Genomic DNA, 56,615 nt, shown 5'->3' with positions numbered 1-56,615 from the left:
AGCCGGCATCGCCGGCCTGCATCTGGAAGACCAGATCATGCCCAAGAAGTGCGGCGCCATGGCCGGCAAGAAACTGGTCCCCAGCGAAGAAATGGCCTTGCGCCTGCGCGCCGCGCGGGCCGGCCGCAAAAGCAGCGAGTTCGTCATCATCGGCCGCACCGACGCCATGACCATCTACGGCCTCGACGAAGTCATCGCGCGCACCAAGGCGATGGAACGCGCCGGCGCCGACGCCGTCATGGTGCCGTCGCTGAGCACGCCGGCCGAGCTCGACGCGGTCGCCTCCAGCGTCAGGATTCCCGTCATCTACGTCGCCGCCGAAACCGTGCGCCCCAGCTACACGCAGCAGCAATTGACGCAAGCAGGCTTCGCCATGGCGTTGTATCCTTTATCGCTGATACAGACCACATTCAAGGCGCAGCAAACCATGCTGCGCAGCATGTTCGATGCAGGCGACACCGCGCACCTGATCGACGGCATGGCAAAGTTTGCCGACGTCGGCCGCCTGGTCGGCGTGGAGCGCGCCGCCGCGTTCGATGCGCAGTTGAACGAACCAGAAGCACCGACAGAATCCACAGGGAGCTAGCCGACATGGGCGCCACCATGACGCAAAAAATCCTCGCCCGCGCCAGCGGTCGCAACGACGTTACGCACGGCGAGATCATCTGGGCCAGCCCCGATCTGGTGACTGCGCCGGAAGTGTCGTTCTCGGCCTACATCAAACGCATTCGCGAAATCGGCGTGGCCAGACTGGCGCGTCCGGAACGCGTGGCCGTCATCATCGACCACGAAGTGCCGGTGCACAGCATCGCCGGCGCCGAGCGCAACAATCTCACACGCAAGCTGGCCAAGGAATGGTCGGTCGGGCATTTCTTCGACGGCGCCGGCATCACGCATCCGCTGATGGTGGAGCAAGGCTTGATCGCGCCCGGCATGTTCGCCGCCGGCGCCGACAGCCATGCGCCCGGTCTCGGCGCAGTCGGCGCCTTGTCGGTGCCGTTCGGCTTTGAAGTGGCGATGGTGCTGGCTACCGGCCAGATCTGGATGAAGGTGCCGGAGACTATCCGCGTACGCTTGCACGGCGCCTGTGCGCCCGGCGTCGGCGCGCGCGACATCGTGCTGGCGACCATGCAGCAGCTCGACGACGAAGCCACCAGTTACCGCGTCATCGAATACCAGGGCGAAGGCCTGTCAACCTTGTCGGTGCCGGAACGCATGACCATCTGCGGGCTGTGCGTCGACGCCGGCGCCAAGTCGGGCATTGCCGCCGTCGATCAGCGCTGCATCGATTACCTGCGCGAACATGGCGTGAGCGATCCCACACCACTCAACAGCGACGCCGACGCCGACTACGCCATGACCATCGATCTCGACCTCGCGACGTTGACGCCGCGCGTGTCGATTCCGCCGTCGCCCAATCATGTGCGCGAAGCGCAGGCCATGTCGGACATCGTCATCCAGCACGCCTACATCGGCTCCTGCGTATCCGGCTCGATTGAAGACATCCGCGCCGCCGCCGCCATCCTGCGCGGCCGCAAGGTGCATGCCGATGTGAACCTGCTGGTGATCCCGGCGACGCAGCAAGTATTCCAGCAAGCCTTGCAAGAAGGATTGCTGACCGAGCTCACCGCCGCCGGCGCCAACATCTCGCCGTCGACCTGCGGACCGTGCTTCGGCGGCATCGCGCAACTGACCGCCGGCGAACGTCGCATCAGCACCAGCACGCGCAACGATCCGGGTCGCATGGGCAGCAATGAAGCCGAGATCTTCCTCGCCAGCGCCATGACGGTTGCCGCTTCCGCCATCACCGGCCATATCACCGATCCGCGCGCCTATGCCAAGGGAGGTGTGCAATGACGACCGAAGTGACAGGCAAAACCAGCAGCGGGCGCGCCTGGAAGTTTTCCAGCGACATCTCCAGCGATCAATTGATCTCGGCGCGCCATGTGTTCGAATTCGATCCGCGCATGCTCCGCCATCACCTGCTCGCCGAAGTGCGCCCGGAGTTTGCGCAGCAGGCGCAACCGGGCGACGTCATCGTCGCCGGCCGCAACTTCGCCCACGGCAGCAACCACAGCCATCCCTTCCTCGCGATGAAGGCGCTCGGCGTCGGCCTGCTGGTGCGTTCGCTCTCGCGCGGTCCGTTCCGCCTGGCAATCTTCATGGGCGTGCCGGTGCTGATGGTCACGACCGAAGTGCTCGACGCCATCGACGACGGCCACCGGCTCGACATCGATTTCAGCCGCGGCGCGATTCACAACGTCACGACCGGCAAGCAGATGCAGGTCGAACCCTTGTCGCCGTTCTTGCAGGACATCGTCAATGCCGGCGGCGGTCTTGAATTTGTAAAGACCACTTTAGCGAACTGATTTTGCTCTATGATGCGTGACCTTCAGGAGTCAATTAGATGCCAGCCATGTCCATCGTGCGCGACACTTCATTCAGCCAGGAAGCAAACACTCATCTGAACCAGCCCGCAGCTGATGCAGCCATCGTCGTCGAGGCGCTGGAAAAAACCTACGCCACCCACGACGGCGGCAAGGTGCAGGCGCTCGGTCCGATTTCGGTCACCGTGCCGCAGGGCGGCTTCATGACCATTGTCGGTCCTTCCGGCTGCGGCAAGTCGACGCTGCTCAAGCTGCTCTCCGGCCTGATTCCGCGTTCCGCCGGTTCCATCAAGGTCAACGGTGAAGAAGTGCACGAGCCGCATCGCGACATCGGCATGGTGTTCCAGAGCCCGGTCTTGCTGCCATGGAAAACCGCGATCGACAACGTCCTGCTGCCGGCCAAGGTGCTCGGCCTCGATATGGCCGCCAGCCGGGTGCGCGCGAAAGAATTGCTGGAGATGGTCGGCCTGGCCGATTTCGCCGGACGCTATCCGAGCGAGCTGTCGGGCGGCATGCAGCAACGCGTGGCGATCGCGCGCTCGCTGATCCACGATCCGTCCATACTGATGATGGACGAACCCTTCGGCGCCCTCGACGCCATGACGCGCGAAGTGATGAACCTGGAGCTGCTGCGCATCTGGCGCAAGGCCGGCAAGACCATCATCTTCGTCACGCACTCGATTCCGGAAGCGATCTTCCTCGGCACTCACGTCATGGTCCTGTCCAACCGGCCGGGCCGCATCGCCGACCTGGTCGCGGTCGACCTGCCGGCCGAGCGCGGGCTCGACATCATGTCGACCGACGCCTTCGGCGTGTTCAGCAACCGCATTCGCAGCCAGTTCAATACGCAAGGATTCATCTGATGGAAAGCGTGCACAACAGCGCGGCCGTCACCTCTGCGCCTTCCTCCTTCAGTCTGCGCCGCAAGCTCAAGGCGCGTCCCGAGCTGATCCTGATCCCGACCGTGTTCGTCGCCGTGGTGGCGATCTGGGAAGCCATCATCCGCTACTTCGAGATCCCGATCTACATCATGCCGGCGCCGTCCAACATCGCGCTGTCGCTGATGAATACCAGCTATTGGGACAACGCGCTCTATACGCTCGGCGAAGCCATGTCAGGCTTCCTGCTGGCGGCGGTGTTCGGCATCGTGCTGGGTGGTTTGATCGCGCAATTTCCGCTGGCCGAAAAAACCCTGTATCCCTACCTGATCGCGATTCAGACCACGCCCAAGGTGGCGGTCGCGCCGCTGTTCATCATGTGGTTCGGTTTCGGCATGACGTCCAAGGTGATCATCGCCGCGACGATCGCCTTCTTCCCGATCCTGGTCAACGTCATCAGCGGCTTGCGCTCGACCGATCCGGCGCGGCTGGAACTGATGCGTTCGCTGCGCGCAACGCGCTGGCAGATTTTTACGATGGTGCGCCTGCCGGGCGCGCTGCCGATGATCTTCGCGGGACTCAACATCGCGATCATCTTCAGCATCCTCGGCGCCATCGTCGGCGAGTTCCTCGGCTCACGCAAGGGACTCGGCAATGCGATCATGCAGATGAACGTCAATCTCGATACGGCCGGCGTGTTCGCCACGCTGTTCGTGCTGTCGGCGATTGGGGTATGTCTGCATGTGCTGATGGGATTTTTGCAACGTAAAGCTTTGTTCTGGGCTGATAGTTCGCGCATTCCTACCGTATAAAACATAAGAGAAAAGTAGGAATAAGACGGAGACGAACTGATGTAGCCACCACTTGACGGGAGGCAGCATGAGTAGCTTTTCCTTGAAACCCTTGTCCTCGGCGCTGGGCGCAGAGGTGATCGGCATCGACATGCGCCGGCCGCTGGACGCTGAGACGGTGCAGGCGCTGATCGATGCCTGGCATCGCCACATCATCCTGCTGTTCCGCAATCAGCCGCTGACGTTTGAAGAGCACATCGCCTTCAGCCGCAACTTCGGCGCGCTCGACGATCACGCGGCGGTGCCGAAATTCCGCCATCCCGATCATCCCGAAATCCTGCTGGTCACCAATTTCGAATCCGGCGGTAAGCGTCTGGCGGTCGGTCGCCAATGGCATTCCGATCTATCGACCACCACGCGTCCCGCAAAAGGCTCGCTGCTGCATTGCGTCGAGTTGCCGGAAGTCGGCGGCGACACCATGTTTTGCAACATGTACAAAGCATGGGAGAGCTTGTCGCCGACTTTGCAGTCCATTCTCGATGGCCGCAATGCGCTGCACGACATGTCGGTGGCGCGCGAGACGCGGCTGCGGCGTACCAGCGAAGAACTGGCCGAGATCCGCCGCCGCAATCCGCCGGTGTATCAGCCGATTGCGCGCGTGCATGACGGCAGCGGGCGCAAAGCCTTATATGTCAGTGAAATGACGTCGGTAGCGATCGAAGGCATGACCGAGGAAGAGAGCCGGCCGCTGCTGCAATTCCTCTATGACCACAGCGTGGTGCCGGAGAACGTCTACCGTCATCGCTGGCAGACCGGCGACACCATGATGTGGGACAACCGCAGCGCGATGCATATCGCGCTGGCCGATTACGATCACAACCAGCGCCGCATCATGTATCGCACTACCTTGCTCGGACAGCCGTCGGGACGCATCGCCGAGCCGGCCGCCGAGACAGAAAATGTCATGCCTGCGGCAGTATTTCCTGCAGCTTCTCAACCGGCCGGCACAAGCGCGTCCCCAATGGCGTGACGACAATCGGGCGGTTGATCAGGACCGGGTCTGCCAGCATCAGGTCGATCAGCTGGGCGTCGCTCCACTTGGGGTTGTCCAGGTCCTGCTCGTCGTACGAGGTGCCGCGGCGGCGCATGATGTCGCGCACCGGCTGGCCGTTGCCGGCGATGATCTTCTTGAGCGTGGCGCGGTCGGGCGGCGTCTTCAGGTATTCGATCACTTGCGGCTCGATGCCGGCGGCGCGGATCATTTCCAGGACCTTGCGCGAGGTGCTGCATTTGGGGTTGTGATAGATCGTGATGTCGGACATGGCGAGGGACGCAGTAAAGAATCGGGTAGGGAAGTATACGTCATGCGTCAGGCCGCGCTCGGCGCAAACCATTTTTCCAGCCATGCAATCAGCGCATCCCATTGCGCCGCGTCGCCCACAAAACCGAGATAGCAATCGGGACGCACGACGTGCAGATGATAAGAGCCGAACAGGTTCCTGAACGCGCGATCCTGTCCCTCCGCCAGCGACGCCGCGATGTGGCGTATCGTCAGCACGCCTTCCCAGCGGCGTAATTGTTCGCGCCAGTCCGGCGGCAGCACCGGCGCCGACGGGCCTTGCGCGACCAGCAGCGTCAGGCGCGATGGATCGAGCAGGGCGTACAGATTGCCTTGACGCGATTCGTCGTTGCTGTTGTTGTGTTCCCAGGCGACGACATCGATATCCGGCAAGCGGTCGCCGCCGTGCAGGCTGCCGCCGGCATCATGCGTGGCCGACAGCGGGCTGCTGCGGTAGTCGATGTTGATCTCGCTGATCAGTCGCGTGGCGGTGTCCTGGATGAAGTCGATGTTCAATGCCAGCGGCGCAATGTGCGTCACCAGCCGATGCACCAGCGTGCTGCGCGAATTGAGTACGTCGGTGGCCGCTTCGGTGCGCGTGACGATGTTGCGGATCACCGGCAGGCGGTCTTGTTCATAGGTGTCGAGCAATGCCGGGCCGGCCTTGTCCTGCAGCACCAGCGCCAGCTTCCAGCACAGGTCGATCATGTCCTGCATGCCGGTGTTCATGCCCTGGCCGCCGGCCGGGCTGTGGATGTGCGCCGCATCGCCGCCGAAGTAGACATTGCCTTGCCGCAGCGTGTGCAGCATGCGGCTGTTGATGCGAAAGTGCGAACTCCAGACGATATCGCTCAGCGTCGCCGGCACCGGCGAATGCGCGTCGTAGATCGCCTGCAATTGCGCCAACGTCGGCGCATCGCCGGAGATATCGCGCACCAGGTCATCTTGTTGTTCGTCGGCATCCGGTTCGATGGCGATCATGCGGAAATGTCCCTGCGCCAGCGGAAACATCGCCAGGAAGCCGTGATCCGAAATGAAGATCGACAACTGGTCCGACGCGATCCCGCCGTCCACATGCAGATCGGCCAGCGCATAAACGGGTTTCAGCGACTTGCCTTCAAACGCCAGCCCGAGCGCATGACGCGCGCTGCTGTGCGCGCCCTCGGCGCTGATCAGCACCGCCGCCTGCATTTGCTCAATGCGCCCGTCGGCATGGCGCAGTTCGGCCAGTACGCCGCTGTCGGGCGCAGGCGCTTGCGATTGCACGAAGCCGATCAGTTCGACGCCGCGTTCTATCTGCACGCCTTGCAGCGCCAATTGCTCCGTCAATAAACGTTCCGTCTCGGCCTGCGACAACAGCAGCACGTAATTGTGTCGTCCGGGGATCCGGCTCAGGTCGACCTTGCCCAGCAGCTTGCCGCGGCCGTACAGGCTGCCCGCGCTGGCCTTGTTGCCCGCCTCCAGCATCTTGTCGGCCAGACCACGCTGTTGCAGCAACTCCAGCGTGCGCGCCTGCACCGCCAGCGCGCGCGATGTCGTGGACGGCGCCGCCAGTTTGTCGATCAGGCGCACCGGCACGCCCAGCCGGGACAGCTCCATGGCGGCAGTGAGGCCGGTCGGGCCGGCGCCGGCGATCAGTACGGGATGATGTCGTATTGTCATGACGATGCTCCGGAAGTGGACTGCGAGGGATGCTGCACTGGAGGCGCCTGCGTTGCCTGATGAGATCGTGTGACTTCGAGAATCGCGCACAGTTTCTTCCGGGCTCAAGCAAAAACGCACCCGTCCCGTGCCGAACCAGTAAAATGCTGGATTCGGCCGGCGCCGGAGTCAGTTTTTTTCCGGCTCTTTTCGGTTCTTTTGACTTAATCTCCCCTCAGCATGGACACAATTCTCGCTCTCAAAGCGCTCATCATGGGCATCGTAGAAGGCCTGACCGAATTTCTACCGATTTCTTCCACCGGACATCTGATTCTTGCAGGCAGCCTGCTGCACTTTGCCGGCCCGGCCTTTCCCAAGGAAAAAGTCGACGTCTTTGAGATCGTCATCCAGGCCGGCGCCATCCTGGCCGTGTGCTGGGAATACCGCGCGCGCATCGCCTCGGTGCTGGGCGGCCTGTTCAGCGACCGCAAGGCGCAGCGTCTGGTGATCAATCTGATCATCGCTTTCCTGCCGGCAGCCATCCTCGGCTTCCTGTTCAGCAAGAAAATCAAGGCCGTGCTGTTCGCACCGGTGCCGGTCGCCATCGCCTTCATCGTCGGCGGCCTGATCATCCTGTGGGTGGAACGCCGCAACAAGGGCAACATGGGTTACTCCTCGGCGCGCATCGATTCGGTGGACGACATGACGCCGCTGGATGCCTTCAAGGTCGGTTGCGCGCAAGCTTTCGCGCTGATTCCCGGCACCAGCCGCTCGGGCGCCACGATCATCGGTGGCATGATGTTCGGCCTGTCGCGCAAGGCGGCAACCGAGTTTTCCTTCTTCCTGGCAATCCCGACGCTGTTCGCCGCTACCATCTATTCGCTGTACAAGGAGCGCGCCTTGCTGAGCGCCGCCGATGCGCCGCTGTTCACCATCGGCACCGTGGCCGCTTTCCTCTCGGCTTTCCTGTGCGTGCGCTGGCTGCTGCGCTACATCAGCTCGCATGATTTCACCGTGTTTGCCTGGTACCGCATCTTGTTCGGTCTGGTGATTCTCGGCACCGCATACAGCGGCGTAGTTGCCTGGGTTGAATAAGTAAAAAAGGACGCATCGTGGCAAATGCATGCAGCGCCGGTCTCGACATCGGCTTCGCTTCTCTGGACTATCTGCAGATCGGCTTCCTCGGCATCGTGCAGGGGATTACCGAACTGTTGCCGATTTCTTCCACGGCGCACATGCGCATCGTGCCGGCAGTGCTGGGCTGGCATGATCCGGGTTCGGCGTTTTCGGCGGCGATGCAATTGGCGGCGCTGGCGGCGGTGGTCAGTTATTTCTGGCGCGATGTCTCGGCCGTTACTACCGGCAGCATCGCCGCGTGGAAGCAGCGCGATTTCAACAGCCCGATGTTCCGTCTGGCGGTCGCCATTATCCTGGCGACCATTCCCATCGGCATCGCCGGCCTGGCCTTGTCGCATGTGCTCAACGCCTGCGGTTCGCCGCTGCGCAGCCTGTCGGTGATCGGCTGGTCGTGCATCGCCATGGCGATTCTGCTGGCGATTGCCGAGCTGGCCTGTCGCCATCGCCGCACCGTCGACGAGATGCGCCTGCGCGATGCGCTGATCGTCGGTATTGCGCAGGTGGGCGCGCTGATTCCGGGCGTGTCGCGTTCGGGATCGACGCTGACCGCCGCACTGTTCCTTAATTTCAAGCGGGAAGAAGCGGCGCGCTTTTCCTTCCTGCTCGGCTTGCCGGCGATTGCGCTGGCCGGTCTCAAAGAACTGGCCGTGTTGTGGCATGCGCATATTCCGCTGCAGGCGTGGTCGCTGTTGTTGTTCGGCATCGTGGTCGCGAGCGTTTCGGCGTTTTGCGCGATCTGGGGATTGATGAAATTCCTGGAGCGTTTCTCGACCTGGCCTTTCATTGTTTATCGCGCCGCACTCGGCGTGTTTTTGCTGGTTGCGGTCAGCAAGGGATTCTTGCAATAAATGTCTGAGATCGGATTAGCGCGCGTGTCAGAGCGCGTTCAAGAGCAGCAAACCAAAGCGCTGCACATCCTCGAAACCGTATTCGGCTATTCGTCGTTCCGCGGCCAGCAGGGCGAGATCGTCCAGCACGTGGTGCAAGGCGGCGATGCACTGGTGCTGATGCCGACCGGCGGCGGCAAGTCGCTGTGCTATCAGATACCGGCATTGGTGCGCGACGGCGTCGGTGTAGTGGTGTCGCCGCTGATCGCACTGATGCAGGACCAGGTCGATGCGCTGGCCGAAGTCGGCGTGCGCGCGGCCTTCCTCAATTCCACCCAGACCTTCGACGAAGCGATGCAGATCGAGCGGCGCGTGCGCAGCGGCGACATCGATGTGCTGTACGTTGCGCCGGAACGCCTGATGACGCCGCGCTGCCTGGACCTGCTGGAAGCCGCGCACATCTCGCTGTTCGCCATCGACGAGGCGCACTGCGTGTCGCAATGGGGCCACGACTTTCGTCCTGAATACATCAAGCTGTCGGTGCTGCACGAGCGTTTTCCCAACGTGCCGCGCATCGCGCTGACGGCCACCGCAGATCAGCAGACCCGCGAAGAAATCATCCATCGCCTGCAGCTCGAAGACGCGCGCCAGTTCGTCTCGTCCTTCGACCGTCCCAACATCCGCTACCAGATCGTCGAAAAAGACAACGGCCGCAAGCAGCTGCTCGACTTCATCAAGAGCGAGCATGCCGACGATGCCGGCGTGGTGTATTGCCTGTCGCGCAAGAAGGTCGAAGAGACCGCCGAATTCCTCAAGCAGAGCGGCATCAACGCGCTGCCGTATCACGCCGGCATGGACTACGCCAAGCGCACCGCCAACCAGGCGCGCTTCCTGCGCGAAGACAAGATCGTCATGGTCGCCACCATCGCCTTCGGCATGGGCATCGACAAGCCCGACGTGCGCTTCGTCGCCCATCTGGATTTGCCCAAGAGCATCGAAGGCTATTATCAGGAAACCGGTCGCGCCGGTCGCGACGGTCTGCCTGCCAATGCCTGGATGGCCTACGGCCTGCAAGACGTGGTGCAGCAGCGCCGCATGATCGCCGAGTCGGAAGCCGACGAAACCTTCAAGCGCGTGCTCGGCATCAAGCTCGACGCCATGCTCGGCCTGTGCGAGACGCTGCATTGCCGCCGCGTGCGCCTGCTGGATTACTTCGGCCAGCACGGCCAGCAAGCCTGCGGCAACTGCGACATCTGCCTGTCGCCGCCGGTGTCTTTCGACGGCACGCTGATGGCGCAAAAACTGTTGTCGACCGTCTACCGCGTCGAGCAGCGCTTCGCCGCCGGCCACGTGCTGGAAGTCTTGCGGGGCATCGACGGCGACCGGGTCAAGCAATGGCGTCACGACCAGTTGTCGGTGTTTGGCATCGGCAGCGAATACAGCGAAGCCGAATGGCGCGCGGTGCTGCGCCAGGTGATCGCGCTCGGTTTGCTGAGCGTCGACCATGAAAACTACAGCTCTCTCAAGCTCACCGAAGAGGCAAAACCGGTCTTGCGCGGCGAACAAAAGATCCAGCTGCGTCAATACCAGAAGCCGGTCAAGCCCAAACGCACCTCGTCCAAATCCAACTACGTCGAAACCGACCTGTCGACCGAAGAGCAGGCGATCTTCGACAAGCTGCGCTGGTGGCGGGTCGAGACCGCGCGCAAACACAACGTGCCGGCCTACGTCATCTTCCACGACGCCACCATGCGCGAAATCGCCAAAGCCAAGCCGGCCTCGCTCGACGATTTGCGCGGCGTTACCGGTGTGGGGGAAAAGAAACTGGAAACTTACGGTACGGAAATTATTGCCCTGATTGAGGAGATGTCAGGAAATTTCTGAGTGACATACCCTGTGGTACGTATCATGCTTTGCCGTTAATAGATATAGTAATGACAACTCCGGTCACGATGTGAAGTAAGGACCGCCGTTGCGCACCGCTATATTTCCGAGCAAACACATGCATGGGGGGTATATGAAGCTGACCGATCTCAAGATAGGGACCCGTCTCGGGTTACTGGCCGCGTTGCTGTTGCTGGCGACCATCGTTGTCGGCGTCCGGGGCTGGATGACGCTGAACGACAGTTTCGAGCAGAACACCCTGGCGATGCAGAAAGCCGCAACCATCGAGCGCGCCATCGACTCGGCGCGCAGCGCGCAGGTGCAATTCAAGATTCAGGTGCAGGAATGGAAGAACACCTTGCTGCGCGGCAAGGATCCCGAGTCTTTCGCCAAATATCGCCAGGCCTTCATCGACGAAGGCAAAGCCACCCAGGTCAACCTGGACAAGCTCAACGGCCTGTTGCCGGCGCTCGGCATGAACACCGACAAGCTCAAGCAGGCTCAGCAGGCGCATGCCGACCTGGGCGTCAAATATCTCGCCGCGCTTCAGAAAGAATACAAACCGGACGACCGCGACAGCGTCGGTCGTGTCGATGACGCCGTCAAAGGCGCAGACCGCCTGCCGACGCAGATGATCGACGACATCGTTGCTGAAGTGCGCAAGTCCGCCGACAAATTCCGCGAAGAGATCGCGCTGGATGCCGAGTCGGATTACCGTGAAGCGCGCCTGGCGCTGGTGGTTTCCATCGTGCTGGCGCTGATCCTCGGCAGCATCGTCACTTTCTGGCTGGTGACCAGCATCACGCGGCCGCTGAACACCGCCGTGATCATTGCCCAGACCGTGGCCGCGGGCGACTTGCGTTCGGAGGTGATCGTCCACGGCAAGGACGAGACTGCCCAGTTGCTGCAAGCGCTCAAAGACATGAACGACAACCTGGTGGGCATCGTCAGCGAAGTGCGCACCGGCACCCACACCATCGCCACGGCATCGACCGAGATTGCGCTGGGCAATCAGGACTTGTCTTCGCGCACCGAAGAGCAGGCCAGTTCGCTGGAAGAGACGGCGGCATCGATGGAAGAAATCACGTCGACCGTGCGGCAGAACGCCGACAACACCCTGCAAGCCAACAAGCTCGCCGCCGACGCCTCCGGTGTTGCCGTGAAAGGCGGCGAGATGGTCGCCGCAGTGGTCGACACCATGAACGCCATCGAGCAAAGCTCGCACAAGATCGTCGACATCATCGGCGTCATCGACGGCATCGCCTTCCAGACCAACATCCTTGCGCTCAACGCCGCCGTGGAAGCGGCGCGTGCCGGCGAACAGGGCAGGGGCTTCGCCGTGGTTGCATCAGAAGTGCGCACGCTGGCCCAACGTAGTGCAACCGCCGCCAAAGAGATCAAAGAGCTGATTGGCGACTCGGTCGCCAAGGTCAGTATCGGCACCAGCCTGGTCGGCAACGCCGGCCAGACCATGCAGGAAATCGTCGGTGCGGTTAACCAGGTGGCGACGATCATGGACGAAATCACCCGCGCTAACCGTGAGCAAAGCATCGGCATCGACGAAGTCAATCGCGCAGTTGAGCAAATGGATACGGTCACGCAGCAGAACGCCGCGCTGGTGGAAGAAGCCGCCGCCGCCGCAGAGAGCCTGCAGGATCAGGCGGCGAGTTTGGCGCGCGCAGTGAGTGTGTTCAAACTGCGCGCCTAACCTGTCTGCGATCTTGCTGCGAGGCCATGATCCGGCGTCGGGCGGTGCTCGGAATCCTCACGTACTAGAGTACGTTCCGGTTCCTGCGCTCCGTCCGCCACCGGCTGATGGCCTCTCGCTACAGATCGCAAACAGGTTAGAAAAAGATATCAGGGCTGTTTGATGAACACCAAATCCCAGACACCGTGGCCCAAACGCAGGCCGCGGTTTTCAAACTTGGTGACAGGGCGGTAATCGGGGCGGGGCGCATAGCCTTCGGCGGCGTCGGTGCTGTTCTTCAGCGTCGGCTCCGCGCCCAGCACTTCCAGCATCTGGATCGCATACTCTTCCCAGTCGGTGGCGCAATGCAGGTAACCGCCCGGCGCAATGCGCGACGCCAGCAGGCTCACCAGCGGCCCCTGGATCAGGCGGCGCTTGTTGTGGCGCGCCTTGTGCCACGGATCCGGAAAGAACACATGCGCGCCGGCCAATGCGCCCGGTGCGATCATGTTGGTCAGCACTTCCACCGCATCGTGCTGGATCAGACGCATGTTGGTCAGGCTCTGCTCGCCGATCTGCTTGAGCAGACTGCCCACGCCCGGCGTATGCACTTCCACGCCGATGAAATTCTTCTCCGGCATATCCGCCGCAATTTTCGCGCTGGTGTCGCCCATGCCGAAGCCGATCTCAAACACCGTCGGCGCCGAGCGTCCGAAGGCTGCATCGATATCCAGCGTTTGCTTCGCATACGGCAACAAGAACTGCGGCCCCAGCTCCTCAATAGCCCGCGCCTGCGCCCCCGACAAGCGGCCTGCACGTGTGACGAAGCTGCGGATGCGATGTTCGGTCGGATCGTAAAAAAGCGGTTTGCCGGACTTGTTTTCTGACATGAATGACTCGTGAAGCGAAGGATCTGAGGATGGAATTGTTATGCGGCGTGCAAAGGTAAGGTAAATAAGGCAGCAATGAAAAACGGCGGATTCCCTTGCACCCTGGAGCGGGTGAAGGGAATCGAACCCTCGTCGTAAGCTTGGGAAGCTTCTGCTCTACCATTGAGCTACACCCGCGTTGGGAACGGATTATACCGGGTTACGGGTGGTTATTTCTGATGTTGGGAATTGCTGGGTACATTGCTGATATGGCCGATCTATTTTTATGCTAAGCCCATAATTCCAAGAAATTGTATTTTCGGTTTTGAGAAAAACAGAGACAAGTATGTGGCTAAGTCCGTTGCTTTAATCAGCTAATACTCTAAGACCTCGGGAACCTGGAGCGACAGGACTTCCTGATGTTACTAAATGGAAACGCTCTAATTTGGGAGCGATAACTTGAGCAAGAGAGAATCCGTTATTCGTTATGCTTCTCGAGAAAACTTCTATTCCCCGAATGCTTAAACGATCAACAATTAGATTTATTTGTTGAGCAGGAGATAGCTTCTCTATAGACGGTGTGAAGAGTTCCAATTCCTTCGAAGAGATCTTTTTTGTGCCGCCTCGTGGATGAAACTGTCCTGCTTGGAGTTGGCAATATGAATAGAGCGGCAGTTTTACGTCCGTAACGAGTTTGGAAATTGGCTTTTTTAATCGATAAATAATATGGCAGTGAAAAACTTGCATGGCCTCCAAAGCAGCCCTTTCGATTGCATACTGCCATGATAGAGACGCGCCCGAACCAAAGTATTTTTCATCTCCTTGGTTCTTCACAATTAACGCAGCCAGAACTGAAGGAACACCTAAATCTGTTGTAATTGCCCATACAATAATTGTCCCGTTAGTTTGGACCTCAATATCGTTTAACAGAGCACATAGATACTCCGAGAGGGAATCGCGATCTATTTCTCTCTGCTGATATGGATTTTTTCGTATCACGACCCGAAGTAACTCAATGCCTAACGAGTCACGTTCGATGATTTCGAGAAGTCCATGTAAGACGGCATCGTGTTCGTTAGCACCAGCAGCTGTACCGGAATTCGAACTGTAACGCATCAAAGCTAAGCGGCTAAGCGCGTCTCTTTCACTTAAGACTCTTGAGATATATTTAGGATTTGTCAAAAAAGCAGGGAACAATATATTTTCTGAATTTCCTCCTACGCGATGAAAAGACAATCGCCCAAACGATACTTTTTCCTTCGATAATATTCTTGAAAAGTCTGGGCAACTTCCCACCAAATACGTATCTGAAGCATCTAAATCCAACAATTGAAATTTAAGCGCAGGATAAATATTTTCGTTGTAGTAAAAGTAATGTTCTAATGCTTCAAACAATGCTGAGGCGAGACTTTGCTGACCAATTCCTTTCCCGTTTCCGTGAGTGTACCAACCGCTTTTATCTGTAATTCTGCATGAGATAGTAGAGGGAGACTTTCCGACTTCTTTAAGTTGAATATCCAATTGATGACGTTCGGCAATATCCCAAGCGATTTTTATCGCATCAGAAGTAGCTAGGCTTCTCTCGTGCAATGAGCCTGAGTAGGTGATATCACTTTGGGTTAGGCTCATGACCGTCAACATTTAATCCAAAAATCAACATCAGTTCGCTCAGGTTATTAATTTCAAAAGACTGACTGGCCTCACCATTACCTTTAACCGTTATGCTAATTACAGTCGGCGTTCCATTTGTACTCGCATGTTTTTCAAGCATTTCTCTTACCTCTTTTAAACTTCTGAAATAGTCGAAAGTAGTAGCCGTCTTTTTTGGATCGGTTTCCGTGAGATGGATTCCCATATTGCCTCTTAATTAATAATTAGATTTATTGGTTCGATCTAAAGTGATGTAATAAGTACTTTTAATCTAAAAACTACAAGGCCATTCTGGTATGCAAGCATTGTCGAATCAATACAAGATCGCGACTTCAGTCGCGTTAGTACCCAAGAAGAATGGTTAGATTGGCCGTTATATAAACATAGATCGGCCATCGCATCTCTTCCGGGTATCACTTTCGTTTAAAGACATTTCGTTAGAATGGCATTTTTGCCACTTCGGGCCACCACCATCCTCACCCTTTTCATCCCCGACGAAGAAGTCGAACTCACCGCCATCCGCGCACAAGGCGCGGGTGGGCAGAACGTCAACAAGGTATCGAGCGCCATCCACCTGCGTTTCGATATTCGCGCTTCGTCCTTGCCGGACGATGTGAAGCAGCGTCTGCTGGCATTGCGGGACCATCGCATCAGCAAGGAGGGGATGGTCATCATCAAGGCCCAGGCGCACCGCAGTCAGGAAAAAAACAAGGCGGACGCTTTGCAGCGTTTGCAGGAAATGGTTGCGCTTGTCGCCCATGTTCCGGTACTGCGCAGGCCGACCCGTCCCACTCGCAGTTCGCAGCGCAAACGGCTGCAGAGCAAGACACTGCGCGGCGAGATCAAATCGATGCGGGGCAAGGTTCGCGACTGATGCGAATATTCATTGGCGCCGCCGATAAAGCGGGGGATGCTCTTCTTGACCATCGTCTAATCCGATCTCCGGCGGTCGTTGAAATTGCGATCTAATCATACCGAGAAGAATGTTAAATATCCTTGCGATTCGCTTCAATTACGCATTGCATACAGGAATCGATTTAATTTACTATCCCTGAGCATCGCGAATTGCTGCGCATGCAAATTCAAAAAATATCAAAAGCTCCGGGGAAATCGTAATGAACATTCGTATCGTGGTCGGGCTCGCCTTGTGCGCAAGCCTGCTGGTCGGTTGTGCCGCACCAAAACAAAAAGACATCGCATTCAAATCTGAAGTCCTGACGACTTCTCCCGCAAAAGTCGGGATCGTGATGAGCGAAATTCCGAAGGCCGATACTTACTTCCCCGGCGCCGATTGCCTGCTCTGCTACATGACGGCATCAGCGGCGAATTCGTCGCTGACGGACTTGGTGCGCACTTTGCCGAATGACGACTTGGCGACGCTCAAGGAATCTGTTGCCGAAGCCCTGAACAAAAAAGGCGTCAGCACGCTGATTGTCAAAGAGAAGCTCGACGTTGCGACGCTGCCTGATGGCGGCCCGTCCGGTGAAAATACGGCACGCAAAAACTTCACTTCCCTCAAGGGCAAGTATGGCGTCGACAAACTGCTGGTTGTCACTGTCTATTCGCTGGGCTTCACGCGCCGCTATTCATCTTACTTCCCGAGCGGCGATCCGCGCGCGACCGTTGCCGCAGCCGCTTACATCGTGGATCTGACGACCAACAAGTACGACTGGTACTACGGCGTGTCCGAGACCAAGAGTGCGGAGGGCGGATGGGACGAACCGCCGAAATATCCAGGTCTGACCAATGCTTATTACCAGGTGCTGGAACGGGCCAAGGACAAAGTCCTCCTGCCCCTGAGCAAATAATCATCGCCGTTGGATTCGACAGGGGATAGGCATGTACTTCAGTTCAGGATCGACGGCGCGGAAAATCACGCGGGTTGGTGCGACGGCAATGCTGCTGGCGCTTGCGGCGACCGTTGGCGCTATCGCCGCGGCGGAGGAAGTCGCTCAGCTCGCGCTGGCGCAACCGGCGGTAACGCCGGCGTCTGAGAACTCGACGTTATGGCTCAGGTTGGCGCAGGATCAGAAGATCGCCTTTTCCGGTCAGATCAATTACGACAATCAGGGCGGCAAGGGCGGCGCGATGATGTATCCGGCCCCCAGTTTTGCCGGATTTCTTGTTGCGGTTGCGACGCATGGTGCGCTTTCCACTGCGCAAAGAAGTCGTGAACAAGACGCCATGCGGACGCGGGCGGATAAAATATTGACCAATTACCAGCCGCTGCTGGATCAGTTCACCCCCTCGGAATTGGCGACAATCTCGCTGACCATGATGACCAGGCCGGACAAAAGACTGATCGGCGACACGAGCAGTCAGATCGGCCCGCACGACATCACCATTGAAGCCCAGCCGCATTTCATCATCACCCAGGATCAGCGCGCCATCATTCTGGAAAACGCCATTTCCATTCTGGTCGCCGGCAACCCCACTCCCTATCACACGCAAATACGTGTCGTCTCCGATGACGTCGGACCTGATGCTTTCCCCAAGTCATGGACCGACGATCAGGGGCGCAAGCTGAAAGACGCCAGCGGACGCTTGCTCGCGACATCGCTGGAGCTGGCGCTGGACACCATGCAGTTGACCGGCAAGGAAGATATCCCGCAGAAAACCTTGCGCTTTCAGGAAGGCGGCAAGGAAAGAATCGAGAGAGGTCAATTGGTGCGCGACGATTGCGACCGGATTTTTTTCAAGTCGCTGCGCGATGAATTGATTTCTGCGCCAAAGAAAAACAGCAATTGCGCGAACGCCAAATAAGGCAATCGCAGATCAAGGCCCAGGCGCACTGAAGTCAAAAAAACAAGAACGACGCTTTACATCGTTTGTAGGAAATGGCGAGCGTTGTCGCTCGGACGCCGATATTGCGCGGCGAGATCAAATCGATGCGGGGCAAGGTTCGCGACTGATGCGAACTACCATCCCCGCCAACGCCGGGATGGTCTTTGACGCAACCCGGCCGGTTCCGCCAAATCAATAATCCGCATCTGACCAGGCGCCTCTCGCAGTGTTCGTACGCGACACTGATGTCATAATATCGACCCTCAGCGATGCATTGTGCATTCCGCGTTCCAATCACAGAAAGCACTACGATGATACGTGCGGTCAAAGAAGCCAAAACAGCAGCGTCCAGCTTGCCCGACAGAAAGATCAACGCCACCCGCATGACCATTGCCTATGCCGGCGGCGTGGCGGTGATGGCAGCTTTGTTCCTGATAGCGTATTTTCTGTTCGGCAATATCGTCGCTGACCAACGCAATACCGCACAGCGCATTCATCTCGTCGAGCAGCAGCGCGTGCTGTCGCAACGCATCGCATTGCTCAGCACGGATTTGTATGTCGGCGATTTGTCTACCAGCGAAGCCATGCAGGATGCCGTGACCCAGATCGAGCGGGCCCAGGATATCCTCACCGGCAAAGGCGACCCCGCCGGCAGCCAGCTCAGCGCGGCCGAACATGAACTGTATTTTGTCGGCAGCAATCCGATCGATACGGAAGTCCGCAGCTTTCTGGAGGACACCCGCCGTTTCATCGGCGCGACCAATATGAACGCCGGCAACGAGGCCTATCGGGCGCTGCAGCACCATGCCCGCGATCTGCTGTTGCCTGCGCTCGATCGCGCAGCGACCCTGTTCGCCGAGCAAGCCGACGTTCGCACTGAACAGGCGCGCAAGGCGCAACTGCTGGTGCTGGTCGCGTTTTTCATCGCACTGGCGTTGGAGGCGGTGTTGATCTTCCGTCCCATGATCACGAAAATCCGGCGCTACAATGCGCACCTCTATGAGATGGCTACCCGCGACCCGCTCACCGGGCTCGCCAATCAGCGTCACTTCGACGAATATGCCAACCGTGAATTCCGGCTGGCGCGCCGCACCGCGAAACCCTTGTCGATGGCGGTCTGCGATATCGATAACTTTGAACAGATCAATGACACCCACGGACGCGCCGTCGGCGATGCGGTGCTGCGCCGCTTCGGCGAACTGGCCGCGCGCATCTTGCGCGACACGGACATCATCAGCCGCGTCGGCGGCGAAGAATTTGCATTGGCGCTGCCTGTCATGAATCTGCACGGGGCGATGATCATCGCCGAAAAACTGCGTCGCGGCATGGCCGAGAACAAAAGCGATAACCTGCCGCCCTTCACCATCAGCGTTGGTGTCGCAGTCAGTGAACACGGCGACAAGAAGATGGAAGACCTCTTGCAACGTGCCGACAGCGCCTTGCAGATGGCCAAGTCGGAGGGGCGGAATCGTATTTCCTGTTTAAACAGACCGCTGAGAGAACAACAACAGGACAACGGCGCCGTTTCTCAAAATACGGATACCGCCACTTCCTGAACCAGGCGCAGCAGCGGCAGAAACATCGGGTGCGCAGGGCCGGTCGGAATGCACCCCTGCCGCAACCGATGCCTCGCGTGTCGTTCATCAACACTCCGATACCCAGGTCAACGCTCGTCGACCTGCCAGCTCTTGCCGGCGAATATGCGGATAATACTGATCCGCCTCCGGTCATCGACGCCGTCAGTCTGTCCCGCATGGTGAGAGTTATGTCATCAAATTGACATAAATTCTTCATGGTCCCGACATATTTACCCCCGATACTCTGGGCCACGTGACCGTCGGTCGCGTTTAAATTTAATCCCAAAGAGGACCTACAATTTATGAACTCTCTCTACCGCCTTGGCGCGGCAGGCTGCTTTGCGGCTGCCTGTCTCACGCTTCCCTCCGTCGGCTTCGCCGAAGACTCCATTTCCACAAGCAACGTCAAGCTTTACGGCATTGTCGATACCGGAATCGAATACCTCACCAACGCCGCTCTGGTGAACGGCAGCACAAAGAATCTCACCCGCATGACCTCGGGCAACATGTCCGGATCGCGCTGGGGCATCACAGGCAGTGAAGATCTCGGCGGCGGCAGCTCGTCGTTCTTCCTGGTGGAAAGCGGCATGGCCGTCGACACCGGGGGCCTGCTGCAAGGCGGCCGCTTGTTCGGCCGCCTGTCTTATGTCGGCCTGGCGAACAATGATTTCGGCACCGTCTCCGTCGGTCGCATCGGCGGTCTGTTCCTGGATTGGGCGAGCAAATTCAATCCGCTCAACAACGCGGTGTACGCCATCAAGATGATGGATCCGGCCTTCTCGGACCGGCTTGACAATACCGTCCGCTATCAAAAGAAATTCGGCGCAGTGACCGCCATCGCCCAGTACAGCCAGGGTTACGACAGCGTTGCCTACGGTTCGGAAGTGGCGGGCGACAACCTGCGCGGCCGCGTGATGGAAACCGGTCTGCTGTACGAAGGCGGCGACTTCAGCGCGACGCTGGTCTATGACCAGAAGAACGGTTCGGCCGCCAGCCCGACTGCCGCCACCACGGTGGCCGGCGGCGGCTATGAAGGCAACAAGGACAAGCGTATCGGCGCGGGCGCATCGTACAAACTGGCGAATGTGGATCTGTTCGCCGGCTATCGCTACCTGAACTCCAAGGCGATCCACCTGACCGCGCTGACCAAAGGCCCGGTGCAGGCGTCCAGCCTGTATTGGCTCGGCACGACCTATCACATGACGCCAAGCCTGCTCTTGTCGGGTACCGCGATGTACCAGAAGTTTTACGGCAGCACGCTGGCGCCGATGTCGTTCCAGGTCGATCTGGATTACTTCCTGTCCAAGCGCACCGACCTCTACATCAACACCGGCTATGTCATCAACCGCGGCGGTTCGGATCTCGGCCTGAACGGTTTTGCGTCGTCGGCAGTGGCAGGCCATAACCAGCTCGGTACGCAGATTGGCATCCGTCACACCTTCTGATATGGCGTCTCCTCGCAGCGGCGCAGCGGCCGGCACGTCGATTTCCGTCCGCGGTCTGGGATTGTCGTTTGACGCGCAGGCCGTGTTGTCGGATATCGATCTTGAGGTGCCGGGCGGCACCACCCTCGCACTGTTGGGGCCGTCCGGCTGCGGCAAGAGCACCTTGCTCAAGCTGCTGGCCGGCTTGCAGCAACCGGGCGCGGGCAGCATCCGCTTCGGCGATCAACTGGTCGCCGATGCGCAGACCTGCGTCGCTCCCGAGCGGCGCGGGCTGGGCATGGTGTTCCAGGACTATGCCTTGTGGCCGCACATGACGGTGGCCGGCAACGTCTCGTTTCCGCTGGAGATGGGCGGCGTGGCGAAGAGCGAGCGCGAGCACCGCGTTGCTGCGGCGCTGGCGCGCGTCGGCCTGGGGCACGTCAGCAAGCGGCGCATCTCGGCACTCTCGGGCGGCCAGCAGCAACGTGTCGCGCTGGCGCGCGCCATCGTCGCAGAACCGCGGATTCTTCTGTTCGATGAGCCGCTTTCCAATCTCGACCGCGACCTGCGTGTGAGCCTGTGCCGTGAAATCGGCGACCTGCTGGCGCAACTCGGCACCACCGCCGTGTATGTGACGCATGACCGCGACGAGGCGGAAACGCTGGCGCATCAGGTCGTCACCATGCAGCAAGGGCGCGTTGTTCGCGCTATGCAACGATCCGGGAATCAATATAATGAAACGCTTTAGCAACCTCTTACTGTTCTTCACCATGTCGTTATCTTTTGGGTTCGCGGCTGAACACGCAAACGCCCTGACTGTCTACACCGCCGGACCCGGCAGCCTCGGTAAAAAACTGGCGCAGGGATTCGAGAAAAAAACGGGCATCAAAGTCGATTTGTTCCAGGCGACCACGGGCAAGGTGATGGCGCGTCTCGAAGCCGAGGCCGACAATCCGCACGCCGACGTGCTGATCTCGGCATCCTGGGATACCGCGCGCGATCTGGAAAAGCGCGGCTGGCTGCTCAACTACGAGAGCCCGAATGCGGCCCACGTGCCGGCAATGTTCAAGACGCCGTCCTATGTGGCGCAAGGCATCTCGGCGTTGTGCATCGTGTGGAACACGCGCACCGGTCTGCCTGAGCCGCACGACTGGCGCGACCTCGCCGCGCCCGCTTACCGCAATCAGGTGACCATGCCTGATCCGTCCTTGTCGGGCGCCACGCTGGATCTGCTGCTGGGTTTGCAGGCGCGTCTGGGCAAACAGGCCGACGCCTTGTTCGACAACCTGCACCGCAACGGCATGGTCGTGCTCGGCCCCAATGCTCAGGCGCTTAATCCTGTGCTGCAAGGCGCCAAGACAGCGGTGTTCGGTGCGGTGGATTACGTCGCTTACGGCGCCGTGGTCAGCGGCGAATCGATCAAGGTGATTTTCCCGTCCAGCGGCACGGTGGTGGCGCCGCGCCCGATGATGATCCTGAAGACCTCGCGCGCACAGAACGAAGCGCGCGCCTTCATCGATTACGTGCTCTCGCCGCAGGGGCAAAAGATTGTCGCCGACGCCTGGCTGATGCCGGCGCGCGACGACATCAGCAGCGAGCGTCCCTTGCTGAAGGATCTCAAGCTGTTGCCGCAGGAAGGCGCTGCCACCACAGTCATGCATGCCGAGACGCTGGAGCGTTTTTCCAAGCTGTTCAAGCAGCACTGACAGCGCCAGGTCATGAGTTCCATGAAAACCTGGAAGACGGTTGCGCCTGTGCGCCTGCTGTCGGTGTCTTTGCCGACCTCGGCATTGTTCCTGGCATTGGGATTGCTGGTGGCCTTGCCGATCGGATTCATCGTGCTGCAGGCGATTTTTCCCGGCATCAACACCGGTTCCTTCTCGCATCCGTTCGTCTCCTTCGGCGCCACCTTGAATCGCAGCGACACCTTGCCGCTGCTGTTGAGCACGCTGCGGTTCGGTATCGTCGTTGCGCTGGCCAGCGTGCTGATCGGCGTGCCGCTGGGCGCGCTGCGGGGATTGTTCCGGGTGCCGCTGGCGCGCGTCTGGGATTTGCTTTTCCTGGCGCCGTTTCTGATTCCGCCTTATCTTGCTGCGCTCGGCTGGATGCTGCTGTTGCAGCCCCACGGCTATCTTGAGCAGGTCGCCGGCGTCAACCTCGGGCACTTCCTGTTTTCGTTCAAGGGCGTGGTCGCGGCGATGACCCTGAACGTCTTTCCCATCGTGTACTTCTCGGTGTCGCGCGCGCTGGCGGCGGTGGGATTGCGTCTGACCGATGTCGCCAGGATCTTCGGCGCCGGTCCGTGGCGCAGCGTGATGCGCGTTACCTTGCCCCTGATCCTGCCGGCCATCGCAGCAAGCGCCTTGCTGACGTTCACCATGGCTATCGAAGAGTTCGGCATTCCGGCGGCGCTGGGTCATCGCGCCGGTGTGGAATTGCTGGTGACCTCGATCGAGCAACGCTTCTCGGATTGGCCCATCGATCTGAGCGGCGCATCGGTGTTGTCGCTGTTGCTGGCGGTGCTGGCGCTGACGGCATTCTTTGCGCAGCACCGGCTGCTGAAGAATCGCAATTTCGAAACACAGTCGGGCAAACCGGTGGCCACCACGCCGCGCGAACTCGGCGTGTGGCGCTGGCCGGTGTTGATCGTTTTCGGCGTCATTGCCGGAACTGCCACATTGGCGCCCTTGTTCGCGATTGCCGCGACGGCATTTACCCGCACGCTGTCAGGCGGCCTGAATGTCGCCAACCTGACTCTGGGTCATTTCCATGCGCTGTGGCGCGACGGCGACGGTGCGGCTGCATTGACGAGCAGTCTCAGCCTCGCCACGTTGACGGCATTGATTACCGGCGCACTCGGTTTGCTGAGCGCCTGGACCATAGTGAAGACGCGCATCCGCGGCCGAGCATTGTTGGACGCGCTTACCCTGATGCCGCATGCCTTGCCCGGCGTGGTGGTGGGCGTCGGCCTGATCCTGACCTGGAATCAGTCCTTCTGGCCGGCGACGCCCTACAACACCTGGGGCATCCTGCTGCTCGCCTACAGCTGCCTGCTGCTGCCGTATCCGGTGCGTTATGCCAGCGCCGCACTGCGCCAGATCAGCGACAATCTCGAAGCCGCTGCGCGCGTGCACGGCGCATCGGCCAGCCAGGTCATGCGCCGCATCGTCCTGCCGCTGACGGCGCCGGCGCTGATCTCGGCGATGCTGATCGTGTTCGCCATCGCCTCGCGCGAACTGGTGAATTCCTTGTTGCTGGCGCCCAGCGGCGTGCAGACCGTGTCGATTTATATCTGGCAGCAGTTTGAGCAAGGCTCCATCGGCGACGGCATGGCGATGGGCGTCGTCACGGTGCTGACCAGCGGCAGCATGCTGGCCATCGGCGCACACTGGAGCCGGCGCTTCAACAACGCCTTGTGATGGCAGGCAAACTCAGTCGGTAAATGTCAGGGCGATGTCTCGCAGCGCAATGCCTTTCAGTTCCATCTTCCACACTTCGCCTGCGCTCACCGCAAACGCTGCGGTGAGCGTGCCGGTCGTGACGATTTCATTCGCCTGAATCGGGCGGCGGATTGCCTGCGTTGCAATCACTGCGATCAAGTGCGCCATCGCAGCGAGCGGGTTGCCGAGGGCGTTGGCGCCCTTGCCGGTTTCGCGTACGGCGCCGTTGCAGAGCAGCGCCACAGAACACGATGCCAGTTGTTCCAGGGCCTGGTCGCCCAATGCGGCAAGCGATGCGCGTTCTCCGACAAACAGCATCCCGTGCAAGCCGCCGTCGGCCACGGCGTCGGCAGCGTTGAACTGCCAGCCGGGATAGTGCGACTGGACGATCTCGAAGGCCGGCGCAATCCAGTCGATGCAGTCCATCAATTCCGCAATGCCGGCATCTTCGGGCGGCGCACTGTGGAAGTGCAGGGCGATTTCCGGTTCGATCTTCGGTTCCGCGAAACGGGCCAGGCTGCATTCGCCTTGCGAATTTTCCAGATAGGCGATGGTGCGGTCGTACATGTGGCCCCAGACCGGTTCTTCCACGCCATAGCGAGCCCACATCGCAGCATTGGTGAAGCCGATCTTGCGGCCGGCGGCGACGGTGCCCTGCGCCAGTCTTGCCTGATGCACAAGGTCTGCGGCTTCGTATGCGGCGGCGACAGTGAACGCCGGCTCCTGCGAGGTGACGGTGGCAATCTGGCGCGCCGTGTCTTGCGCGTCTTGCAGCCGGGCGGCGATGCTGTTGATATCGATGCGGTTTGTCATGTACCTGGCTCCGGTGGCGAAGGGAGAAAGCGAATCCCTATTCTGCGGCTGCGTATGCGCAGGCAACAAGAGAGAAGATTTCAATACATGAATGCGGCGGGACTACTTATTTCATCCGTTGTTGCGGCGCCGCCGCCGGAGGGCGCGTTATCTTTCTGATACAGCAATCAGATGCGCGTCATGATCAGATCGCAGGCGCGAATCGGCGTGCCGTCGCGCAGCATGTTGCCTTTTCCGGAGAACACCGAAGACCCTGCCGAGAACTGGCCGCTGAAGCGGAATTGCCAGAGGAGGCCGGGATTGTTGGCGCGATAGCCGATGCCGCGCAGATCGAGCGTGTTATTGCTGATGTTGCCGGTCAATGTCTCGACCACCAGGTTGTTGCGACGGTAGACGTTAACGGTTGCGCCGTTGATTTCCATTGAAAATCTGGCTTGATAGGCGGCGCTGTTGTCGCCGTTGTCGCTGCGCGCATCGCAGCTCATCAGGCCGTTCCATTTTTCGGAAGTCCCGGCCGGCGCCGATGCCGTGGGTGCCGGCGGCAGAGCCCTGCTCTGGGCAGGGGGCTGCGCCGGGGGAGCTTGCGGCGCGCGCGCAACCGGCGGGGTGGTTGCGGGAGCGGTGGCTGTTGCCGGTGCAGATGCTGCGGGAGGCGGATTGCCGGATCGCGATTTGGCGATCGCCGCCTTGCCTCGTTCGGGGACTTCCTGTATCCATTGGGCGGGTACGGCAAACGAGATGTTCTGGGCCACGCTTCCTTCGATGCCGAGCGTCGTGATGCCGATGAGTTCGCCTTTGTCGTTAAACAGTCCGCCGCCGCTGGAGCCGTGCGAGACGGGAGCGGAGGTCTGGATGTAGCGCAGCTTGCCTTCCTTGTCGAGGCGAAGCGCCGACAACAGGCCGTCGCTCATGGTTTCTTCCAGGCCCTGCGGCGCGCCGATGGCGAATACTTTTTGTCCGACGCGCAAGCGATCGATGGGTGCAATCTTGACCGCCGGAGCGACCAGGTTGCTGACCTTGATTTGGCACAGATCGCGTTCGATATCGGGAAACTCCAGCGAACCGGGCAACACGACATTGAGGCGCTGAACCTTGAAGCTGCTGGCCCTGGCCAACACGTGACAGTTGGTGATCAGGCGGCCCGTGTCGATCACGACGGCGGTGCCCAGCGAAAACGGCTTGCCCTGGGCATCGTAGGCATGCACCACCCAGATGCTCGGCGACGTCTGGTCGAACAAGGCCTCGGCATCCATGGCGTGAACGGCCGACGCTGCAGTGAGGGTCAATGCAATGGCGCTTGTCTTGGTGATGAGCGATAGCTTCATGATGATTTCTTTAACCGGTTTCGCTGAGCGCCATTATTCGTTCGGCGCGATGCCTTCTTGATCATATCAGGGCGGCGGGAGCAAGTTCTTCAGATCGTCCATCGTCATCGGCCGGCTCGGTTGCCGGCCGGCGGCTGCCGGCGGCGCCATGGTGCCGGCAAACGCGGCCTTGAGAATCTCGATATCGGACGGCACCGCGGTGCGTCCTTCCGATTTGACGTAAGGCGCGACCATTTCCATGATGGTGGAGGCGCGCAGCACCAGCAATCCGTTATAGCCGGAAGGGCTGTGCAGCATCTTGATGATGCCGCTTCCCGAGTACGAGGTGACGGTATTGCCCGGCACGTAAATGAATGTCGGCGCCGAACGTGTCGCCATCGGGCTGACGGGCACGCCGTTGCCGACTTGCAGGTCGGCCAGCCGGGTCGTGTCGCTGTCGTTTTGCGAGGACGAAGGGTTTTTGACTTGCGCCGGATTCATGACAAAAAACGCATAGCCGTTTTGCGTGGTCAGTTCGGCGCAGCGGTAGATCCAGTAGTACCAGACCATGTTGCGCGTCGTGTGTCCATTGCCGGAGAAAGACACCCTGTACGTTGAATCGTCAATCTTCGACTCGGTATAACCGCCGGTAAAGCTGCGCGGACCGTAGGCCGTCTTGCAGCCGGCCAGCATCGCCACTGCAGAGAGCAGGCAGAGCAAAGTCAGACGCAGTTGATTTGTCATCATGGGGAATATGCGTTTTTAGTTCTTGTTAGTATTTTGTAGAAAATGCATGGTCATCATAGCAAAAAAGATTGCCGCGATTTGGCGGCGATCCTGATGCGAAACCGTTTTTTTATGGAAATGATCGAAAAAGATACAGGGGCGGACAGCCCTGTTCCGTTTCCTTTTTTCGCACCGTTCCTGCTGACATTTTGCTGACGGAAACTTTCAGGCAGGACGCTTGCCGGCGCCCTGTCCGGGAAGAACGCATCGCATGCCTGTTTGCGAAATAAGTTCTAGAATCACGGCAGTGAAATCGGGAGCAACCGATCCGTACAAGACCCACACAAACGATCAGCACAATATGAAGCGTTCTTTCCGTCAATTTGCAGCCCTGTCGATTCTTGCCGTCACGGCATGTTGCGCCATGGGACAGGACCGTGACTCCACAGACGCCGTAAAGGGCGGCGGCGACAGCGGCGCTGCGCCGGCGCCGGTAATGACAGAAATGGATACGCCGGAAGCGGCTGCGAACGGCGCGCCGCCGTATGCCGTCGTCAAATCGGCCACGCCGATCTACAGCCAGCTTCTCTATCTCGGTTATCCCAAGGGCTTCACGACGGCGTCCGAAAACACCTCGCCGCAGCGCTATATTCGCGAGTCGGTCCCGGAAGGGGAAGGCCTCGCGGCCTGGACGCAGATGATCACCATCGGCGGCGTCAAGGACACCGCGTCCGAGGCGACGATTTCGCCGGCGGGCTATGCCGAGCACATCGCCGGCGGATTCCGGCGCGCCTGCCTGAATTCTTTCAGCCAGAAGAAGATGTCCGAAGGCATCGCCAACGGCTACGAGCAATACGTCATGGTTGTCAGTTGCGGGCAGTCGCCGGCGACGGCGGGGCGCACCAGCGAGTCGGCTCTGGTTATTGTGATCAAGGGCGAGCGCGATTACTACACCGTGCAGTGGGCCGAACGATCCATGCCGTCGGCGATGCCGATGCCCATCAATATGGCGAAATGGGTGGGGCGCTACCAGCAGCTTGCACCGGTGAGATTGTGCGCGAAAGTGGCGGGAGAAAAAGAGCCTTATCCTAGCTGTCTGAACCCGGGCTGAGCCGGGCGCATCGGATGGCGCAGCATGAACTTCAGTTGCAAAGCACCTGCACGGTGAATTGCAGGCCGTTCTCGGCGATTTCATCCGTCTCCAGTTTCTTGCCCGGTTCCGCGATGACGTAGTCGACGTGATGCGCGTTCAGGAAGTTTTGCGCCACCTCGCCGCGAATGGCGAAGTTGATATTCTGCGGCACGGAACCGGTCGATTGGGCAATCGACATGGCCGCCTGGGACACCACCACGCCGATGACTGCACCGCTGGAATCGAGGACGGGGCCGCCGCTGTTGCCGGGTTGGATCGGCGCCGAGATCTGCAGGTGTGCACGGTTGTTGTTCATGCCGGCGAGCGCGTTGATCTGGCCGAAGGTGGCTTTGGGTTCGCTCGACAAAAGTCCCGGCAAGGGATAACCGATGACGCCGACCTCTTCTCCCAGCCGGGCCGGCCTGGCCGGCATGCGGAAACTGGCAGCCTGGCTGAAGGGTTGGCCGGCCTTGATCAATGCCAGATCGTTTTTGGGATCGACGGCTTCCAACTCCACCGGAATCTTCGACGCGTTGCTGCCGCTGCCTTTGATCGCCAGCGTCCTGCAACCCTCGGCGACGTGGTTGTTGGTCAGTATGTAGCCGTTGCGGCTGACGATGATGCCGGTTCCGCTTCCCGATCTTTGTTTTTGCGGCGGTGCGGGCGGCGGCAATAGCGGTCTGGGCGCCTGGACGGTTTGTGCCGGCGCCGCGCAGGCGAGCATGAGCGAGCGCTGCGAGAACGGCGTATCCGGCAAGGGACGGAAGCTCTTGGTCCAGTCGGTGCGCACCGGGCTGAAGCCGACACGCTGGCCGTCCAGATAGCCGACGGTGGAAATCGGCGAGAAGGCCTTGTTGCCGCAATCGAATGCGGTTTGCTGGATGTAGCGGTCCATCTTGATGTCGTGCGAGTTGACGCGCGCCTTTTCGTAGACGGTCATGAACTGTACGACGCGGAAGTTGCCTTCCTGCCTGATGGAGTCGACATCGATGTAGCTTTTGTCGAGCGATGATTCGCTGGCGCCGACTTCTTGCCAGCGCGCCGCATGCGCCGGCATGCAGACCATGCCGAAGGCGGCGGCAACAGCGGCAACGGTGGCGAGCAATGGCGAAGAAGAGGAAGAAAGAAGGGGCATTTTTCTGTTTTTTTGTCCGGCACGGGGCTGCGTTCTTCCGTTTTTTGCAACAGGAATTGTCTTTGCGACTCTAGCACCGGATGCTGTCAAAGTGCTGACGAATAATGCGTGCAAAGCCGCATGGATACGCGCTGTCGGCATATTTTTCACATACTGTGAAGAATGCGTGGTTGTCGCTTGACCGTCAAATTGACATCGGTGAGAATCGCCGCGGGGTCCCCGTCAACAGACAAGAAAAATCATCAGATGCCACATCAGACAGAAATGGCCGGTTCGCGACTGGCTCGTGTCTCCGTTTTGCTTTTCATTGCCGCCGCCGTATTGATTTCCGGTTGCGCCCGCGGGACGCGCGCCGGTACGCCGCTGACACCGGTGGATGAGAGCAAAGGCGATGTTTATATTTACCGCAACAAATCGGAAGTCGCCCGGGCCCAGCCTTTTTATACGACAGTTGACGGCCACATCGGACCGGCGCTTGCCAACGGCTCGTACGTGGTCTTTCATCTGGAGCCCGGCAAGCACAATGTGGTCGTGAGCCCCGGCCCCTGGGGGTTCAATCGCGGGCGCACGATTCAGGTGAGCGCCGGCGAACGGAGCTACTATCAGTTCGATTTCACGCCGGACCCCGAGGACAAGCTGCATTTTGAGCAAACCGTATTGCGCGCGCGTCCGGTCGAGGCGGCCAGGGCGGATATTGCCCTGCTGCCCGGGATCTCGCCGCGCGCGACTGAACGTCGCATCAGTTTCCGCCGCAGCACGTATGCATCGCTGAGCGACGCGATGGCGTTGCCGGGCGTGAACGATAAGGCACGCACGACTTACGAGCACTGGCTCAAGCAAAAATTGCCGCGGGCATTCGTGGTTTCCACCGGCGGCGGATGGATATCGACATGGGGACTGAGCGTTATCGATGCCCCGGGGATTTCCGATCCCGCCACCCGCGCGATGCAGCGCTGCGCAAGATGGCGCAACGTCGTATGCCAGATGTATGCGGTCAACACCAGCGTCGTCTGGACGCCGTTTCCCGCGAAGATGATCGCGGCGGAACGCAAGCGACGTCAGAGCGGCCAGAGAAGCGAAGAGGCGATCGATGACATGAATGTGGAAAAAGCCACCGACGCCACCGCCGGCCAGGATGAAAGCGCTGTCCAGTCGAAGACGGATGCCGTCACGATGCCCTCGCTGGAGCAACTGATCGTCGATTAAAGCCGTATCAGCGGCGTTGCGCGGAGCGCTGCGGCCTCAGGCGATCAGCGGCGGCAGATGATCGACCGGAAAGCCGAGGCGTTCCAGCACGCTGCGCAATCTCGAAACGTACGCGTAATCGACCGCTGAATCGATCGGCGGCTCGATGTGCACCATGCTGATGGCGCAGACTTCGCGCTCGCCGTCGTTGGCGAGGAAGGCTTCGGCGCGATAACCGGTCTGGTGTTGGTAGAGCAGGTCGATTTCGGCGTGCGTCAGCTGGTACAGCATGCCGCACGCGAGTGCATCCCTCTCCCGCAACAGCATGGCCTTTTCGCGTACCACCACGCTGTGGTGCTGGATGGTGGCCAGGCGCGGCTGGCGGATGACGATGCCTTTCTGTTGCAGCGATTCCGCATCCATGTGCAGGCCGTAAAAGAAAATGTCCACAAGGCGATGGGCGGAATTGTTCATGGTCGTCGGTCGGTGGGATAGGTCGATGAGCGTGCCGGCGCCGGGTCAGGCCGTGCCGTTGTTGCCGTGCCGGCTAAAACCGGGGCGCTCTGTGAGTCGCTGGAAATACGCCGACACGGCCGGATAGTCGGGACGTTCCAGCGGCGTGGCGAGCCAGCGGTTGATCGACAAGCCGATGGGAATATCGGCCAGCGTGAAGCGGTCGCCGGCAACGTAAGCGCCGGTGGCTTGCAGCCGCTGTTCGAGGATGCCGATATGCCTGTTCCAATTGGCGACGGACGCTGCCACTTGCTGCGGATCCTGATGCGTCGGCGAGTTGCGCACCAGCGACATGAAAGCGTAGCTCCAGGAATTGTTCAGGTTGGTCGCTTGCCAGTCCATCCATTGATCGGTGCAGGCGCGCGCTTGCGGATGGCGCGGATAAAAGCTGTCATTGCCGTAGCGGTTGGCGAGATAGCGGATGATGCTGTTCGACTCCCACAGGACGAAGCCGTCGTCGTCGATCACCGGCACCAGCGCATTGGGATTGAGCGCGAGAAATTCCGGCACCTGTGTTGATTGAAATCCGCTGCCCCAGTCTTCGCGCTGAAAGGGCAGGTTCAGTTCGTCGCAACACCAGAGGACTTTGCGGACATTGATGGAGCTGGCTTTTCCGAAAACGATGAGCATGGCCGGATGTAGGAATGTTTGGTCAGGATCCTGTACAACTTGTGTAAGGGGCGGTTTCTCCGGTCGCCGGCGTGCACAGTCTGACAGCGCCGAGATTCTTGCGCTTGTTCAGCCATTGTCCGGTATTGATCGCGACAGGGGCCGAGGAGGGCGCACCCCTGTCGGCAGATTGTACGGTGTAATAATCATGTTCGCCTTTGATCACGATCAGCAGCATGGACTCGCTCGCCTTGCCCTGCGTTGCAGGCGCGGTGCCGCAGCTGAATACGGCAATGAACTGATCGTAGCCGTTGACATTGCCTTCGGAAAGCATCTTGCGGCTGAATGATGCCGGGCAGCTCTGGCGGATCTCTTCTTCGATTTTTTCACCGAACAGGGTCGGTGTCATGCTTGCATCGTCGGCCAATCCCTGGACGCCGGTGATGGTGAATTTGCGGGTCCAGTTGAGTCGGTCTTCGCCGTTGGGAACGGCTTCGCGCCGATAGTGCTGAGACGTCGCCTGTTCGGAAATTGTATTGAATCCGTCGGGATAGTCGGCCTTCAGCAACTGGCTGAAGATCGGGGTGACGGACGACGTGCTGTACCTGGGCATTGCCGGCGGCGTAGTGGCGACGGGCTCCGCCGGTGCTGGGGCCGGAGGCGCCGATGGCGGCTGCGGTTGCGGTTGTGGCTGGGCGATGGGCGTGATCTGTGCGGGCGGCGGAGCCTGCACGGCCGGCAGCGCAGGCGCGGCTTCGGCAACGACCGCCGGCATTCCGTCGTCGCCCTTGGTCTCGTTCGCATCAGGGACCCAGACCACGCGATTGTCGATCGCATAGACTTTGCAGTTGACGTAGCCCTGCGCGGTGCAGCGCGTCATCGCGCGCACCAGCGGATCCATCGGCGCCGTCTTGTCGGCCGGATTGTTGCTCCAGGTCGAGACCAACTTGTCGTTGTCTGCGATGACGAAGGCGCGCGGCGGTTTCTGCGCCAGCCAGGATCGATACGCCTCCTTGCCGTGACTTGTTTTCAGCGGCATGGCATCGACATCTTCCAGCGCGGCAAATCCGGTCGCGCGATAAATGCGGGTTTTGGCGGTGAGGTCCAGCTTCGCAGCCGTGAGGTCTTTCAGGTCTGCTTCGGCCCTGCTCTGAGTGCGCGGCTGAATGGAGGAGCCGAGAAAAAACATGTTCGCCCCTATGCCGGTAGGGAAGTCGTATTGGTAAAAACTGCGTTCTCCGGCTTTGACCTCAACGATGTAATGGCTGACGACGCCGAACGGGCCGGGCTGGACCGCCATGTCATAAGAACCGGGCTCAAGCCGGAAGAGCAGATACGAGCCGTTGTACAAATCGCCGCTCTGTTGCCCCTGCAGGGTCGTGGAAAAGGACTGCGCCACCGCGACAAATGCTTTTTTGCGATAGAGATAGACGTCGCCTGTTTCGGATGTCAGCGGTTGCAAGCCCGTGTAGGCGGCCCCCGGAGCGGTGGCGCAGCCATTCAATGTAAGCGCAATGACAACAAAAAAAATGCCGGTGCAGATCGTGCGTATTTTTTTATTCATGATTCGCATCTGAAAGTTTCCCCTGCTCTCGATTCTACAGAACGGCGAGGTATCGTCAACGATAACGGCGAGGATGGCGGCAGCGAAGGCGCAAGTCGTCGGAGAAAGCGCAATTCAGGCCAGGGCGTCGTGCTGTTCCTGAACGATCTGCGCCAATAATCCGGCAATGCATTGCACCCGCGGCGAGCGGCGCAGGTCGGGGTGGACGGTGAGCCAGATGTCGCGCTGCATGGCGTCCAGGCCGCTGTCGAATTCGACCAGCGTCTCGTCGTTGCGCGCGATGAAATGCGGCAGGATGGTGAGTCCCAACCCTGACCGGCAAGCCTGGTGCAGGATGGCGAAATCGCTGGCGGCCAATACGTAAGGCGCGCCATCCGCGCATTGCGCCAGCCACGCGCGATGCGGGCCGCCTTGCAGCGCCTCGCCATAGCCGATGTATTGCCGCCTGGCACGCGCCACGCGTTTCCAGCGGCTGCTGCCGTAGAGTCCGTAGCCGGCGCTGCCGAGGCGACGCGCCATCAGGCCGGGTTCTTCCGGGCGCGACAGGCGCAGCGCCAGGTCGGCGTCGCGCCGGTGCAGATTGGCGGCGCGGATTTCACCGACCAGATCGAGTTGTATGCCTTCCCATTCCTTGTGTCTTTGCGCCATCAGCGGCATCAGGAAATGGCTGGACAAGGCCGGCGGCGCCGACAGCCGTACGACGCCTTGCATGGCCGTCATGCCCTGGATGGCGCGGCCGAAGGCGTGCGCTTCCAGTTCGATGCGTTCGGCCGCTTCCAGCAGGGTCTTGCCTTCGTCGGTCAACTGCCAGCCGCGCGGCAGACGGTCGAACAGCCGCAGCCGGATCGCGGTTTCCAGTGCGCCGATACGGCGCGCCACGGTCGAATGCTCCACCGCCAGCAAGCGCGCCGCCGCCGACAGGCTGCCGCTGCGCGCCAGACAGAGGAAGTAGCGCACGTCATCCCAGGAGAGCTGCTCAAGCGAGAGGGGCGTTGCAGGCGTATATGTCGATTTTTGCACAGTAGATGGGCATGAATGAGGAATTCCGTTCGATTTTGCACGAAGTTATTCTGAGCGTCCACTTTCCTTTTTCCATCGAGACGGAGCAGGCACATGAACACGCAAACCACCACTTCCAGGGTCATTCAATTTTCCTCCTACGGCGACGCCACGCACCTGGAGTACGCCTCGCGCACCTTGGCGCCGCTGGCGCCCGGCGCCGTGCGCGTGCGCCAGCAGATCGCGGGCGTCAACTATGTGGATGTGTACTACCGTGTCGGGCGCTATCCCTTGCCGTTGCCCGGCGTACCGGGTGTGGAAGGCAGCGGCGTGATCGAAGCGGTCGGCGCCGATGTCCCGATGTTGAAAGCCGGCCAGCGCGTGGCATGGGTAGCGCGCAGCGGCGGCTACGCCGAGCACGTCGACCTGGATGCCTCGCGCGTGATTGCCTTGCCCGATGACATATCGCTGGAGCAGGGCGGCGCCGGCATGCTGCGCGCCATGACCGGCTATCTGCTGTTGAACCACTATGCGCGCCTGCAACGCGGCCAGACCGTGCTGGTGCACGCGGCGGCGGGCGGTCTCGGCCTGTTGTTGACGCAATGGGCCAAAGGCATGGGCGCACGTGTGATCGGCACCGTCAGCAGCGCTGAGAAGGCGGCGCTGGCGCAGTCGCGCGGACTGGACGACGTCATCAACTATCGCCAGGAAGATTTCATCGCCAGGGTGCATGCGCTCACCGACGGTAAAGGTGTGGATGCCGTGATCGACGGCATTGGCGGCCAGCACGTCTTGCACAGTATCGAGGCCACCCGCAGCGGCGGCATGACGATCAGCATCGGCTCGATTTCGGGTGAAGGCGCGCCGGCGGAGGCGTTGCCGGCGGCGCAGGCGCGCGGCGTATTGCTGGAACGGCCCAGCATCCTGAGTTTCATCGGCGAGCTGCAACAGTATCGCGTCGCCGCCGCTGCCGCCGTGACGCAACTGCAAGCGGGATTGCAGATCGACATCGCCGACCGCTTGCCGCTGCAAGACGCCGCGCAGGCGCATCGTCTGCTGGAGTCCGGCGCGGTGCAGGGGGCGCTGTTGCTGACCCTGTAAGCCGACGCGCCGGACGGTTTCAGCGGCTGCGCGTCAGCCGCTGTACGCCGCGCCAGGTGGCTTGCGGCGACAGGCGCACCGGATGCTCGATCTGCGCCGCTTCGATGCAGAGCATGCGGGTCCAGTCTTCGGCCGGCATGTCGCCCAGCTGCGCCGCTTTTGCCGGACCGGGATTCCAGATCACGCTGTCGGCGAAGCCTTGCTGGTCCAGTTGCAGGAAAGGCTGCTCATCCTGCAGCAGGGACAGCGCCGCCGGCGCGTTGAAATAGATGTTGTCGGTCTCGTCGCTGATGCGCAGCGGTGCGGCGCCATGCACGGCTTCGCTGCCGCCTGCGACGGTGGTGTCGAGCACGCGCGTACCTTCCAGTTGCGCGACGGCGGCCTGGCGCACGTCGGGTATGGCCAGGTAGGTATGCAGCGCGGCGGTGAAGTCGAAGGCCGCCGTGCCGGTGTTGGTGGCGTTGAGCGCGACGCTGACCCAGCCGGCGCCGAGTTCCACCTGCAGTTGCAGCAGGAAGCTGTGCGGCCACAGCGCGCGGGTGCCGTCGGTATCGGTGGCGACCAGGCGCACGCAGGCGACATCCTGATCGTCGCCGCTCAGCACGTCGCCGTCGACATGCCAGACCAGGTTGCGCACCAGGCCGTGCTTGGGCAAGGCGCCGCGTCCGGAGAATTGCGGAAAGCAGACCGGCACGCCGCCGCGGATCGATGCTCCCGGTTTGACCGCCGGCATCGGCGTGCAGTAGAGGTGTTCGCGTCCTTCGGCGGTTGTCCACGAAAGCAGTTGCGCGCCGTACAGGCTGACGACGGCGCTGTCGCCGTGGGCATTGCGCAAATGCAGCAGGCCGGCGACATCGGGCAGGTGGGTAGTGGGCACAGGAAATCTCCGTTGTATTGAAACCGCATTGAAACTGTATGCGAACTGTAAAGAGGCGTATTTTTACACATGCCCGGTTGTGATGCGGCGGTGCTTGTCGTAGAGTGGCCGGGTTGTCACATCCATGCCCGGGAGATTCGTTTCATGATGAAGTTGCGCCGTCCGTCTTTCATCCTCTCTTTCGCCGTCTTTTTCGCCTTGCCTCTCGCCTGGTCGTCACCGGCGGCCTTGGCCTCATCGCTGCCTACCCCCGTGCGCCCGCAGCCGCTGCAGCAGATGCCGCAACCGTCATCGAAACAGACGCCACAACTGCCGCAGGCGTCGCCGTCGGCGCCGTTGCCGTTGGTTAATAAACAGATATTCACCTTGGCTTCCTACAAGACCGTCGGCGGGCAAGAGATCCGCGACGTGCGGGTCGGCTACGAGACCTACGGCAAGCTCAACGAGGCCGGCGACAACGCCGTCTTCATCGCGCATTTCTATTCCGGCACGTCGCACGCGGCAGGCAAGTACAAGGAGAGCGACGCCGCGCCAGGCTATTGGGACAGCATCATCGGTCCCGGCAAGGCGATCGACACCGACAAGTATTTCGTGGTCAGCGCCGACACGCTGGTCAACATCAACGTCAAGGATCCGATGGTCACGACCACCGGCCCGGCGTCGATCAACCCGGCCACCGGCAAGCCCTATGGCATGCATTTCCCGGTGGTGGCCATGCGCGACTCGGTGCGCGTGCACAAGCAACTGCTCGACAAGCTCGGCGTGCATCAGCTGGCCGCGGCCATCGGTGCATCGGGCGGATCGATCCAGGCGATGGAGTGGGCGGCGCTGTATCCCGATTTCGTCAAGCGCGTGGTGCACGTGATCGGACCCGGTTTCGAAATCAGCCCTTACGTGATCGCCTTGCTGGACGTCTGGTCGCTGCCGGTGCGGCTCGATTCGAAGTGGAAGCAGGGCGACTACTACGGCAGCGGCGACCCTGACGACGGCGTGGCCGAAGCGCTCAAGATCGTGAGCGTGCAGACGCGGCATTGGGAGTGGGCGCAGGCGACCTTCGGCTATGCGCTTGCCGATCCTGACAAGGCGCCCGGGGCGGCGGTCGGCAATCTCTTCAAGATCGAATCGGCGCTGGAAGCCGGCGCACGCGCACGCGCCAAAACCGTCGACGGCAACAGCATCATCTACATGTCGAAGGCCAATCAGCTGTATCGCCTCAGCGACGAAGAGGTGAAGGGCATCAAGGCCAAGATCCTGTTCATCCCGAGTTCGAGCGATCTGGTATTTCCGCTCAAGCTGTCGATGGAAGCGCTGCAGCGGTTCAAGAAGCAGGGCGGGCAGGGCATGCTGTATCTGCTGCAGGGACCCGGCGGGCATCTGGAGGGCGTGCTCAATATCGACAAGGCGGCCGGCGTGATCTCGCGGTTTCTCGCGACGCCCTAGGGTCATCGAATCCTTACAAATCTTTAAATTGATTTACCCGGAATCGCGCTCTTGCCTGTTCTTGTCCGTGCTCCGAATGGCTATGATGAAGACAGAATCATTCATCGACTTTTTCAAGGAGCATGCCATGAGCGTTTCATCCGTTTCTTCGTCTTATACCAATGCGCTGTACGACAACGTCTACGTGCCGGTCAAGAATGCCGTCGCCAAAGTCGGCGACGAAATCAGCGATGCCGTCGACTCCACCGTCGACACCGTGAAGTCGGCCGCCAACACCGTGGCGGATGACGTATCCGCCGGCTGGAAATCCCTCGGCAACATCATCGATACCTCGGCCTGATGCCGCGGGCGCAGGATGGCGCGAGTAGATCGCTGATTGCCGTCCTGTGCGTTTCGTAATTCACAAATAATTTTCATCATTCGTGTCGGCTCCACAGGGGGCGCGTGTTTGCGTCTCCTGTGGAGCTTCTTCGACATGCGGATGGATATTCGCGGGGAGATGATTTCTGTATCATGGCCGTTCCATTGCCATGAGGAAATCGCATGAACATCATCTCCCGCCGCTCTCTCCGCGCCACGTGCATCGCTTCCGGCGTCGCCGTCGCAATGCTGGCGTCGTCATCTCTTTTTGCTGCCGATGCACCGACCGGCGCGCAAGCTGCCATTGCTGCAAAAGCCACCTTCAAGGAATGGGCGGAAGTGCTGGCCATCCCCAACGATTCCGTCGTGGCGGCAGATATCCAGCGCAACACGGCATGGTTCGAACAGGCGTTCCAGCGGCGCGGTTTCCGCACGCAGCAACTGGCCAACGACGGGCGTCCGATGCTGTTCGCCGAGCTGCCGGGCAACCAAGCGGGCAAGCCGACCGTGCTGTTTTACGCGCATCTCGACGGCCAGGCGGTGACGCCGTCCGAATGGCAGCAGGAGAGCCCGTGGAAGCCGACGCTCAAGCAGCGCAACGCCGCCGGCCAATGGGAAACGCTGCCGATCGATCAGCTCTACACCGCCAATCCGAATCCCGAATGGCGTCTGTTCGGCCGCGCGTCGGCTGACGACAAGGCGTCGATCATGATGATGCTGGCCGCTTTCGATGCGCTTAAGAGCAGCGGCGCGACGCCGGCAGTGAACGTCAAGATCATCCTTGATTCGGAAGAGGAAAAAGGTTCGCCTTCGCTGGGCAAGGTGATCGGCGCGCATCAGGCGTTGCTGAAATCCGACCTGCTGGTGGTGCTCGACGGCCCCATGCACGCCAGCAATCTGCCGACGCTGGTGTTCGGCAACCGCGGCGTGGCGCAGGCGACATTGAAGGTGTTCGGACCGCGTCAGGACAGCCACAGCGGACACTACGGCAATTACGCCGCCAACCCTGCGCAAACCATGGCGCGCCTGCTGGCCTCGATGAAGGATGACGACGGCCGCGTGACGGTCGCCGGCTACTACGATGCCGTCAAGCTGGACGACGAATCGCGCCGCATCATGCGCGCCGTGCCGGACGATGAAGTGGCATTGCGCAAGCGCCTTGGCATCGCCCAGGCCGAGAAGGTCGGGCAGAACTACCAGGAAGCCATGCAATATCCCACGCTGAACGTGCGCGGCCTGCAGTCCGCCGATGTCGGCGCCAAGGCGCGCACCATCGTGCCGGGCGTGGCGATTGCCGAGCTCGATCTGCGCACCGTGCCGGAGACCGATCCGCAAGTCTTGCTGGGTTTGCTGAAGACGCACATTGAGAAGCAGGGCTTCCACCTGGTCAAGGGCGAGCCGACCGATGACGATCGCGCCCGTTACGCCAAGCTCGCTTCGCTGGACTATGCGCAGGTCTCTGCTTCCAGCATGGCGGTGCGCACCGACCTGGCTGCGCCGATCGGCAAATGGCTGCGCAGCTCCTTCAACAAGACCTATGGCAAGGATCCGGTGCAGATCCGCATGATGGGCGGCACCGTGCCGACCGGCGCCATGGTCGGCGCGCTGAAGATTCCGTTCGTGATCGTGCCGCTGGTGAACGCCGACAACAACCAGCACAGCGCCAACGAGAACATGCGCCTGGGGAACTACATCGACGGCGTACGCACGCTGACCGGCATCCTGACCGAGCCGTTTGAGCCGTTCCAGGGCAAGTAAATTGAGCAAAGTTGCAACATGCCAGCGAAGATCCGGCGTGTTGCGCTAGAATCCCCTGAAGAACAAACACACTTCGGGGGATTTTATTTTGCACGTCGAAGCTCAGATCGTTAATGCTTTCATCGATGGCGCCCTTGGCGGCAATCCCGCAGGCGTAGTGCTCGACGCGGATAATCTGACGGCAAACCAGAAATTGCTCATTTCCCGCAAGCTGGGTTTGTCCGAGACGGCGTTCGTTTCCGCCTCGCAGAGCGCCACCATCAAACTCGAATTTTTCACCCCGACACGCCAGATCCCGCACTGCGGCCACGCCACTATCGCCACGTTTTCCCTGTTGCGCAAGCTGGGCCTGGTGGGCGAGGGCATGCTGTCGAAAGAGACTATCGACGGCAACCGCAACATCCTGATCGACGGCGACATGGTCTACATGGAGCAGCGCGCGCCGGAGTACCGCGACATTCCCGCGGCCTCGCCTTTCACCGCGCGCATTGCGGCGTCGCTGGGCGTGGCGCCATCGCAGTTCCATCGCATGCTGGTGCCGGCGCTGGTCAACACCAGCAATACTTTTCTGGTGCTGCCGTTTCCGGACGAACAGACGGTTTCCACGCTGCGCCCCGACTTCAAGCTGATCGAAGCCATCAGCAATGAGCTGGATGTGATCGGTTACTACGTTTTTTCCGACATGACGACGATCAGCGGACGGCATGCCGGCGTACGCATGTTCGCGCCGCGTTTCGGCATCCCGGAGGAATCGGCCACCGGCACGGCGGCCGGGCCGCTGGCCTGTTATCTGCGCGATTACGCCGGCGTCAGGGATGCCGAGATCATCATCGAGCAAGGCTATCTGATGCAGCCGCCTTCTCCCAGCGTCATCAAGGTCAAACTGTCCGTCGCCGACGGCCGGATCCGCCATCTGATGGCAGGCGGCACCGCCAAGGCGACGCGTCTGATCAAACTGGACATCTGACGCGGCAGATCGGACGGCAATAAAGCAGCGGGGGCGACCATGGTCGCCCCCGCTGCGTTTCATGCAAGGTCTTCGATCCTTACTTGTGTTCGATCTGGAACATCAAGCCCTGCTGGATGATCTCCGCCGACATCAGCTTGTCGCCGACGACATCGGTCATGCGCTGGCCGGGATTGTTCAGCGCGTTATTGACCAGGCGTTTGATCAGCTCGGGCAGTTTTTGCTTGTCGCCGTCGGTGACCAGGCGGCTGGTGGCTTCTGCACACAGGAAAAACTCTGCCCGCGCGCCTTCGCTGCGATTGGAGAGCAGCACGCCGACCGTCTTCAGATCGCCGTCCTTGGCCAGGCTGCCCATCATGGATGTCTGCGCCGGACCGACCTGGGTCTGGAAGGTGCGTTTTTCGCCGCCGTTGTGCAACTGGGTGACGTCGATGGTGTAGAGCGGCGCCATGCGGCCGGCGTCGTCATCCTTGCGGTCTTCCAGCACGTCGGCGATGGCGCGGTTGAATTTGGTGGCGAACAGGCTGGGCGAGATACCCAGCGATTGTTCCGCCGCTGCCTGCGCTGCCAGTTTGTCGTCGACGGAGTGATCGCAGGCGGTCAGCAGGAGAAACGGGACCAGCAGCGACAGCACGATGCGGACGATGTGTTTGTTCATGGTTTCCCCTTTATTTGTTTGAATTTTTAACATGAAGTTGTTTCTGGTCTATGTCAATTATGTTGTAAAGATGCCGCGAAAGCATTGTGAAAAAATTAAGCATTCTTAATCGTATGTGATATCTTCGCACCGTCGCACACCAAGCTGGCAAAGCTTTTCCGCCCGGCAAGGCCGTACGCAACGTCTGGCATCACCTGACGTGATCTCAAGCATACTCAAAAATACAGGACATTGTTTCCTGTGATAAATATTTTTTCTCCGGCGTGGCATGGGACGTGCTCACCCGTAAGGTCGACTTTTGACAAAAACTTCGGATTGGGAATAAGCATGCGTGCGTTAAACAAATTGAAAATCGGGGTGCGCCTCGGCCTGGGATTCGGGCTGCTGGTGTTGATGTTGTCGGCGATGGCGGCGTTTTCCTTGATGCGTCTGGAAGGAATCCTGGCTACCGTCAAATACGGCGACAAGGTGCAGGCGGAAAAACTGCAGCCTTTGTACAACGCGCGTGAAGCGCTTGATCAGACCGGCCTGGCGGCGCGCAATGCCTTCATCTTTACCGACAACGCCGAGGCGATGAAGGAACTGGCCATCGTCGACGAGCAAAAAGCCGTCTACCTCGATACGCTCAAATCCATGGCGCCGGCCTTCAAGGGCGACGCCGATTTCGACAAGGTCAGCGCCGGCCTGCTGGCCATGGCCGAAGAACTGAAACGCCCGCGCAAGTATCGCGAAGCCGGACAGATGCAGGAATACGGCGATTTCCTCGTCAAGGAATGCAGCCCGTTGCGCCGCCAGATCGTCAAGGACATCAACGTCGTCATCAAGCAGACCGAGCAGCGCGTGGCCGAAGCGGGCACCGCCTCCGACCGCCTGTTTGACCGCTCGATCGCCTGGATCATCGGCATGACCATCGTCGCGGTGCTGATCGGCGTCGCAGTTGCGCTGGTCATCACGCGCGGCCTGTTGAAGCAGCTCGGCGGCGAACCGGACTATGCAGCGGAAATCGCCGACCACATCGCCAAGGGCGACCTCGCCATCGAGATCAGCACCAAGAGCGGCGACCAGGGCAGCCTGCTGATGTCGATGAAAGAAATGCGCGACAACCTGGCGCGCATCGTCGGCCAGATCCGCGAGGGCGCACACACGATTGCCTCGGCGTCGAGCCAGATCGCTTCCGGCAACGCCGACTTGTCGTCGCGCACCGAGGAGCAAGCCGGTTCGCTGGAAGAGACGGCGTCGGCCATGGAAGAGCTGACCGCGACAGTCCAGCGCAATGCCGACAATGCCCGCCAAGCCAATACGCTAGGTGCGACCGCATCGTCGGTGGCGGTCAAGGGCGGCAGCGTGGTCGATCAGGTGGTGGAAACCATGGGATCGATCAACGAATCGTCGCGCAAGATCGTCGACATCATCAGCGTGATCGACAGCATCGCTTTCCAGACCAACATCCTCGCCTTGAACGCCGCAGTCGAAGCGGCGCGCGCCGGCGAACAAGGCCGCGGTTTTGCCGTGGTGGCCTCGGAAGTGCGCAGCCTGGCGCAACGTTCCGCCACCGCCGCCAAGGAAATCAAGGAACTGATCGGCGACTCCGTGAGCAAGGTCACCAGCGGCACCGAGCTGGTCGAACTGGCCGGCAACACCATGGATGAAGTGGTCGCCAGCGTCAAGCGCGTCACCGGCATCGTTGAGGAAATCAGCGTCGCCAGCCAGGAACAGCATCAGGGCATCGTGCAGGTCAGCGGTGCGATCAACCAGATGGATGAAGTCACGCAGCACAATGCGGCGCTGGTTGAACAAGCCGCCGCCGCCGCGCGTTCGCTCCAGGATCAGGCCGAAAGCCTGACGCGTGCGGTCAGCCTGTTCAAGCTTTCGCATGGCCACGGCGCCGTGCTCAATGCGGTGGAACTGCCAATGATTTCCGGCGGTTCGCGTCTGTCGATTGCCCATGACGACGGCAAGCGCAACGTCAAACTGTTGCCGCGCTGAGGCATGTCGTAACGACGGTGCTGGTACTCAAAGCCGCAGCATTTCCGATGGAATGCTGCGGCTTTTTTCATCGTTCGGAGAGTAGGGATTCAGACGACGTCGGTCGCGGCGCAAACCTGGTTACGGCCCTGTTTTTTTGCCTGATACAGCGCCTGGTCGGCCTGGCGAATCAAGGTTTCGGGAAGGTCGTCCGCATGTGCCGGCATGAGCGCATCGATGCCGGCGCTGACCGTGACGTTGCCGGCCGGATTGCCGGCATGCGCAATCTGGAGTGCGTCGATGGTCTGGCGCAGGTTCTCGGCGATCGCCAGCGCTGCGGCGAGATCGGTATTAGGCAAGAGCACCGCGAGTTCTTCGCCGCCGTAGCGCGCCGCCAGGTCGCCGCTGCGGCGCGATACGTTTTTCACGGCGCGCCCGATCTGGCGCAGGCACTCGTCGCCGGCGGCGTGGCCGTAGATGTCGTTGTATTGTTTGAAGCGATCGACATCGACCATGATCAGCGCCAGCGAGCTGGCGTTGCGGGTCGCACGGCTGAGTTCTTCCTGCAGCGCGAGATCGAAATGACGGCGGTTGGCCAGTCCGGTCAGGCCGTCTTCCAGCGCCAGCCGCTGCAAGGTGGCATTGAGTTCATTGAGCGAATCGCGAGCCTCGCGCAAGGACACTTCGGTGCGCGCACGCAGCCTGATTTGCCGCACCAGGCGCCAGCCCAGCAGCGCCAGCGTCAGCACCAGGATGCCGATGCCGCAGGCGTGCATGACGGTGTCTTCCACCCAGCCCGAGAGCGCTTCCTGCTTCGACAACGCCACGAAGACATACAAGGGGTAGTGCTGCAAATGATCGTAGGCGGTGAGGCGGACCTTGCCGTCCACCGTCGATTTGAACGTGACCAGCCCGGAAGCATTTTTGGCGATGTGATCGCGAAAGATCTGTGTATCGACCATGGTCTTGCCGACGTATTCTTCATACAAAGGCCGTCGCACCAATACCGTACCCTTGTTCATGCCGAGGAAGATCACGCCTTCCTTGCCGATGTCGAAGGTGTCGTAGAAGGCCTTGAAGTATTGCAAGTCAAGCGCCGCCATGATGACGCCCGCGAAGCTGCCGTCCGGGCGGTTCAGGCGCCGCGACACGGTGATGATCCAGGAGCCGGTGGTGCGGTTCTTGATCAGGGGGCCGATATAGGCGTCGCGGCCGGGATTGTCGCGGTGATACATGAAATACTCGCGATCGGAAACATCCTGCGGCACATACAGCGGGGTGGAGTCGACCAGCGAGCGGCCATGGTCGTCGTAGGCAAAATAGGCATGGATCTGCGGCAGGGCGTTGGCGTTCTGTCCCATCAATGTGGCCAGGTGCCCCTGGCCGCGCGGGCCCGATCCTTCGGTCTCGATGAGTTTGATCATGCCGATCAGCGAGACATCGGCGGATTTGAGCGTGTCGTCGGCATGCCGCTGCAAGGCGTGTGCGATGTTGGTGACGGCAACGTTGGTATCGTCGATCTGTTGCTTGCGCGCCAGGCCGAGCTGGATCAGGTCGACCACGATGAACAGCCCACATACCAGCAGGATGAAACCGATCGCCAGGTTGGCGACCGAGGCGGGCTTTCTGACGGCTTCCTCAGGCGACGGTTCCGCTGGCGGCGCGGACATGGCGTCCATATCTGCCGTACTCATTGTGGCTTGCCCATCATCGCGCTCCTTCGATTGCAACAGCAGGAATGGAAAAGCCAGTTTAACGTACGGCGACGCAGAGTTCGCAGGAAAATAAACCGGTTTCCGGATCCGTGCGCGAACCCGGCAGGTAACGCTCGAAACCGGGGCGTGCATCGAACTGCAATTGTTGCCCGGGAACCCATTGCCGGCACATGTCCATCCAGGCCTGGCCGATGTCTCGCGTATGGCCGCGGAAATCCGCCACGGCGTAACGGCCGCCCGGCAGCGTGGTCAGGGCCGCGCCGTCGGCGACAAAACTGTCGGGCACTTCCACGCAGGCGTCATAGCGGCATTGCTCGGGCGGCGTGGCGGTCGGGTCATCCAGTCCGATGCCGTAACAGGTCAGGCCGTCGAGTTGGCGGGTTTGCAGCCAGGGGAGGAAGGTATCGCGCCAGAAGTCGCCCAGCGCAGGGCCGTAAGGACCGGTGTAGCGCAGGAAAGCAACTTTGACCGGTGGCAAATCGATGATCCGCAAGTTCATGTTTCACTCCCGTGGCGAGTCGGAGCGCACATCATACTTGAAGTCGATGTCGGGTTTGCAGGGGAAATCGCGGGCCCTTGCGCACGCCTGTCGCTGCGGCACTACGGCGGAATCAATGCCGGTATTTGCGCTGCGCCGGCAGCAGCAGATCGAGCAGCATCGCGAAGGCATTGGCGCCGTGGCGCGCGTGCTGTTTCTTGTTTTCAAACATGCGCGCGTCGGCGCGTTGCATCAGTTCGCTGACGGATTGTGTTGCACCGCCTGTGTGGCTGTCGGCGTAGCCGACGCTGTAATGCAATTTGTAGCCGCGCTTGCTGCTGCGATTGTGCTGCCTGATCGCCTTGTCGAGAAAGCGTAGGGCGACGTCAGCCTGTTGCTGATTGGTATTGGGCAGCAGCACGGCAAATTCGTCGCCGCCCAGGCGGCCGATGATGTCGGACTGGCGGAAGCTGCGTGTGAGGATAGTGCTGAAATCCTGCAAAGCGCGGTCGCCTTCGGCATGGCCGAACTGATCGTTGATTTGCTTGAACAGGTCGAGATCGAAATAAAACAGCGAGACCGGTTTGTCGAGGCGCTTACACAGGCTCAGCGCTTGTTCCGCCATCGCTTCGAAACCGCGGCGATTCGGTACGCGGGTCAGCTCGTCGACGGTGGCCAGCTCCATGGCGAACAATTCCTGCTCGGCCATTTTCGCCAGATCGCGCAGCAAGGCCTGATCGTCGTGGTCGAAGGCGCGCGGCTGGTTGTCGATCAGGCACAGCGTGCCCAGTTGATCGCCGTTGCCCACGCAGATCGGGCAACCGGCATAGAAGCGCACGCTGGCGTCGCCCATCAGCGGATGATCCTGAAAGCGATCGTCCAGCACGGTATCGGGCACCACCAGCAATTCATCGGTTGCCGCGGCGCGCGGAAGGGCGGAATGATCGGTTCTCGACGGCAGCCACTGGCGATGCGTTTCGGCCAGGCTGACAAAAGCCACCGGCACGTTGAAGAGGCGTTTGGCCAGCCGCGTCAGGCGCTCAAAGCGCATCTCCGCCGAGGAAGCGAACAAGCCGAATGCATGCAACGCGTTCACTTGATAAAAATCACGCGGCGACATTTCAGGCATCTTCATGGCTTGTACTCGATTCATGGCAACGGGGCTAGTCAAACTTGCCGCAAAGAATGGTTGTCGACATTCTTTGTCGGATGTAATCCCGGTAACGACAGGGATGCCGTTTTCTGAAGCGAGGCGCGCCAAATTTACACTTGTAGCGCAAGCATGTTTCGATGGAAATATTGGCAAGCGGAAACTGCTTGCCGCGATGGCAAGCATGTTCCCGAGAAGGAGATGGGGATGCTAGTCCGGCACAAACCGCGCCAGCACCGCACAGGCCTCTTCCGCCATTAGCGGTCCGTCGACGATCATCGCCGGGCTGGCGTTGGCAAGCGTTTCCGCACTGCGCAGAGGCAGTTGCGGGCCGCCCAGCGCTGCGCCGATCTGTGCGGTAGAAGCGGCATACACCACACGCTTGATTTCTGCCCAGAACATTGCGCCGCTGCACATCGCGCAAGGTTCGCCGCTGGCATACACGGTGGCGCCGCGCAGCGCTCTCAGGCCGAGTTGTTTTTGCGCGGTGCGCACCAGCACCATTTCGGCATGGCCGGTGCAATCGGCAGCGCTGTTTTGATTGTTGGCGGCGACCAGCAGAATTTCTCCCTGGGGCGACACCAGTGTTGCGCCGAAAGGCATGTCGCCGTCGGCAAGTGCTTCGGAGGAGGCCTGGATGGCCAGGCGCATGGCTTTAATGTCACTATCGTTGAATGTCATTTTATAGAACTCCTTTCATCAATAGGCGTGAGTGCGAGCTTGCCCTGTTTGGGATGAGATGCAAGGCGCGACTCGGGATCAAGACTGGGGGTCTTGATCCCGAGTCGTAACGCAGCAGATCGCCCAAACAGGCCGCTCCCTCCGGGTTCTTCCCAGAAAGGGCGCTGGCCGCGTTGCGCTCCTTGCGCGTGGCACGCCTTGCCAGCGCCCTTTCTGGGAAGAACGCATCTCACGCCTATTGATGAAAGGAGTTCTTTCTCACATTTCGTCGATCGGAGTGGAGTTGGCCTGCGCCTTCTCCAGCGAAAACCGCTCGCTGGTCTTGACGTAAAAACTGGCGCCGAAACGGCCCACCGGGTGGTAGTCCTGCAACCGCACGCGCCACAGTTCGGTATCCACCAGGCCGTCGCGCGCTGCGAGCCATTGTACTCGTCCGATAAAAATGTAGCGGCTCGCCGTTTCCAATTTTTCGTGCAGCACGCATTCGAAGGCCACCGGCGCTTCGGCGATGCGCGGCGGCTTGACGCTTTGCGACGGCACCGCATGCAATCCGGCGTGCGCCAGTTCGCTTACATCGGAAGGCAGCCGGTCGCCGCAGGCGTGCATCTGTTCGCACATGGCTTCGTCGGTCAGATGCACGACGAATTCTCCGGTCCTGAGAATGTTGGCGGCGGTGTCTTTCAGATTGCCGTCGTGCAGGCGATTGATGCTCACCATCACGATCGGCGGATCTTCGCCCAGCATGTTGAACATGCTGAACGGCGCCGCGTTGATGGTGCCGTCTTCGCCCAGCGTGGTGATCAATGCAATTGGGCGCGGCACGATCAGGCTCGCCATCAATTTGTAGCGCTGATACACGCCCAGTTCGGAGAAATCGATTTCAGTCATGGCGATGCTTTCTTAAGGTTGCTTGCCCTGTATGCCCTCGACATACCACTTCATGGTCCACAGTTCGGATTCGGGCACGGACTTGCCGGCGGCCACCTGTACTTGTCCGGCCTGGTTGTTGATCGGGCCGGCGAACGGTTGCAAGGTGCCGGCGACGATCGCCTTGCGGCGCTGCTCGACCAGCGCGACGACATCCTTGGGCAGGGCAGGATTGAGTGGTGCGAGCTGCACAATGCCTTCCTTCATGCCCCATTTGGTGTCTTCCGATTTCCATTTTCCTTCCAATACCTGGCGCACCTTGTGGACGTAGTACACGCCCCAGTTCAACACGTTGCCGGTGAGATGCGCGTCGGGGCCGAAGCGCGTCATGTCGGAATCCTGGCCGAAGGCGTACAGCTTGCGGCTCTGCGCCACCTGCACGGCGGCCGGCGAGTCGGTGTTCTGGTACAGCGTGTCGACGCCTTGCGCGATCAGGGTCTGCGCGGCGTCGCGTTCCAGGCCCGGGTCGTACCAGGCGTTGATCCACACGACCTTGGCCGTGACCTTGGGATTGACGCTGCGCGCACCGAGCACGAAGGCGTCCAGGTTGCGGATCACTTCCGGGATCGGAATCGGCGCGACATAGCCCAGCGTGTTGGTCTTGGTCATGCGGCCGGCAATGGTGCCGAGCAGATAGGCGCCTTCGTAGAAACGGGTCTGATAGATGCCGACATTGCGCGCCGTCTTGTAACCCGAGCAGTGCTCGAAGATGACGTCGGGATATTCCGCCGCCACCTTGATGACCGGATTCATGAAACCGAACGAGGTGGCGAAGATCATCTTGCAGCCGTCGTCGATCAGCTGGCGCATGACGCGTTCGGCTTCCGGCGTTTCGGGCACGCGTTCGACGAAGACGGTTTCGATGCGGGCGCCGAACTCACGCTCCAGCATGCGGCGACCGAGGTCGTGCTGGAACGACCAGCCGATGTCGGCCACCGGACCGGAATAGATGAAGCCGATCTTCAGGCGCGGCGCGGGGCTGGTCGCCGCCATCACAGGGGCCGGCAGCGAAGACAGGGAGGAGAGGGCGGCAGCGCCCGAGGCGAAAAGAAAGTCACGGCGTTTCATGGCAACAAGGCTCCTTGCATGGATGGATAAAGATCAGGGCGAGGTGCGTCATCGTTGCCCTTAAATTGTATACATGCAATTTAAATGCCAGCCTTTTAAATTAATTAAGTATTTGATTTATATATAAATAATGAATTTGTTTAAATTGTATACATTTGTTTATTTTGGCGCAATCAAAGACGATTTCGCACCATGCGCGGGCAGCCGGCGAAATTCTGGTGCGTGGTAAGGAGGGCGGGGAGAGAGGGCGAAGAGGGGAGATGTTGAGCGGGGGAAACTCAGGCTGGAAGTCGCAGGCGGGCTTCCAGCGCCAACAGATGCTTGTCCATTTCGTCGGCGGCGCCGTTACTGTCGCGCAGGGACAGCAATTCAACCAGGCGGGCGTGTTCGTCGTGTTCGCAACTGGCTTCGCCGGGAGCTTCGTACAAAGCGACGATCAGCGAACAGCGCGTCATCAGTTCGGTCAGCATGCGCTGCAAGACCTGGTTGCCGGACAGCTCCGCCAGCGCCAGATGAAAGCCGCCGGCCAGCGCCACCCAGCGCGGGTGATCCTGGTCGTGCAAGGCGTCGTGTTCGGCGCGCAGCCGCTGCTTGAGTTTTTCGATATCGCCGTGCTCGATGCGGCGCGCCACTTCACGCACGATGGCGCCTTCGATGGCGCGGCGCGCAGCGAAGACGTCGCGGGTTTCCCTGGGGCTCGGCGTAGCGACGGCGGCGCCCTTGTTGGCGACGATGTCGACGATCTGCACTTCGGACAAGCGGCGCAAGGCCTGGCGCACCACCGTGCGGCTGACGCCGAACTGTTCGCACAGGGCAGCTTCCTGCAAACGCGTGCCGGGCTTCAGGCGGCCATGCATGACGCCGTTGAAGAGCGCGTCATAGACGGTCTGGTCGAGGCTTTCGGCAGGGTCGGCGCTGCGTTGAGGTTTCATGAAATGCAAACGTGGTCAGATGAAGGCAGGTGCGCGGGCGTGGAAACCGCCCGAGGCCGCCCGTATGATAACTGTAATGCTCCTGCAGGAGGAGTGTGCATCAGGAGCGCACCTTGTAGATGGCGCCGCCCATGCCGTCGGCGCTGAACTGCATCTGCACCGTGCGTTCGGCGCCGCAAAAGAACACATGCCAGTCTTCGGTCCACGTGCCTTTGACCGGATAGGTGCCGGTCACCAACGGTTGCGTGAGCGGCAGCCAGACCGCGTCGCCCACCTTGCTGACCTCTTTGATGGACATCAGGCGGAAGTCCTTGCACTGCGTGGAATTGGGCGTGCCGGCCCGTTCCGACGCCAGCGCCGCGCCCGTCATGACCGTCGGGATGGCGTCGGCAACCACCTTCGGCGCGGCGCGTGTCGGGCCCAGCGTGTCGACTTGCTGCGCCAGTGCGAGGTATTTCTGATAATCCGCAGGCAGGTTGGGGATGCCGTCGAGCAGTGTGCGGATCTGTTTGGTGGTGCCGGCGCCGCTTTGCTCCAGCAGCAGCGTGGCCAGCATCAGTCGCGCCGGCAGGTAACCGGCAGCCGCCGCGCCGGCAAGACCGTCGATGGCTTCGATCTGGTCGCCGCGCTCGGCAACGGTGCGGCGGGCGATCGCGTTGTACTTGCGGTCGTCGGCCTTGCCCTTGACCATGAACTGGTTGGCGGGGTCGAGCGAATAGGCTTGCCACAATCCGAAGCCGGCGCGCTGGTCGCCGGCGGCGACGGCCTTGCGTGTCCAGGCGCGCGCCTCGGCGAAGTTGACCGGCAGGCCGTTGCCGGGCAGGTTGAGGTTGCCGTAAATCGCCGCGCAGGTCGGTTCGCCGCCTTCGGCGCACTCGCGCGCCAGCCTGGCGCCTTGCACAACGTCGCGCGGGGTGCCGAGGCCGCGCAGCGTCATCAGCGCGAGGAAGGATTTGGCGCGGTTGTCGCCTTGCGCCGACAGCTGGGAAAACTCGCGGTAGGCGGCATCGTATTTCTGTTCGCCATAGGCGTTCAGCGCGCTGTTGATATCGGCGTGGGCGGACAAGGCGCACAGGCTCAGCAGCGTGCCGCAGGCGGCGGCTATTTTGAGGGACGGCTTCATTCTATTTCCTGGACAGGGGTGGATCACGGTCGCGGCTCTTTGCACTTCACAGCAACGATGGCGGTTTGGAGTTGTGTTCGTGGCAAGCGTTCAATACTCGGTGTACTTGCGCGACTGGCCTTTGACTTTGTCGACCGGATATTTTTCGCGGTTGAGCTGCATCTTCTCGATCACGGCGTCATACAGATCGACGTCGACGCGGTCGGCCAGGCGGATCAGGTACACCAGCGTGTCTGCCAGTTCATGGCGGATGCCGGTGCGCTGCTTGTCGTCGAGTTCATGGAGTTCGCCGGTTTTCAGCCACTGAAAATGCTCGACCAGTTCGGCCACTTCCACCGACAAGGCCATGGCCAGGTTTTTCGGCGTGTGGAACTGCTGCCAGTCGCGCTCTTCGACGAACTGGCGCACGATGTCGCGCAGGGCGGTGAGATCGGAAGGGGAAGAGGAGTTGCTCATGAGATCACGGCGGGATGGGACAAAAGCAGACTATAGCCGATTGCCCGGCGGACGGTGAAGTCGGGGACCCGCCTGCAGGTCGGAGCATGGTCGGCCGGTGGTCAGCAAACCGTCAGACCGGGGAATAAGCCGGAATCTCCGGCATATTCTTCAAAACGTTCCGGTCCGATTCTGCGACACTGCGTGTTGGCATTTTCATCGAATTCCCCCGCAAACGCAAAAACAAGGGACAGACGGCGCAATGAACTCCAACTGGACTGACGGCTACGTCACCGACATCGGCTACACCCACGGCTATTATCCGCAACTCAATCCGGCACGGCTGCAACTGGGATTTGCCGCGGTCGGGCTCGACAGTCCACTGGTGCGCACCGCCTGCGAACTCGGATTCGGCCAGGGCCTGAGCGTCAACATCCACGCCGCCGCGTCGCCGGTGGCCTGGTACGGCAACGACTTCAACGCGCAACAAGTCGCCAACGCGCAGTCGCTGACCGCTGCCGCGGGCAGCAGCGCGCAATTGCAGCAGGCCAGCTTCGCCGAGTTTTGCGCGCGCGACGATCTGCCGCAATTCGACTTCATCGCCATGCACGGCATCTGGAGTTGGGTGTCGGCCGAGAACCGGCGCATCATCCGCGGCTTCGTCGAACGCCATCTCAAGATCGGCGGCGTGCTCTACGTCAGCTACAACACCCAGCCCGGCTGGGCCGCCTTCATGCCGCTGCGCGATTTGCTGCTGCGCCATTTCGACATGCCGTCCAACGAAGGCAAGGGCAGCGCCGAACGCATCGACGCTGCGCTGGCGTTTGCCGACGGACTGTTCGCCACCAACCCGGTCTACGCGCAAGCCAATACCTTCATGCAGGAACGGCTGGAGCTGGTCAAAAAACAGAGCCGCCACTATCTCGCGCATGAGTATTTCAATCGCAACTGGCATGCCGAGTCCTTCGCCGACATGGCCGACATCTGGTCCGATGCGGGGCTGGAATTCGCCTGCTCGGCCGACTTCCGCGATTACCTCGACATGGCCAACCTGACGCCGGAGCAGCGCGCCTTCAGCGCCGGTATCGAAGACCGCCATCTGCGCCAGAGCGTGCGCGACTTCATGGTCAACCAGCAATTCCGCCGCGACTACTGGGTGCGCGGCGCGCAGCGCCTGGATCCGGCCCTGCACCAGGCCACGCTGGCGCAACAGCGCGTGGTGCTGCTGAATCATCCGGACAAGATCCCGATGATGCTCAAGACCGTCGCCACCGAGATCACGCTCAACCCGCATATCTATGGCCCGATCATCGAAGAACTGTCCGACATGCAGCCGCATTCGCTGGGCGAGATCGCCGGCGTGGTCGGCTCGCGCAACCTCGGCCTGCAGCAAGTGCTCGATGCGGTGATGATGCTGATTGGCGCCGGCAACGCAGCGCCGGTTCAACTGGACGCCGACATCGCGCAAAGCCAGGAAGGCAGCGTCGCGCTCAATCGCCACCTCGTCGCCCTGGCAGCAGAGGGCAACGCGGACGGCGACATCGAACATCTCAGCAGTCCGCTCACCGGCGGCGGCGTACCCGTCGATCGCATCCAGCAACTCTTCATGCTCGCCGTGCTCGAAGAACAGCAGACGCCGGCCGACATCATCGCGTTTGCCTGGCGCCATATTTCGGCGCAGGGAAAGAAGCTCGTGCGCGACGGCGTGCGTCTGGAAGACGAGCAGGACAACCTTGACGAACTGAGCGTGCAGGCACAACGTTTCTTCGTGGAACGCTTGCCGGTGTTGCAGGCCTTGCTGGTGATTTAGGTGCGCGGTTTCGTGGTTTTTAAGTAGGCCGCGCGTAGTTTCCCGCTATATGGGAGGCATTAAAGTCGGTTAAGATGACGATGCCCGCGAGCAGCAGATTTCTTGCGCGCATCATGATTATTTCCGAGAAGAAAAACATTTTGAGTAATCCGTTGCGAGTGAAGTGGACGCTGAAGACCAAGGTCATCATGGTCGTGGTTGCTGCCGTTCTGGTCACTACCGCAGTGATTGTCTCGGTTTCGCTTTACATCATGAAGCGCGATATCAAGCACCTGATCGGCGACCAGCAATACACGACGATCAAGATGATCTCGACGGCGCTGGATGAAAGCTTCCATACCCGCCGCATCACGCTGCGTTCCCTGGTGCAGGGCTTGCCGGCTTCGGCCCGCCGCGACCACCAGCAGTTGCAGACCTATCTGGCCAGCCACACCAGCCTGACCGACATGTTCTTCAACTTTTCTGCATTCGATGCCGACGGCAACCTGATCGCCAATTTCATCGATAGCAGCGCCGTCGGCAAATTCAATGTTGCCGATCGGGAATACATGCGGCGCACGCTGGAGCAAAAGCGCGGCGTCATTTCCGAGCCGCTGCGCAGCCAGCTGTCCCAGCGCGCCATCGTGCTCATGACCGAGCCGGTGCTCGACGATCGAGGCGACGTTGCAATGGTGTTTGTCGGCAGCGTCGATTTGCAGCAAGCCAATTTTCTCGGCCAGTTCACCAATACCAAAGTCGGCAAAAACGGTTTCATCTTCGTGCTTACCGCCAAGGGCATCATCGTCGATCACATCGACAAGGGACGCATCCTGCAGCACGCCAACAGCGTCGGCGGCAACAGCGGCGGCACCGACCGTGCGCTGCAAGGATTCGAGGGCAGCATGGAAGGCGTCAATCGCAGCAACCAGCCGGCGCTGTTTGCCTTCAAACGCATGACCTCGACGGACTGGATCATCGGCTCCATCTACCTGCAGGAAGACGCCTTCCAGCCGGTGCGCGAGATCCAGAAACGGGCGCTGCTGGTATCGCTGTCGCTGGCTTTCATCGCCGGTTGGCTGGCCTGGCTGATCATGTCGCGCCTGATCGATCCGCTGCACCGGCTGCACGGCCACATCCAGAAGATCCGTGCCGCCAAGACCTACGACGAAGTGCCGTTGTCGTATCGCGAAGATGAAATCGGCGACCTCGGCAGCGCTTTCAATTCGCTCATGCGCGAACGCAAGGATGCCGATCTCGAACTCGACCAGGCGCGCCTGAATCTGGAAGGCATGAACAAGGCGCTCGAACGGCTGGCGCTGGAAGACGACCTTACCGGCCTGGCCAACCGCCGCCAGTTCGATCTCAGCCTGCACGAAGAATTCAGCCGCGCCATGCGCAACGGCGATTCGCTGGGGCTGGTGATGGTCGACGTCGATCACTTCAAGCAATACAACGACATCTACGGCCATCTCGCCGGCGATCAATGTCTGCGCAAGATCGGCCGCGTGATCAAGGCGCAGCAGACGCGTCCCGGCGACGTGATGGCGCGCTACGGCGGCGAAGAAATAACGATACTTCTGCCCGGCGCCGACGAAGCCGGCGCCATGGCGGTGGCTGAACGCGTTCGCGTCGCCGTGCGTCAACTGGGTTTGCTGCATGAGGGTAATGAAGCGGGCATCGTCACCATCAGCGCCGGCGTCAGCGCCTTTGTGCCGATCCGCGATGTCGACGCATCCGATAAATTGCTGCGCGCGGCCGACAAGGCGCTCTACCTCGCCAAGAGCGAAGGCCGCGACTGCATCCGCAGCAGCTCCGCCTTGCCGCCGTCAGCGCTTTGAAGGCAGCCGGTTTCAACTCTTCTTGTATTGCCGTGTAAATTTCTTCGCCAGATCGAGGAAATTTTTTTCCGCCGGCGAAATGCTGGCAATCCGGTTCACCAGCGTGATCGGCGCCACCAGCGCCGGACGCGCATCGCGGATGCGGCAATACACCACGCTGTCGCGATGGAAATTCTTCATCGACGCCGGCACCACCGAGATCCCGCCGCCGGCCGCCACCAGGCTGATGTTGGTCAGCATGCGCTCGACCTCGGACGCGATGTGCGGCGTAAAGCCGGCGTTCTCGCAGGCTTCGATCAGGTTGGAATACATACCCGGCGCCCCATGCCGCCGCACCAGGATGAATTGCTCCTCCGCCAGCGCCTTGATCGAGACGACGGGCAATTCACTCTTTTGCTGCTTCTCCAGCAGGGCATGCCCGACCGGCAGGATCAGCAGCATTTCTTCCTCCAGCAACTGATGGAAACCGATGCCGCGCGGCTGGCTCACCGGTGAGCGCAGGAAGCCCAGGTTGACCTTGCCTTCTTCGATGTCTTCGGTCAGTTCCGCCGCGTTGCCTTCGCGCAGATCGAGATGCACGCCCGGATAGGCATTCCGGTAAGCGCGGATGATGCCGGGGATCAGTGGATGCGCCGCGGCTGAACTCGTGAAGCCGATGATCATCGTGCCTTCAAAACCCTGAGCGGCGCGCGCCGCCTTGGCCGAGGCCAGCTCGACGCTGCGCAGGATGGACTTGGCTTCTTCGAGGAAGGCGGCGCCGCCGGCGGTCAGCTCCGCGCCTTTGGGATGGCGGCGGAACAGGTCGAAGCCGAGTTCTTTTTCCAGCATGCGGATCTGGTGGCTGAGCGGGGGTTGCTGCATCTCCAGGCGCTCGGCGGCGCGGGTGAAGTGTTGTTCTTCGGCGACTACCAGGAAGTAGCGGAGGTGGCGGAGTTCCATTAGGTGGCTATCTCTTTTTAGTTTTGAGATGGGGGTGTTGATACATTTTACATCTGGAGGTGTTTTGTTCCGACTGGCTTTATCGGTAATTGAATCTTTTCTTTCTTCGATCAACCGTG

The 56,615-nt window shown here is 60.6% G+C and carries 54 protein-coding genes, 1 tRNA gene and 1 pseudogene (1 of these 56 running past the window's edge); 29 read left to right on the top strand and 27 right to left on the bottom strand.

The features are described from left to right. The 6 genes from AKL25_RS18860 to AKL25_RS18835 form a co-directional block, all read left to right on the top strand. A protein-coding gene (locus AKL25_RS18860; protein WP_083444790.1) for an isocitrate lyase/PEP mutase family protein crosses the window boundary here: on the top strand, nt 1–586 show its 3' portion. The gene continues 305 nt to the left of window position 1, outside the view; 586 of the gene's 891 nt are visible here — the last part of the coding sequence; its start codon lies beyond the left edge, outside the window; the stop codon is at nt 584–586. A 5-nt stretch (nt 587–591) separates the two neighbouring features. Beyond that, complete coding sequence (locus tag AKL25_RS18855) at nt 592–1,857, top strand: 3-isopropylmalate dehydratase large subunit (protein ID WP_050479252.1); 1,266 nt, start codon at nt 592–594, stop codon at nt 1,855–1,857. Next, entirely contained in the window at nt 1,854–2,369 is a 516-nt protein-coding gene (locus AKL25_RS18850) for a LeuD/DmdB family oxidoreductase small subunit (protein ID WP_050479251.1), read from the top strand. Before AKL25_RS18855 ends, AKL25_RS18850 begins: the two co-directional genes overlap by 4 nt. Before the next feature lie 38 nt (nt 2,370–2,407). Further along, a complete protein-coding gene (locus AKL25_RS18845; RefSeq protein WP_083444789.1) occupies nt 2,408–3,250 on the top strand; it encodes an ABC transporter ATP-binding protein in 843 nt (280 codons plus the stop codon). Continuing rightward, the gene (locus AKL25_RS18840; RefSeq protein WP_050479250.1) at nt 3,250–4,077 is read left to right on the top strand and encodes an ABC transporter permease; all 828 of its coding nucleotides are present in this window, start codon (nt 3,250–3,252) and stop codon (nt 4,075–4,077) included. Before AKL25_RS18845 ends, AKL25_RS18840 begins: the two co-directional genes overlap by 1 nt. A 67-nt stretch (nt 4,078–4,144) precedes the next feature. Then, nucleotides 4,145–5,086 (top strand): TauD/TfdA dioxygenase family protein, encoded by a 942-nt coding sequence (locus tag AKL25_RS18835; protein WP_083444788.1) that lies wholly within the window; start codon nt 4,145–4,147, stop codon nt 5,084–5,086. Here the strand turns inward: AKL25_RS18835 and arsC are convergent. Together arsC and AKL25_RS18825 are read right to left on the bottom strand one after the other, a co-directional pair. Further along, nucleotides 5,025–5,378 (bottom strand): annotated as a pseudogene (gene arsC / locus AKL25_RS18830) (arsenate reductase (glutaredoxin)); the annotation flags it as partial. The gene AKL25_RS18835 and the pseudogene arsC sit on opposite strands and share 62 nt — an antisense overlap. A gap of 47 nt (nt 5,379–5,425) precedes the next feature. Further along, nucleotides 5,426–7,057 carry an FAD-dependent monooxygenase gene (locus AKL25_RS18825; protein WP_050479248.1) on the bottom strand — a complete coding sequence of 544 codons (1,632 nt, stop codon included), beginning with the start codon at nt 7,055–7,057 and terminating at the stop codon, nt 5,426–5,428. A 219-nt stretch (nt 7,058–7,276) separates the two neighbouring features. Between AKL25_RS18825 and AKL25_RS18820 the strand changes: the two genes are divergently transcribed. The 4 genes from AKL25_RS18820 to AKL25_RS18805 all read left to right on the top strand — a co-directional run bounded on the left by AKL25_RS18820 (nt 7,277) and on the right by AKL25_RS18805 (nt 12,592). Next, entirely contained in the window at nt 7,277–8,131 is an 855-nt protein-coding gene (locus AKL25_RS18820; protein WP_050479247.1) for an undecaprenyl-diphosphate phosphatase, read from the top strand. A 17-nt stretch (nt 8,132–8,148) separates the two neighbouring features. Further along, the gene (locus AKL25_RS18815; protein WP_050479246.1) at nt 8,149–9,021 is read left to right on the top strand and encodes an undecaprenyl-diphosphate phosphatase; all 873 of its coding nucleotides are present in this window, start codon (nt 8,149–8,151) and stop codon (nt 9,019–9,021) included. Further along, nucleotides 9,022–10,884 (top strand): DNA helicase RecQ, encoded by a 1,863-nt coding sequence (gene recQ / locus AKL25_RS18810; protein WP_050479245.1) that lies wholly within the window; start codon nt 9,022–9,024, stop codon nt 10,882–10,884. Between the two features lie 133 nt (nt 10,885–11,017). Then, on the top strand, nt 11,018–12,592 hold the full coding sequence (locus tag AKL25_RS18805) for a methyl-accepting chemotaxis protein (protein ID WP_050479244.1): 1,575 nt from the start codon (nt 11,018–11,020) through the stop codon (nt 12,590–12,592). Between the two features lie 149 nt (nt 12,593–12,741). Here the strand turns inward: AKL25_RS18805 and trmB are convergent, their stop codons facing one another. The 4 genes from trmB to AKL25_RS24305 form a co-directional block, all read right to left on the bottom strand. Further along, nucleotides 12,742–13,461, bottom strand: a complete 720-nt coding sequence (gene trmB, locus AKL25_RS18800; protein ID WP_050479243.1) for a tRNA (guanosine(46)-N7)-methyltransferase TrmB — start codon at nt 13,459–13,461, stop codon at nt 12,742–12,744. Between the two features lie 103 nt (nt 13,462–13,564). Continuing rightward, a tRNA-Gly gene (locus tag AKL25_RS18795) sits at nt 13,565–13,638 on the bottom strand. Between the two features lie 168 nt (nt 13,639–13,806). Then, nucleotides 13,807–15,069: a YcaO-like family protein gene (locus AKL25_RS23880; RefSeq protein WP_167541916.1), complete on the bottom strand. Its 1,263-nt coding sequence runs from the start codon at nt 15,067–15,069 to the stop codon at nt 13,807–13,809. Beyond that, nucleotides 15,050–15,295: a hypothetical protein gene (locus AKL25_RS24305; protein ID WP_157050700.1), complete on the bottom strand. Its 246-nt coding sequence runs from the start codon at nt 15,293–15,295 to the stop codon at nt 15,050–15,052. The genes AKL25_RS23880 and AKL25_RS24305 overlap by 20 nt, the downstream gene beginning before the upstream one ends. A gap of 237 nt (nt 15,296–15,532) precedes the next feature. On the opposite strand from AKL25_RS24305, the gene arfB reads away from it, so the two are divergent. From arfB to AKL25_RS18780, 3 genes are all read left to right on the top strand, one after another. Beyond that, nucleotides 15,533–15,964 carry an alternative ribosome rescue aminoacyl-tRNA hydrolase ArfB gene (gene arfB / locus AKL25_RS18790; RefSeq protein ID WP_050479242.1) on the top strand — a complete coding sequence of 144 codons (432 nt, stop codon included), beginning with the start codon at nt 15,533–15,535 and terminating at the stop codon, nt 15,962–15,964. 241 nt (nt 15,965–16,205) lie between these two features. Next, entirely contained in the window at nt 16,206–16,898 is a 693-nt protein-coding gene (locus AKL25_RS18785; protein WP_205627276.1) for a hypothetical protein, read from the top strand. Nucleotides 16,899–16,929: 31 nt separating this feature from the next. Then, entirely contained in the window at nt 16,930–17,853 is a 924-nt protein-coding gene (locus tag AKL25_RS18780) for a hypothetical protein (protein WP_157050699.1), read from the top strand. A 284-nt stretch (nt 17,854–18,137) separates the two neighbouring features. On the opposite strand, the gene AKL25_RS24485 is transcribed toward AKL25_RS18780, so the two are convergent. Next, a complete protein-coding gene (locus tag AKL25_RS24485; protein ID WP_167541915.1) occupies nt 18,138–18,401 on the bottom strand; it encodes a hypothetical protein in 264 nt (87 codons plus the stop codon). Between AKL25_RS24485 and AKL25_RS18775 the strand changes: the two genes are divergently transcribed. The 5 genes from AKL25_RS18775 to AKL25_RS18755 all read left to right on the top strand — a co-directional run bounded on the left by AKL25_RS18775 (nt 18,390) and on the right by AKL25_RS18755 (nt 24,294). After that, nucleotides 18,390–19,430: a GGDEF domain-containing protein gene (locus AKL25_RS18775; protein ID WP_167541914.1), complete on the top strand. Its 1,041-nt coding sequence runs from the start codon at nt 18,390–18,392 to the stop codon at nt 19,428–19,430. The two genes, AKL25_RS24485 and AKL25_RS18775, sit on opposite strands and share 12 nt — an antisense overlap. A 323-nt stretch (nt 19,431–19,753) precedes the next feature. Then, on the top strand, nt 19,754–20,896 hold the full coding sequence (locus AKL25_RS18770; protein ID WP_050479238.1) for a porin: 1,143 nt from the start codon (nt 19,754–19,756) through the stop codon (nt 20,894–20,896). A 1-nt stretch (nt 20,897) separates the two neighbouring features. Then, a complete protein-coding gene (locus AKL25_RS18765; RefSeq protein ID WP_050479237.1) occupies nt 20,898–21,623 on the top strand; it encodes an ABC transporter ATP-binding protein in 726 nt (241 codons plus the stop codon). After that, complete coding sequence (locus AKL25_RS18760; protein WP_050479236.1) at nt 21,610–22,581, top strand: ABC transporter substrate-binding protein; 972 nt, start codon at nt 21,610–21,612, stop codon at nt 22,579–22,581. The genes AKL25_RS18765 and AKL25_RS18760 overlap by 14 nt, the downstream gene beginning before the upstream one ends. 21 nt (nt 22,582–22,602) lie before the next feature. Beyond that, a complete protein-coding gene (locus tag AKL25_RS18755; protein ID WP_083444785.1) occupies nt 22,603–24,294 on the top strand; it encodes an ABC transporter permease in 1,692 nt (563 codons plus the stop codon). A gap of 12 nt (nt 24,295–24,306) precedes the next feature. Here AKL25_RS18755 and AKL25_RS18750 read toward each other — a convergent pair whose 3' ends face one another. The 3 genes from AKL25_RS18750 to AKL25_RS18740 form a co-directional block, all read right to left on the bottom strand. Next, entirely contained in the window at nt 24,307–25,128 is an 822-nt protein-coding gene (locus AKL25_RS18750) for a 2-keto-4-pentenoate hydratase (protein ID WP_050479235.1), read from the bottom strand. Between the two features lie 167 nt (nt 25,129–25,295). Further along, nucleotides 25,296–26,453, bottom strand: a complete 1,158-nt coding sequence (locus AKL25_RS18745; RefSeq protein ID WP_050479234.1) for a S1C family serine protease — start codon at nt 26,451–26,453, stop codon at nt 25,296–25,298. Nucleotides 26,454–26,519: 66 nt separating this feature from the next. Beyond that, nucleotides 26,520–27,179 (bottom strand): CC0125/CC1285 family lipoprotein, encoded by a 660-nt coding sequence (locus tag AKL25_RS18740; protein ID WP_050479233.1) that lies wholly within the window; start codon nt 27,177–27,179, stop codon nt 26,520–26,522. 340 nt (nt 27,180–27,519) lie between these two features. Between AKL25_RS18740 and AKL25_RS18735 the strand changes: the two genes are divergently transcribed. Next, nucleotides 27,520–28,269: a hypothetical protein gene (locus AKL25_RS18735; RefSeq protein WP_050479232.1), complete on the top strand. Its 750-nt coding sequence runs from the start codon at nt 27,520–27,522 to the stop codon at nt 28,267–28,269. A gap of 31 nt (nt 28,270–28,300) precedes the next feature. On the opposite strand, the gene AKL25_RS18730 is transcribed toward AKL25_RS18735, so the two are convergent. Continuing rightward, a complete protein-coding gene (locus AKL25_RS18730; RefSeq protein ID WP_167541913.1) occupies nt 28,301–29,425 on the bottom strand; it encodes a S1C family serine protease in 1,125 nt (374 codons plus the stop codon). 177 nt (nt 29,426–29,602) lie between these two features. Here AKL25_RS18730 and AKL25_RS18725 point away from each other — a divergent pair, with 177 nt between their 5' ends. Next, a complete protein-coding gene (locus tag AKL25_RS18725; RefSeq protein WP_167541912.1) occupies nt 29,603–30,631 on the top strand; it encodes a hypothetical protein in 1,029 nt (342 codons plus the stop codon). 36 nt (nt 30,632–30,667) lie between these two features. Here AKL25_RS18725 and AKL25_RS18720 read toward each other — a convergent pair whose 3' ends face one another. From AKL25_RS18720 to AKL25_RS18710, 3 genes are read right to left on the bottom strand one after another with little or no spacing between them, the layout of a single operon-like run. Further along, entirely contained in the window at nt 30,668–31,084 is a 417-nt protein-coding gene (locus AKL25_RS18720; RefSeq protein WP_050479229.1) for a hypothetical protein, read from the bottom strand. A gap of 45 nt (nt 31,085–31,129) precedes the next feature. After that, complete coding sequence (locus tag AKL25_RS18715) at nt 31,130–31,753, bottom strand: glutathione S-transferase family protein (RefSeq protein WP_050479228.1); 624 nt, start codon at nt 31,751–31,753, stop codon at nt 31,130–31,132. Between the two features lie 22 nt (nt 31,754–31,775). After that, complete coding sequence (locus tag AKL25_RS18710; RefSeq protein ID WP_167541911.1) at nt 31,776–33,032, bottom strand: hypothetical protein; 1,257 nt, start codon at nt 33,030–33,032, stop codon at nt 31,776–31,778. Between AKL25_RS18710 and AKL25_RS24835 the strand changes: the two genes are divergently transcribed. Further along, on the top strand, nt 32,994–33,455 hold the full coding sequence (locus tag AKL25_RS24835) for a hypothetical protein (RefSeq protein WP_167541910.1): 462 nt from the start codon (nt 32,994–32,996) through the stop codon (nt 33,453–33,455). The two genes, AKL25_RS18710 and AKL25_RS24835, sit on opposite strands and share 39 nt — an antisense overlap. Here AKL25_RS24835 and AKL25_RS18705 read toward each other — a convergent pair. Beyond that, the gene (locus AKL25_RS18705) at nt 33,411–34,316 is read right to left on the bottom strand and encodes a LysR family transcriptional regulator (protein ID WP_050479226.1); all 906 of its coding nucleotides are present in this window, start codon (nt 34,314–34,316) and stop codon (nt 33,411–33,413) included. The genes AKL25_RS24835 and AKL25_RS18705 overlap by 45 nt on opposite strands. Before the next feature lie 93 nt (nt 34,317–34,409). On the opposite strand from AKL25_RS18705, the gene AKL25_RS18700 reads away from it, so the two are divergent. Then, on the top strand, nt 34,410–35,396 hold the full coding sequence (locus AKL25_RS18700) for a quinone oxidoreductase family protein (RefSeq protein ID WP_083444781.1): 987 nt from the start codon (nt 34,410–34,412) through the stop codon (nt 35,394–35,396). 19 nt (nt 35,397–35,415) lie between these two features. Here the strand turns inward: AKL25_RS18700 and AKL25_RS18695 are convergent, their stop codons facing one another. Then, a complete protein-coding gene (locus AKL25_RS18695) occupies nt 35,416–36,273 on the bottom strand; it encodes a D-hexose-6-phosphate mutarotase (RefSeq protein ID WP_050479225.1) in 858 nt (285 codons plus the stop codon). A gap of 144 nt (nt 36,274–36,417) precedes the next feature. On the opposite strand from AKL25_RS18695, the gene AKL25_RS18690 reads away from it, so the two are divergent. From AKL25_RS18690 to AKL25_RS18675, 4 genes are all read left to right on the top strand, one after another. Then, nucleotides 36,418–37,713 carry an E22 family MetX-like putative esterase gene (locus AKL25_RS18690; protein ID WP_050479224.1) on the top strand — a complete coding sequence of 432 codons (1,296 nt, stop codon included), beginning with the start codon at nt 36,418–36,420 and terminating at the stop codon, nt 37,711–37,713. A gap of 127 nt (nt 37,714–37,840) precedes the next feature. Continuing rightward, on the top strand, nt 37,841–38,053 hold the full coding sequence (locus tag AKL25_RS18685) for a hypothetical protein (protein WP_050479305.1): 213 nt from the start codon (nt 37,841–37,843) through the stop codon (nt 38,051–38,053). Nucleotides 38,054–38,256: 203 nt separating this feature from the next. Further along, complete coding sequence (locus AKL25_RS18680) at nt 38,257–39,831, top strand: M20/M25/M40 family metallo-hydrolase (RefSeq protein WP_050479223.1); 1,575 nt, start codon at nt 38,257–38,259, stop codon at nt 39,829–39,831. A gap of 88 nt (nt 39,832–39,919) precedes the next feature. Then, nucleotides 39,920–40,798: a PhzF family phenazine biosynthesis protein gene (locus tag AKL25_RS18675; protein WP_050479222.1), complete on the top strand. Its 879-nt coding sequence runs from the start codon at nt 39,920–39,922 to the stop codon at nt 40,796–40,798. 79 nt (nt 40,799–40,877) lie between these two features. Here AKL25_RS18675 and AKL25_RS18670 read toward each other — a convergent pair whose 3' ends face one another. Beyond that, nucleotides 40,878–41,456 carry a hypothetical protein gene (locus AKL25_RS18670; protein WP_050479221.1) on the bottom strand — a complete coding sequence of 193 codons (579 nt, stop codon included), beginning with the start codon at nt 41,454–41,456 and terminating at the stop codon, nt 40,878–40,880. Between the two features lie 327 nt (nt 41,457–41,783). Between AKL25_RS18670 and AKL25_RS18665 the strand changes: the two genes are divergently transcribed. Beyond that, nucleotides 41,784–43,442 (top strand): methyl-accepting chemotaxis protein, encoded by a 1,659-nt coding sequence (locus tag AKL25_RS18665; protein ID WP_050479220.1) that lies wholly within the window; start codon nt 41,784–41,786, stop codon nt 43,440–43,442. An 89-nt stretch (nt 43,443–43,531) separates the two neighbouring features. On the opposite strand, the gene AKL25_RS18660 is transcribed toward AKL25_RS18665, so the two are convergent. The 9 genes from AKL25_RS18660 to AKL25_RS18620 form a co-directional block, all read right to left on the bottom strand. Beyond that, on the bottom strand, nt 43,532–45,115 hold the full coding sequence (locus AKL25_RS18660) for a sensor domain-containing diguanylate cyclase (protein WP_240475796.1): 1,584 nt from the start codon (nt 45,113–45,115) through the stop codon (nt 43,532–43,534). Nucleotides 45,116–45,173: 58 nt separating this feature from the next. Further along, nucleotides 45,174–45,635, bottom strand: a complete 462-nt coding sequence (locus AKL25_RS18655) for an AraC family transcriptional regulator (RefSeq protein ID WP_050479219.1) — start codon at nt 45,633–45,635, stop codon at nt 45,174–45,176. 112 nt (nt 45,636–45,747) lie between these two features. After that, complete coding sequence (locus AKL25_RS18650; RefSeq protein WP_050479218.1) at nt 45,748–46,749, bottom strand: sensor domain-containing diguanylate cyclase; 1,002 nt, start codon at nt 46,747–46,749, stop codon at nt 45,748–45,750. A 225-nt stretch (nt 46,750–46,974) separates the two neighbouring features. Next, complete coding sequence (locus AKL25_RS18645) at nt 46,975–47,445, bottom strand: nucleoside deaminase (RefSeq protein ID WP_050479217.1); 471 nt, start codon at nt 47,443–47,445, stop codon at nt 46,975–46,977. 258 nt (nt 47,446–47,703) lie between these two features. Further along, entirely contained in the window at nt 47,704–48,333 is a 630-nt protein-coding gene (locus AKL25_RS18640) for a flavin reductase family protein (RefSeq protein WP_050479216.1), read from the bottom strand. A 12-nt stretch (nt 48,334–48,345) separates the two neighbouring features. Further along, nucleotides 48,346–49,440, bottom strand: coding sequence for a BMP family ABC transporter substrate-binding protein (locus AKL25_RS18635; protein ID WP_050479215.1), 1,095 nt, complete (start codon nt 49,438–49,440; stop codon nt 48,346–48,348). Nucleotides 49,441–49,718: 278 nt separating this feature from the next. Continuing rightward, on the bottom strand, nt 49,719–50,372 hold the full coding sequence (locus AKL25_RS18630; RefSeq protein ID WP_050479214.1) for a GntR family transcriptional regulator: 654 nt from the start codon (nt 50,370–50,372) through the stop codon (nt 49,719–49,721). 100 nt (nt 50,373–50,472) lie between these two features. Continuing rightward, on the bottom strand, nt 50,473–51,495 hold the full coding sequence (locus AKL25_RS18625; protein WP_050479213.1) for a tetratricopeptide repeat protein: 1,023 nt from the start codon (nt 51,493–51,495) through the stop codon (nt 50,473–50,475). A 90-nt stretch (nt 51,496–51,585) separates the two neighbouring features. Then, the gene (locus AKL25_RS18620; RefSeq protein WP_050479212.1) at nt 51,586–51,951 is read right to left on the bottom strand and encodes a nucleotide pyrophosphohydrolase; all 366 of its coding nucleotides are present in this window, start codon (nt 51,949–51,951) and stop codon (nt 51,586–51,588) included. A gap of 241 nt (nt 51,952–52,192) precedes the next feature. On the opposite strand from AKL25_RS18620, the gene AKL25_RS18615 reads away from it, so the two are divergent. Both AKL25_RS18615 and AKL25_RS18610 read left to right on the top strand, forming a co-directional pair. Beyond that, nucleotides 52,193–53,740 carry a methyltransferase regulatory domain-containing protein gene (locus AKL25_RS18615; protein WP_050479211.1) on the top strand — a complete coding sequence of 516 codons (1,548 nt, stop codon included), beginning with the start codon at nt 52,193–52,195 and terminating at the stop codon, nt 53,738–53,740. Between the two features lie 140 nt (nt 53,741–53,880). Continuing rightward, a complete protein-coding gene (locus AKL25_RS18610) occupies nt 53,881–55,557 on the top strand; it encodes a sensor domain-containing diguanylate cyclase (RefSeq protein ID WP_240475795.1) in 1,677 nt (558 codons plus the stop codon). 12 nt (nt 55,558–55,569) lie between these two features. Here AKL25_RS18610 and AKL25_RS18605 read toward each other — a convergent pair whose 3' ends face one another. Next, nucleotides 55,570–56,496, bottom strand: a complete 927-nt coding sequence (locus tag AKL25_RS18605; RefSeq protein WP_050479210.1) for a LysR family transcriptional regulator — start codon at nt 56,494–56,496, stop codon at nt 55,570–55,572. Nucleotides 56,497–56,615: the final 119 nt, after the last annotated feature.

The sequence above is a fragment of the Herbaspirillum rhizosphaerae genome, from assembly GCF_001189965.1.
GTDB classification, from domain to species: Bacteria; Pseudomonadota; Gammaproteobacteria; order Burkholderiales; family Burkholderiaceae_D; genus Herbaspirillum; species Herbaspirillum rhizosphaerae.
The sequence above is the reverse complement of the archived record's forward strand: the minus strand, read 5'-3'. Positions and strand labels throughout refer to the sequence as shown.

Excerpts from the sequence above, each read along its gene's own strand:
- AKL25_RS18655 (WP_050479219.1), bottom strand. The coding sequence starts at position 45,635 with ATGAACTTGCGGATCATCGATTTGCCACCGGTCAAAGTTGCTTTCCTG.
- AKL25_RS18730 (WP_167541913.1), bottom strand. The coding sequence starts at position 29,425 with ATGCCCCTTCTTTCTTCCTCTTCTTCGCCATTGCTCGCCACCGTTGCC.
- AKL25_RS18640 (WP_050479216.1), bottom strand. The coding sequence starts at position 48,333 with ATGACTGAAATCGATTTCTCCGAACTGGGCGTGTATCAGCGCTACAAA.
- AKL25_RS18805 (WP_050479244.1), top strand. The coding sequence starts at position 11,018 with ATGAAGCTGACCGATCTCAAGATAGGGACCCGTCTCGGGTTACTGGCC.
- AKL25_RS18835 (WP_083444788.1), top strand. The coding sequence starts at position 4,145 with ATGAGTAGCTTTTCCTTGAAACCCTTGTCCTCGGCGCTGGGCGCAGAG.
- AKL25_RS18690 (WP_050479224.1), top strand. The coding sequence starts at position 36,418 with ATGATGAAGTTGCGCCGTCCGTCTTTCATCCTCTCTTTCGCCGTCTTT.
- AKL25_RS18745 (WP_050479234.1), bottom strand. The coding sequence starts at position 26,453 with ATGAAGCTATCGCTCATCACCAAGACAAGCGCCATTGCATTGACCCTC.
- AKL25_RS18650 (WP_050479218.1), bottom strand. The coding sequence starts at position 46,749 with ATGAAGATGCCTGAAATGTCGCCGCGTGATTTTTATCAAGTGAACGCG.
- AKL25_RS18645 (WP_050479217.1), bottom strand. The coding sequence starts at position 47,445 with ATGACATTCAACGATAGTGACATTAAAGCCATGCGCCTGGCCATCCAG.
- arfB (WP_050479242.1), top strand. The coding sequence starts at position 15,533 with ATGGCATTTTTGCCACTTCGGGCCACCACCATCCTCACCCTTTTCATC.
- AKL25_RS18665 (WP_050479220.1), top strand. The coding sequence starts at position 41,784 with ATGCGTGCGTTAAACAAATTGAAAATCGGGGTGCGCCTCGGCCTGGGA.
- AKL25_RS18715 (WP_050479228.1), bottom strand. The coding sequence starts at position 31,753 with ATGCTCATCGTTTTCGGAAAAGCCAGCTCCATCAATGTCCGCAAAGTC.
- AKL25_RS18660 (WP_240475796.1), bottom strand. The coding sequence starts at position 45,115 with ATGAGTACGGCAGATATGGACGCCATGTCCGCGCCGCCAGCGGAACCG.
- AKL25_RS23880 (WP_167541916.1), bottom strand. The coding sequence starts at position 15,069 with ATGAGCCTAACCCAAAGTGATATCACCTACTCAGGCTCATTGCACGAG.
- AKL25_RS18855 (WP_050479252.1), top strand. The coding sequence starts at position 592 with ATGGGCGCCACCATGACGCAAAAAATCCTCGCCCGCGCCAGCGGTCGC.
- AKL25_RS18680 (WP_050479223.1), top strand. The coding sequence starts at position 38,257 with ATGAACATCATCTCCCGCCGCTCTCTCCGCGCCACGTGCATCGCTTCC.
- AKL25_RS18710 (WP_167541911.1), bottom strand. The coding sequence starts at position 33,032 with ATGGCGGTCCAGCCCGGCCCGTTCGGCGTCGTCAGCCATTACATCGTT.
- recQ (WP_050479245.1), top strand. The coding sequence starts at position 9,022 with ATGTCTGAGATCGGATTAGCGCGCGTGTCAGAGCGCGTTCAAGAGCAG.
- AKL25_RS18840 (WP_050479250.1), top strand. The coding sequence starts at position 3,250 with ATGGAAAGCGTGCACAACAGCGCGGCCGTCACCTCTGCGCCTTCCTCC.
- AKL25_RS24305 (WP_157050700.1), bottom strand. The coding sequence starts at position 15,295 with ATGGGAATCCATCTCACGGAAACCGATCCAAAAAAGACGGCTACTACT.
- AKL25_RS18750 (WP_050479235.1), bottom strand. The coding sequence starts at position 25,128 with ATGACAAACCGCATCGATATCAACAGCATCGCCGCCCGGCTGCAAGAC.
- AKL25_RS18850 (WP_050479251.1), top strand. The coding sequence starts at position 1,854 with ATGACGACCGAAGTGACAGGCAAAACCAGCAGCGGGCGCGCCTGGAAG.
- AKL25_RS18670 (WP_050479221.1), bottom strand. The coding sequence starts at position 41,456 with ATGAACAAACACATCGTCCGCATCGTGCTGTCGCTGCTGGTCCCGTTT.
- AKL25_RS18740 (WP_050479233.1), bottom strand. The coding sequence starts at position 27,179 with ATGATGACAAATCAACTGCGTCTGACTTTGCTCTGCCTGCTCTCTGCA.
- AKL25_RS18635 (WP_050479215.1), bottom strand. The coding sequence starts at position 49,440 with ATGAAACGCCGTGACTTTCTTTTCGCCTCGGGCGCTGCCGCCCTCTCC.
- AKL25_RS18700 (WP_083444781.1), top strand. The coding sequence starts at position 34,410 with ATGAACACGCAAACCACCACTTCCAGGGTCATTCAATTTTCCTCCTAC.
- AKL25_RS18770 (WP_050479238.1), top strand. The coding sequence starts at position 19,754 with ATGAACTCTCTCTACCGCCTTGGCGCGGCAGGCTGCTTTGCGGCTGCC.
- AKL25_RS18615 (WP_050479211.1), top strand. The coding sequence starts at position 52,193 with ATGAACTCCAACTGGACTGACGGCTACGTCACCGACATCGGCTACACC.
- AKL25_RS18630 (WP_050479214.1), bottom strand. The coding sequence starts at position 50,372 with ATGAAACCTCAACGCAGCGCCGACCCTGCCGAAAGCCTCGACCAGACC.
- AKL25_RS18685 (WP_050479305.1), top strand. The coding sequence starts at position 37,841 with ATGAGCGTTTCATCCGTTTCTTCGTCTTATACCAATGCGCTGTACGAC.
- AKL25_RS18755 (WP_083444785.1), top strand. The coding sequence starts at position 22,603 with ATGAAAACCTGGAAGACGGTTGCGCCTGTGCGCCTGCTGTCGGTGTCT.
- AKL25_RS18820 (WP_050479247.1), top strand. The coding sequence starts at position 7,277 with ATGGACACAATTCTCGCTCTCAAAGCGCTCATCATGGGCATCGTAGAA.
- AKL25_RS18825 (WP_050479248.1), bottom strand. The coding sequence starts at position 7,057 with ATGACAATACGACATCATCCCGTACTGATCGCCGGCGCCGGCCCGACC.
- AKL25_RS18760 (WP_050479236.1), top strand. The coding sequence starts at position 21,610 with ATGAAACGCTTTAGCAACCTCTTACTGTTCTTCACCATGTCGTTATCT.
- AKL25_RS18780 (WP_157050699.1), top strand. The coding sequence starts at position 16,930 with ATGTACTTCAGTTCAGGATCGACGGCGCGGAAAATCACGCGGGTTGGT.
- trmB (WP_050479243.1), bottom strand. The coding sequence starts at position 13,461 with ATGTCAGAAAACAAGTCCGGCAAACCGCTTTTTTACGATCCGACCGAA.
- AKL25_RS18845 (WP_083444789.1), top strand. The coding sequence starts at position 2,408 with ATGCCAGCCATGTCCATCGTGCGCGACACTTCATTCAGCCAGGAAGCA.
- AKL25_RS18765 (WP_050479237.1), top strand. The coding sequence starts at position 20,898 with ATGGCGTCTCCTCGCAGCGGCGCAGCGGCCGGCACGTCGATTTCCGTC.
- AKL25_RS18735 (WP_050479232.1), top strand. The coding sequence starts at position 27,520 with ATGAAGCGTTCTTTCCGTCAATTTGCAGCCCTGTCGATTCTTGCCGTC.
- AKL25_RS24835 (WP_167541910.1), top strand. The coding sequence starts at position 32,994 with ATGGCTGACGACGCCGAACGGGCCGGGCTGGACCGCCATGTCATAAGA.
- AKL25_RS18720 (WP_050479229.1), bottom strand. The coding sequence starts at position 31,084 with ATGAACAATTCCGCCCATCGCCTTGTGGACATTTTCTTTTACGGCCTG.
- AKL25_RS18625 (WP_050479213.1), bottom strand. The coding sequence starts at position 51,495 with ATGAAGCCGTCCCTCAAAATAGCCGCCGCCTGCGGCACGCTGCTGAGC.
- AKL25_RS18620 (WP_050479212.1), bottom strand. The coding sequence starts at position 51,951 with ATGAGCAACTCCTCTTCCCCTTCCGATCTCACCGCCCTGCGCGACATC.
- AKL25_RS18785 (WP_205627276.1), top strand. The coding sequence starts at position 16,206 with ATGAACATTCGTATCGTGGTCGGGCTCGCCTTGTGCGCAAGCCTGCTG.
- AKL25_RS18605 (WP_050479210.1), bottom strand. The coding sequence starts at position 56,496 with ATGGAACTCCGCCACCTCCGCTACTTCCTGGTAGTCGCCGAAGAACAA.